The sequence below is a fragment of the Cobetia sp. SIMBA_158 genome (assembly GCF_046566945.1).
In the GTDB taxonomy this organism is placed as follows: domain Bacteria; phylum Pseudomonadota; class Gammaproteobacteria; order Pseudomonadales; family Halomonadaceae; genus Cobetia; species Cobetia amphilecti.
This window is the reverse complement of record NZ_JAWJYL010000008.1, coordinates 56091-113761: the sequence shown is the minus strand read 5'-3', so window position 1 is coordinate 113761 and position 57671 is coordinate 56091. Positions and strand designations below refer to the sequence as shown.

General features: G+C 61.1%; 44 protein-coding genes (2 of these 44 cut by a window edge). 32 read left to right on the top strand and 12 right to left on the bottom strand.

Translation table 11 applies throughout. The annotated features are described in order from the left end of the window. Nucleotides 1-529, bottom strand: the start of a protein-coding gene (gene purM / locus R2R70_RS13280; protein ID WP_410978264.1) for a phosphoribosylformylglycinamidine cyclo-ligase. 554 nt of this gene lie to the left of the window's left edge; only the first 529 of its 1083 coding nucleotides appear in the window; the start codon lies at nt 527-529; its stop codon lies beyond the left edge, outside the window. 312 nt (nt 530-841) lie between these two features. On the opposite strand from purM, the gene R2R70_RS13275 reads away from it, so the two are divergent. From R2R70_RS13275 to R2R70_RS13260, 4 genes are all read left to right on the top strand, one after another. Beyond that, a complete protein-coding gene (locus tag R2R70_RS13275; protein ID WP_410978263.1) occupies nt 842-1951 on the top strand; it encodes an AI-2E family transporter in 1110 nt (369 codons plus the stop codon). A 40-nt stretch (nt 1952-1991) separates the two neighbouring features. Beyond that, entirely contained in the window at nt 1992-2690 is a 699-nt protein-coding gene (gene hda / locus R2R70_RS13270) for a DnaA regulatory inactivator Hda (protein ID WP_043334111.1), read from the top strand. Between the two features lie 102 nt (nt 2691-2792). Then, nucleotides 2793-3266, top strand: a complete 474-nt coding sequence (locus R2R70_RS13265; protein WP_107336345.1) for a phosphate-starvation-inducible protein PsiE — start codon at nt 2793-2795, stop codon at nt 3264-3266. Between the two features lie 240 nt (nt 3267-3506). Beyond that, entirely contained in the window at nt 3507-6791 is a 3285-nt protein-coding gene (locus R2R70_RS13260; RefSeq protein ID WP_410978262.1) for a P-loop NTPase fold protein, read from the top strand. 172 nt (nt 6792-6963) lie between these two features. Here R2R70_RS13260 and R2R70_RS13255 read toward each other — a convergent pair whose 3' ends face one another. Continuing rightward, a complete protein-coding gene (locus R2R70_RS13255) occupies nt 6964-7395 on the bottom strand; it encodes a secondary thiamine-phosphate synthase enzyme YjbQ (protein ID WP_136938633.1) in 432 nt (143 codons plus the stop codon). A 148-nt stretch (nt 7396-7543) separates the two neighbouring features. Then, nucleotides 7544-8452 carry a LysR family transcriptional regulator gene (locus tag R2R70_RS13250; RefSeq protein ID WP_043334115.1) on the bottom strand — a complete coding sequence of 303 codons (909 nt, stop codon included), beginning with the start codon at nt 8450-8452 and terminating at the stop codon, nt 7544-7546. 719 nt (nt 8453-9171) lie between these two features. On the opposite strand from R2R70_RS13250, the gene R2R70_RS13245 reads away from it, so the two are divergent. From R2R70_RS13245 to R2R70_RS13235, 3 genes are all read left to right on the top strand, one after another. After that, nucleotides 9172-11193 (top strand): TonB-dependent receptor domain-containing protein, encoded by a 2022-nt coding sequence (locus tag R2R70_RS13245; protein WP_410978261.1) that lies wholly within the window; start codon nt 9172-9174, stop codon nt 11191-11193. A 374-nt stretch (nt 11194-11567) separates the two neighbouring features. Further along, nucleotides 11568-12029 carry a flavodoxin domain-containing protein gene (locus tag R2R70_RS13240; RefSeq protein ID WP_043334117.1) on the top strand — a complete coding sequence of 154 codons (462 nt, stop codon included), beginning with the start codon at nt 11568-11570 and terminating at the stop codon, nt 12027-12029. 69 nt (nt 12030-12098) lie between these two features. Next, entirely contained in the window at nt 12099-12515 is a 417-nt protein-coding gene (locus R2R70_RS13235; protein ID WP_215823176.1) for a hypothetical protein, read from the top strand. Nucleotides 12516-12655: 140 nt separating this feature from the next. Here the strand turns inward: R2R70_RS13235 and ppnN are convergent, their stop codons facing one another. Further along, on the bottom strand, nt 12656-14068 hold the full coding sequence (ppnN, locus tag R2R70_RS13230; RefSeq protein WP_277876238.1) for a nucleotide 5'-monophosphate nucleosidase PpnN: 1413 nt from the start codon (nt 14066-14068) through the stop codon (nt 12656-12658). Nucleotides 14069-14084: 16 nt separating this feature from the next. Continuing rightward, entirely contained in the window at nt 14085-14384 is a 300-nt protein-coding gene (locus R2R70_RS13225; protein ID WP_043334118.1) for a hypothetical protein, read from the bottom strand. 307 nt (nt 14385-14691) lie between these two features. Here R2R70_RS13225 and R2R70_RS13220 point away from each other — a divergent pair, with 307 nt between their 5' ends. Both R2R70_RS13220 and R2R70_RS13215 read left to right on the top strand, forming a co-directional pair. Beyond that, a complete protein-coding gene (locus R2R70_RS13220; protein WP_043334148.1) occupies nt 14692-15633 on the top strand; it encodes a LysR family transcriptional regulator in 942 nt (313 codons plus the stop codon). 324 nt (nt 15634-15957) lie between these two features. Further along, nucleotides 15958-17688 (top strand): acetyl-CoA hydrolase/transferase family protein, encoded by a 1731-nt coding sequence (locus R2R70_RS13215; RefSeq protein WP_410978260.1) that lies wholly within the window; start codon nt 15958-15960, stop codon nt 17686-17688. Between the two features lie 59 nt (nt 17689-17747). On the opposite strand, the gene R2R70_RS13210 is transcribed toward R2R70_RS13215, so the two are convergent. From R2R70_RS13210 to R2R70_RS13190, 5 genes are all read right to left on the bottom strand, one after another. Continuing rightward, nucleotides 17748-18077: a YkgJ family cysteine cluster protein gene (locus tag R2R70_RS13210; RefSeq protein WP_054556269.1), complete on the bottom strand. Its 330-nt coding sequence runs from the start codon at nt 18075-18077 to the stop codon at nt 17748-17750. A 79-nt stretch (nt 18078-18156) separates the two neighbouring features. Then, nucleotides 18157-20649 carry a YjbH domain-containing protein gene (locus tag R2R70_RS13205; protein ID WP_410978259.1) on the bottom strand — a complete coding sequence of 831 codons (2493 nt, stop codon included), beginning with the start codon at nt 20647-20649 and terminating at the stop codon, nt 18157-18159. Nucleotides 20650-20748: 99 nt separating this feature from the next. Next, complete coding sequence (locus tag R2R70_RS13200; protein WP_410978258.1) at nt 20749-21645, bottom strand: hypothetical protein; 897 nt, start codon at nt 21643-21645, stop codon at nt 20749-20751. After that, nucleotides 21639-22427, bottom strand: a complete 789-nt coding sequence (locus R2R70_RS13195; protein ID WP_410978257.1) for a YjbF family lipoprotein — start codon at nt 22425-22427, stop codon at nt 21639-21641. Before R2R70_RS13195 ends, R2R70_RS13200 begins: the two co-directional genes overlap by 7 nt. Continuing rightward, nucleotides 22427-22903, bottom strand: a complete 477-nt coding sequence (locus R2R70_RS13190) for a hypothetical protein (protein WP_410978256.1) — start codon at nt 22901-22903, stop codon at nt 22427-22429. The genes R2R70_RS13195 and R2R70_RS13190 overlap by 1 nt, the downstream gene beginning before the upstream one ends. A 1442-nt stretch (nt 22904-24345) precedes the next feature. Between R2R70_RS13190 and R2R70_RS13185 the strand changes: the two genes are divergently transcribed. The 11 genes from R2R70_RS13185 (at nt 24346) to glmS (ending at nt 40744) form a co-directional block, all read left to right on the top strand. Next, on the top strand, nt 24346-25545 hold the full coding sequence (locus tag R2R70_RS13185) for a polysaccharide export protein (protein ID WP_410978255.1): 1200 nt from the start codon (nt 24346-24348) through the stop codon (nt 25543-25545). Between the two features lie 73 nt (nt 25546-25618). Further along, on the top strand, nt 25619-27982 hold the full coding sequence (locus R2R70_RS13180; RefSeq protein ID WP_410978254.1) for a GNVR domain-containing protein: 2364 nt from the start codon (nt 25619-25621) through the stop codon (nt 27980-27982). 198 nt (nt 27983-28180) lie between these two features. Continuing rightward, nucleotides 28181-29476, top strand: a complete 1296-nt coding sequence (locus R2R70_RS13175; RefSeq protein ID WP_410978253.1) for a sugar transferase — start codon at nt 28181-28183, stop codon at nt 29474-29476. Between the two features lie 2 nt (nt 29477-29478). Continuing rightward, nucleotides 29479-30546, top strand: coding sequence for an EpsG family protein (locus R2R70_RS13170; RefSeq protein WP_131432419.1), 1068 nt, complete (start codon nt 29479-29481; stop codon nt 30544-30546). Then, entirely contained in the window at nt 30543-31934 is a 1392-nt protein-coding gene (locus R2R70_RS13165; RefSeq protein ID WP_410978252.1) for a hypothetical protein, read from the top strand. Before R2R70_RS13170 ends, R2R70_RS13165 begins: the two co-directional genes overlap by 4 nt. Before the next feature lie 151 nt (nt 31935-32085). Beyond that, complete coding sequence (locus R2R70_RS13160) at nt 32086-33603, top strand: polysaccharide pyruvyl transferase family protein (protein WP_410978251.1); 1518 nt, start codon at nt 32086-32088, stop codon at nt 33601-33603. A 1-nt stretch (nt 33604) separates the two neighbouring features. Then, nucleotides 33605-34879: a glycosyltransferase gene (locus R2R70_RS13155; protein WP_410978250.1), complete on the top strand. Its 1275-nt coding sequence runs from the start codon at nt 33605-33607 to the stop codon at nt 34877-34879. Next, the gene (locus tag R2R70_RS13150) at nt 34872-35627 is read left to right on the top strand and encodes a glycosyltransferase family 2 protein (RefSeq protein WP_043334128.1); all 756 of its coding nucleotides are present in this window, start codon (nt 34872-34874) and stop codon (nt 35625-35627) included. Before R2R70_RS13155 ends, R2R70_RS13150 begins: the two co-directional genes overlap by 8 nt. Continuing rightward, a complete protein-coding gene (locus R2R70_RS13145) occupies nt 35611-36561 on the top strand; it encodes a glycosyltransferase family A protein (RefSeq protein WP_410978249.1) in 951 nt (316 codons plus the stop codon). The genes R2R70_RS13150 and R2R70_RS13145 overlap by 17 nt, the downstream gene beginning before the upstream one ends. Nucleotides 36562-37231: 670 nt before the next feature. Next, nucleotides 37232-38578, top strand: a complete 1347-nt coding sequence (locus R2R70_RS13140; RefSeq protein WP_153636201.1) for a UDP-glucose dehydrogenase family protein — start codon at nt 37232-37234, stop codon at nt 38576-38578. A 207-nt stretch (nt 38579-38785) separates the two neighbouring features. Then, nucleotides 38786-40744 (top strand): glutamine--fructose-6-phosphate transaminase (isomerizing), encoded by a 1959-nt coding sequence (gene glmS, locus R2R70_RS13135; protein ID WP_410978248.1) that lies wholly within the window; start codon nt 38786-38788, stop codon nt 40742-40744. A gap of 127 nt (nt 40745-40871) precedes the next feature. Here glmS and R2R70_RS13130 read toward each other — a convergent pair whose 3' ends face one another. Both R2R70_RS13130 and R2R70_RS13125 read right to left on the bottom strand, forming a co-directional pair. Next, entirely contained in the window at nt 40872-41198 is a 327-nt protein-coding gene (locus R2R70_RS13130) for a hypothetical protein (protein ID WP_410978247.1), read from the bottom strand. Beyond that, entirely contained in the window at nt 41198-41959 is a 762-nt protein-coding gene (locus R2R70_RS13125) for a sulfite exporter TauE/SafE family protein (protein WP_054556253.1), read from the bottom strand. Before R2R70_RS13125 ends, R2R70_RS13130 begins: the two co-directional genes overlap by 1 nt. A gap of 688 nt (nt 41960-42647) precedes the next feature. Here R2R70_RS13125 and R2R70_RS13120 point away from each other — a divergent pair. The 12 genes from R2R70_RS13120 to R2R70_RS13065 form a co-directional block, all read left to right on the top strand. After that, the gene (locus tag R2R70_RS13120) at nt 42648-43700 is read left to right on the top strand and encodes a glycosyltransferase family 2 protein (protein ID WP_107336366.1); all 1053 of its coding nucleotides are present in this window, start codon (nt 42648-42650) and stop codon (nt 43698-43700) included. Further along, nucleotides 43697-43843: a hypothetical protein gene (locus R2R70_RS13115; RefSeq protein WP_410978246.1), complete on the top strand. Its 147-nt coding sequence runs from the start codon at nt 43697-43699 to the stop codon at nt 43841-43843. Before R2R70_RS13120 ends, R2R70_RS13115 begins: the two co-directional genes overlap by 4 nt. Before the next feature lie 240 nt (nt 43844-44083). Then, nucleotides 44084-45193, top strand: a complete 1110-nt coding sequence (locus R2R70_RS13110; protein ID WP_410978296.1) for a glycosyltransferase family 4 protein — start codon at nt 44084-44086, stop codon at nt 45191-45193. Between the two features lie 1556 nt (nt 45194-46749). Continuing rightward, nucleotides 46750-47868, top strand: a complete 1119-nt coding sequence (locus R2R70_RS13105) for a polysaccharide export protein (RefSeq protein ID WP_410978245.1) — start codon at nt 46750-46752, stop codon at nt 47866-47868. Nucleotides 47869-47958: 90 nt separating this feature from the next. Beyond that, entirely contained in the window at nt 47959-50178 is a 2220-nt protein-coding gene (locus R2R70_RS13100) for a polysaccharide biosynthesis tyrosine autokinase (RefSeq protein ID WP_279832774.1), read from the top strand. Nucleotides 50179-50233: 55 nt separating this feature from the next. After that, nucleotides 50234-51544, top strand: coding sequence for an exopolysaccharide biosynthesis polyprenyl glycosylphosphotransferase (locus R2R70_RS13095; protein WP_279832778.1), 1311 nt, complete (start codon nt 50234-50236; stop codon nt 51542-51544). A 177-nt stretch (nt 51545-51721) separates the two neighbouring features. After that, nucleotides 51722-52864, top strand: coding sequence for a DegT/DnrJ/EryC1/StrS family aminotransferase (locus R2R70_RS13090; RefSeq protein WP_054556247.1), 1143 nt, complete (start codon nt 51722-51724; stop codon nt 52862-52864). Between the two features lie 2 nt (nt 52865-52866). After that, complete coding sequence (locus R2R70_RS13085; RefSeq protein WP_410978244.1) at nt 52867-53706, top strand: WbqC family protein; 840 nt, start codon at nt 52867-52869, stop codon at nt 53704-53706. Then, on the top strand, nt 53697-55166 hold the full coding sequence (locus R2R70_RS13080) for a lipopolysaccharide biosynthesis protein (RefSeq protein ID WP_410978243.1): 1470 nt from the start codon (nt 53697-53699) through the stop codon (nt 55164-55166). Before R2R70_RS13085 ends, R2R70_RS13080 begins: the two co-directional genes overlap by 10 nt. Then, nucleotides 55160-56284 (top strand): glycosyltransferase family 2 protein, encoded by a 1125-nt coding sequence (locus tag R2R70_RS13075; RefSeq protein WP_410978242.1) that lies wholly within the window; start codon nt 55160-55162, stop codon nt 56282-56284. The genes R2R70_RS13080 and R2R70_RS13075 overlap by 7 nt, the downstream gene beginning before the upstream one ends. A 144-nt stretch (nt 56285-56428) precedes the next feature. After that, a complete protein-coding gene (locus R2R70_RS13070; RefSeq protein WP_410978241.1) occupies nt 56429-57418 on the top strand; it encodes a phosphoribosyltransferase family protein in 990 nt (329 codons plus the stop codon). A gap of 114 nt (nt 57419-57532) precedes the next feature. Beyond that, nucleotides 57533-57671: the 5' portion of a glycosyltransferase family 4 protein gene (locus tag R2R70_RS13065; RefSeq protein ID WP_410978240.1), read on the top strand. Its footprint extends 659 nt past the window's final position; 139 of the gene's 798 nt are visible here — the first part of the coding sequence; its start codon is at nt 57533-57535; its stop codon lies beyond the right edge, outside the window.

The following is a 57671-nucleotide window of genomic DNA, read 5'->3' as shown; positions in this document are numbered from 1 at the left end:
TCTCGGACTTCTCGACCACACCGACGCAGAAGCCGGCCAGGTCGTAGTCGCTGCCTTCGTACATGCCGGGCATTTCAGCGGTTTCGCCGCCGACCAGCGCGCAGCCGGACTGCAGGCAGCCTTCGCCGATACCGGTGACGACGTCAGCGGCGATGTCGATGTCGAGCTTGCCGGTGGCGTAGTAATCGAGGAACTGCAGCGGCTCGGCGCCAGCGACCACCAGATCATTGACGCACATGGCGACCAGATCGATGCCGATGGTGTCGTGACGGTTGAGGTCCATGGCCAGGCGCAGCTTGGTGCCCACGCCATCGGTGCCGGTGACCAGCACGGGCTGGCGATAGCCTGCCGGCAGTTCGCACAGGGCGCCGAAGCCACCCAGACCACCCATCACTTCCGGGCGGTGAGTGCGCTTGGCGACACCCTTGATGCGTTCGACGAGGGCGTTGCCTGCATCGATATCGACACCTGCATCCTTGTAGCTCAAGGAAGTCTTGCTGGGCGAGGAGTCCTGGGGGCGTTGCGTCATGTGAGGTTCCTGTCGGTGCGGCCTGGGCGGTGAGACACGATCGATCGCGGGAAAAGAAAGGCGGCCATTGTAGCATTGCGCTTCGCGGCTGACACTGTGCCGATTCACAAAACCGCATCAAAATGTGAAAAGGCCGCCACGCCAGTCATGGCAGGCCTTGTCGCACCTTGGATGGCGCCGGGGGAGGCAATGTCAGACGCGTGAGCGGCGCGTGTCTTGTGGGTGACTCGGCGACAGGCAACAATGGGTGATGCGTGCGCCGTCGGCAGTCAGCCGTCACGAGTGCCCCACGGCTTGTCTCAAGGAGTGAAGATGCAGCGTAAATGGTGGTTGCTGGCCGCAGGCGTGGCCTTCCTCGGCCTGTTGGTGATGCTCGAACCGATTCTGATGCCGTTCTTCATCGGCATGATTCTCGCCTATCTGGGTGACCCGCTGGCCGACTGGCTGGAAGACAAGGGCCTGTCGCGCCATCTGGCGGTCACGCTGGTGTTCAGCGTGCTCTCGGTGGTGCTGTTGATCGCGCTGCTGGTGCTGGTGCCGCTGCTCGGGCGTCAGCTGGCGCAGTTGATCAGCTTCATGCCGGTGGTCTTCAACTGGATACGCGAGACGGTGCTGCCGGAAATCCAGTCATTCACCGGGCTGGATTTCAGCGCCGACTTCGATCAGGTCCGCTCGCTGCTGCTGGGCAACTGGAAAGAGACCGGCACCTTCGCCGCTGCGCTGCTGGGCACCGTCTCCAAGTCCGGGCTGGCGATGGCCATCTGGCTGGGCAATCTGGCGCTGATTCCCGTTGTCACCTTCTATCTGCTGCTCGACTGGGACCGCATGAAGGAGAAGCTGCAGGGCCTGCTGCCGCGCCATATGGAGCCCACCGCCACGCGTCTGGCACATGACTGTGATGAGGTGCTGGGCGCCTTCCTGCGCGGGCAGCTGCTGGTGATGCTGAGTCTGGGCATCGTCTACGCCATTGGCCTGGCGATCATCGGGCTCAAGTTCGCGCTGTTGATCGGCCTGGTGGCGGGGCTTGCCAGCATCGTGCCGTATCTGGGCGTCATCGTCGGGATTTTGATCGCGGCGACGGTGGCCTTCTTCCAGTTCGGCGAGTGGTGGGCGCTGCTGGCGGTCGGTGGAGTCTTCGCGCTTGGCCAGCTGCTGGAAGGCGTGGTGTTGCAGCCGCTGCTGCTGGGCGACAAGATCGGCCTGCATCCGGTCGCGGTCATCTTCGCGGTGATGGCGGGCGGCCAGCTGTTCGGCTTTACCGGCATTCTATTGGCCCTGCCGGTGGCGGCCGTGATCATGGTGCTCTTGCGTTATCTGCATGATCGCTATAAAAACAGTACTTTATATGACCAACAGCGTGATTCTCGCCCCGTGGTGGCAGCAGATCAGCCAGCGCCGCCGGCGGCAGAGGATACCCAGTGATCGAGAGACGAGATCACGGCAACAACAATCAGCATGACGGATGGCAATGACTCAGGGACAGATGGCACTCGGCGTCGGGGTACGTGACGCCGCGACCTTCGACAACTACCACTTCACCTCGACCTCGCTGGCGGAGGCCCTCAAGGGGCAGCTTGCCGACGGCGGGGAGCCCTTCGTCTATCTGTGGGGCGGCGAGCAGAGTGGGCGTAGCCACCTGTTGCAGGCGGCCTGTCATCTGGCGGGCGAGCAGGGCAAGCGTGCCTTCTATCTGCCGCTCAATGAGCTGGGTCACTTCCCGCCGCACATGCTCGAAGGGCTGGACGAGATGGACCTGGTCGCCATCGATGACCTGGATGTGGTGATCGGTCGCCAGCGCTGGGAAGAGGCGCTGTTCCACCTCTACAACCGCCTGCGCGATGGCGGGCGGCATCTGCTGGTCAGCGCCAGCTGCGCGCCGCGTCTGCTGCCCGTCATCCTGCCGGATCTCGCCTCGCGCCTCTCCTGGGGCGTCACCTTCCATCTCTCGGGGCTGGATGACGCCCAGCGCCTCGAAGCGCTCAAATTGCGTGCACGTGACCACGGCCTTGCACTGCCCGATGAAGTCGCCCGCTACATCCTGCATCGCGGGCCACGTAGTCTGCCGGGGCTGTTCGCGGCGATGAGCGAACTCGACAACGCCTCGCTCTCCGCCCAGCGCAAGCTGACCATTCCCTTCGTCAAGCAGACGCTCGGCTGGTAGGGCAGCGCCTGCGCGGGCCCGGTGGCCCAAACTTGCCTTCATCACGACCGCGGCACCGATATTGCAGTCTCTTTCCATCATCTCTGTCTGAGGACACGCGGCATGAACAGGTTAGACAAGCATCGGGAGCGCATGCACAAGCAAGCCAACTCGATCGGCAACTTCCTGGTCGAAGGCTTTCACTATCTCGGCCTGTTCGCCATCGGCGGCGCGATTGCCATCGCCTCGGTATCGGCCTTCTTCGAGATGTTCGCCAAGGGCTCGGCCAGCGTCGATGACATCCTGCTGCTGTTCATCTATCTCGAACTCGGTGCGATGGTCGGTATCTACTTCAAGACCAACCACCTGCCGATCCGCTTTCTGCTCTACATCGCCATCACCGCGCTGACGCGCTACCTCATCGGCGATGTCTCTCACCACAAGGCCCCCGATATCGGCCTGCTCTACCTCTGCGGCGGCATCTTCTTCCTCGCCCTCTCGGTACTTGCCGTGCGCTTCGCCTCCTATAAATACCCCTCCAGTAAAGCCATCGACCCGATGGGCGGCACGGTAGGGGACGAGGACTCGACGCGATAAGCCCGTGTTTCAGTAGCACCGGAAGACCAAAAAGGCCGCGATCACTCGCGGCCTTTTTTAAGTTCTCATAGTGTTTGAAGTGCTAGGTGGCTATGGTAACGGCTAGAAGTAGATAGCTGTTTGGAATTTATTATCGCCAACTTGATTTTTGGTTTTTAATGCTTGAAGTTTTTTGTTTTATCAATTATACATAGTTTATATTTCGTTATAATGATACTTCTTTTTTGAGGGTTTGGATAAATGACAGAAGAAGAAAATAGTGCTCACTTTAAATTTCAATCTGAATTGCCTGAGAGTATAGATGGATTCATAGGGCAAGGTCATAAGAATGCTGCAAAGGCTCTACAAGATGTGATTGTGGATCACCCATATGTACATGTGTTAGGAGTTGAAGGAAATTTGGGTGCTGGTAAAAGTACATCGATTAAAATATTGGAATCACAACTTGATGAAAACACATATAAGTTTATATATTTCGATGTTGATCAGCATCATTACTCTTCGATAAAGTCTTCGTTTATTAAAATTTATTGTGATGGTCTGGATGAGATAATAGCAGATAAAGATAAGCCAGAGGCTCAGTGTTATAAGGATGAAGCATTGGGCAATACGATGTCTTATAAAAAGAAGACTAAAAGCAATATAAGTATGTTTGTCGTTATTTTTGCAGTTACTCTTGTGCTTTTTACCAAGCATATTACAGAAGCTATTGAAGTTTTATTTATTAGCTATAATGCCATTGCTAATAGTTTTTCCGGCAAGGAGCTATCCTTTAGTTTGGAAAGGGCTGTTGTACTATTATCTGCACTTTCGCCATTTGTTTTCTTTATATTCTTGAAAATATATAATTACTATAGTGAAAAGATAAAGAGAAGTGAGAGTTCCTTGTCCTTTGGTGACTTGCTTAAAAGGAATGGTGAAGACTCGATAAAAGAGACCATGGATATCACTAGAGAAGTTGGTAGCTATGAGCTTAAAAAAGCATTTTTAGAGTTATCATCTCTTATACCTAAAGATAAAGTTGTAATTATTGTTATAGATAATATTGATCGTGTGGAGCCTTCTACTGTTAGAGAAGTCTGGAGTGATTTGGATGTGTTTACTTCACTAGAAAATCAGAGTGTTAGAATAATACTTCCTTATTCAGAGGTTCATGTAGCCAACGCTATTAATAAAGACAGCTTTATAGATGGCAAAGAATTTATCTCCAAAAGACTGCCAGTAGTTTTTAGGGCTCCCCCAATAGTTACAGTTGGTTGGAGGGAGAAATACAAAAAATATTGGAAAGAGACTTTAGGTGAGGTTGATGGGTTTGAAAATAGTGCAGATATTATCAATGTATGGTCTAGTGAAACTCAGCAAATTACACCTAGATTTTTAAAGAAACATGTCAATGATATAGCTTGCTTGATGGCTAGTAATAATTCTAAAGTTAATGATGCGACTTATAGTTCCGCATACCTACTTGTCGTAAAGTATCACAGAATTGACTTGAAAGAATTACTGTCATCTCAAAAGAAATCTTCAGATTCTAGCACAGACGAAGAGAATAAAATAAAAAATATAAAAGCTGTGCAAACTATTCTTAATAGAATCACTGACGAGAGAAAGTGGTCTATAGAGTTAGCTTGTATACATTTCCAAACCAATGAAGAAATTGCCCAAAGTGAGCTGTTGGAGGAGCCGATCTATAAATCAGTAATGAGCGGAGATATACATGCGGTCATGAGGTTGTCTAAAGTATACGGCTATGATTACTACTTTAAAGTTAACGTGCGGGCTGTAAGTACGCAAGAGCTTATTAAATTGTCTAGTGATATTTTAGATAGTGAGTATGATGATAAGCAGGAATGGGTGCAACGGTGGATGCCAGTCTTTAACCAGCGAGCCAAGAATGAAGGCAACTTGGTTGGTTGTGATAGAGAGTACATTAAGGCTATTAAGAATCTAATTGAAAATCATGATCTTAAAGTAGAGCTAAGGCTTGTTAATAATGCTATAAAGCAAATAAGCAAAGATATTAGAAGTGACATCCACTCTGCCAATGCACTATTAGATCACCTTTACTGGTATTCGACTGTCGAAGAAAAAATTCCAGAAATAATAACTAATTGTCCACCAGAAGTATTTGTTAAAGAGTTATGGTGGATCAAGGATAACTTTCCATTCTGGGAAGTAGAAGAAATAGCATACCCTGTGAGTAAGCGAAGAGCATTTTTGGAGGTTGCTTCCTCAGAATACGCTCAGGATGATAGTTACTGGGAGATATTTGAATGGCTGATGAAGTCTCACCGTTTGGATGAGATAAAGATTGAAGAGGAGAGAGAGTGGGCATTAACGATCAAATCTGGTCAAGTGAATATGGATGATTACGCCTGCTATGTTGTACCATTCTGTGCAGACAGATTTTCATCAGATAGTTTGGATAAGTTGGTGAAGCGGTTGTTGAAAAATGAAATTACAACTAATGTAGAGCAATGGACTGCCTTCATGGTCATATCTTTAATATGTGGAGGTAATTATACTGGCAATACTTTAGTTGTTAGAAATGGTCAAAATTCACGAGTTAAGTTAGAACAGGTTGTATTCGAAATAGCTGATAATAACTCTGGGTATGAACGTTTTCTCAAACAGTATGTTGTCTTTGCTACAAGCTTTAATGTCTTAATTGGCTCTCTTAAGCATGATAAGGTTTTTAATGTCTTGGCTAAGCCTCTTTTGGAAATAATTAAAGAGAAGAGAGTATCTGCTCTAGATATTAACGGTTTGCTAGGGCAAGAGGCTTATGAATTGATACGTAAGACTTATAAGGAGAACTCAATTGCTGATTTTCTTGATTTCTTGAAACCTTGGGAAAAGCATCTTAAGCTATCGCTTGAAGATATATCTACAGATTTTGTCGAGGATGTAATAGAGGTGAGGGATGAATTTTGGGAAAATATGTTTATCTCTCTTTTAGAAAACGATTTGAAGAATGAAGCGTGCTGCGTAAAGTTGGTTGAAATGCCACATGCTAATTACCAAGCGATACTTCCTCGTCTAGTCAATACTGATAAAACTGTTAAAAGTTATAGTAAGTTAAGGACAGCGCTGATAAGTATTATGGAAGATAAGCAAGATCATGAAATGTTAGCTTTAGACAGTTCATATTGGTTAAAGTCTTTAATGCTTGTACTGCCTCCTAAGGTCAGAGGTGCTATTGCACGAAAATATCAAGCCAGACTGATAGAGCAAACAGCAAGCATGGCAGAGCGCTTTGCTATTATAAGAAATTTTGGTAGCTTTATTTTTCTTGTAAAACCTGAAAGTGAGTCTGCTTGTGATATTGTTTTAGGTTTATTTGAACAAGCGGATAATGATATAGTAATAAAGTGGCTTGATAGTCAAAGCGAAAACTTGTTTGATGGGAACGATAGTTATAGTAAAAAGCTGCTTGCGGGATTAGGGGCACATGAAGGAGTGGCGAAATTTGTAAATATTAAAGCAATGCTTGAAAAAACAGAATTTAACCTGTTAAGGTCTTAAGGAAAATAGTAGTCGAGTCTATATAAGCTAATTGGCATGAATGCTGTTGTGCTTTTAGTTGGAGGTAGTAAGGCTAATTCAGTGTTATGTGATTAGTCAATCTCTTGGAATGTGTTTAACGCTAGAAATTTAATGTTAGACATAAAAGGCTAGCCAAAGAAGGCTAGCCTTTCTATTCCCCACTCAGCGTCAGACACAACCTGCGGCTGCCGCCGTGGTCGCGGTGTTCGCCAAGCCAGATGCCTTGCCAGGTGCCGAGGGCGAGACGGTTGACGCCGCGGCGGGCTTCGACAGGCAGGGTGAGCTGGGTGCCGAGCAGACTGGCGAGTACGTGGGCGGGCATGTCGTCATCGCCTTCCAGCGTGTGGCGGAAGTAGGGCAGGTTGCCGGGCACCAGGCGGCGCAGGAAGGCGTCCATGTCGTGGCGCACGTCGGGGTCGGCGTTCTCGTTGAGCGTCAACGATGCGGAGGTGTGCAGCAGCTGCACATGCAACAGGCCGACACTGACCGGCGGCATTTCGGCCAATGCCTGCTCCACCTCGTCACTGATGAGGTGAAAACCGCGCTTGCGGGCGGAGAGGGTGAGAGTGTCGCGTTGCCACATGAGAAGCCCTGCCTGTCGTTGATTCAGTACATGCTAAAAATGACAAGCCAGAACGCAAAAGGCCAGCCCCTGAGGGCTGACCTTTTTGCTGCGTGCCGCGCTGGATTGCTTCACCGCGAGGGTGAGAGTCAGCGTTGCAAAGCTTGAATCAACCGGCAGTGGTGGCGGCTTCGCTGACGGTGCGGCGGGCGGCCTTGGCGGTGACGCGCTCCGGCTCTGACTTGCCGATCTCGCGGGCGAGCCAGTCGGCGAGCATGCGCACACGGGTCGGGATCGGGCCACGCGGCAGCAGCATGCCGATCTCGACCGGCGGGATCTCGCTGCATTCCAGACGCTTGAAGGACTGGCCGTTGCGCTCGCTGAGGGTGTTGACCCAGTCGGTCGGCAGCACGGCACGAATCAGGCCATCGGCCACGTAGTCGGTGAGGACTTCGAGGTCATCTGACTGGATGTGATTCGGGCGCGGGTCTTCCGGGTGACGCGAGAGGGAGGTGCCGGACACCAGCGGTTCCAGTTCACCCCACGGCAGTTCTTCCGGGTTCTCGACATGAGAGGCCGCGTAGGCCGCCTGATGCCAGTGGGTCAGCGGGCGGAAGACGTGGGTGCTGCCGGCCAGATGCGGGAAGCCGATTACCAGGTGCGGCTGATTCTCGAGAATCTCGCGACCGTTGTGCCACAGCTTCAGCTTGATATCGACGCCTTCGTGCTCCGACAGGAAGCTGGTCAGCGCGTGACCCAGGAAGTGACGACCCAGCGACGGCGTGGCGTGGATACGAATGGTACCGGTGAGATCTGACTGGCGGTCTTCGATGGCGCGGTGCGCTTCATCATCGAGATTGGCCATCGAGCGTGCGTAACGGTAAAGGGTCTCGCCGGCTTCTGACAGGCGAATGCCACGATGACCACGCTCGACCAGGCGAGTGCCGAAACGGCCCTCAAGGGCGTCGAGGCGACGGCTGACGGTGGACTTGGGCAGGCGCAGACGTTCTGCTGCGCGGGACAGGCTGCCGAGGTCTGCGACCATCAGGAAGGTGTTGTAGGCGTCGATATCGCTCATCGAATAGGTCCGGTTGTTCAGAGGGTCGGGGTGTGCCGTCAGGGAAACACCCACCTTGTTCGGGCCAAACGGGCCCGTTGCAGCGCCAGTCGCTGCACAACGGATTGCCTGTCGATGACCGTGCCCCTCAGGCCGCAGGGGGATGCCCCCGGGCAAAGACGCGCTCATCGATCAACAACCGTCACTGCCAGCCGAGCACCTCAGCGCGCGGCGACAGGTCTTGCTTCTGCTGCAGATATCCTCATGGCCGAGGCCATGACAGGGCACTGCCTTGGCGTGACAGCAAGCGCCCTTAATCTGAGCACGCTAACTATATCACTCTGCTCGTAGTGTTGCATCTAAAGTCGCATGCATTGCGCAAATCCGATCTCCGCCGGACGAAACTCTGCCGTGAAGCGAGAAATTTGCGTGGGCCAGGCACTTGTCGAGGCATGTCGGCTAAGACGTCAGTGGCTGGCGATGGTTCCGTATCTGATGACAGACAGGTGATAAAAAAGTGAATTTGGTGGCTGCATGGGTGAAAAAGTGTGCAAATCGGGCCGTTTTTGGCAGTTGAGGCACAATCCGGCGCTGCAAGAGGCGAGAAATGACGCGGCCTGATTGCAGAAGTTGCAGAGCGGCGTTGCAGGAAGTGTTGATGACGCAAATGTGCAAACGCGTGCATTATCTCGTTCGCAAAGAGAATCATTATTATTATTAATCTTGGGAACCCTCCGCTCATGACCGATCGCCTCTCTCCGTGCGTGGCAGCCAGCGCTTCCCGCGCCACTGCTTTCACTCCGCGTCCGCTGGTGGCAGCCATTGCGCTGCTGTGTGCCAGTACTGCCAATGCAGAGACGCTGCAGATGGACACGCTGCAGATCGAGGACGATCGCCTCAACGCGACCGCGGTCATCGATAGCGAAGAGATCGCACTGCATCAGGCGCATGATCTCAAGGATGTCTTCCGTGATACGCCGTCCGTCACCGTCGGCGGCACCACCGCCTCGTCGGAGATGATCTACGTGCGCGGTCTGGAAGACACCAACCTCAACATCAGCGTCGATGGTGCCAGCCAGAACGGCTACCTGTTCCACCACAGCTCCAGCTTCAACATCGAGCCGGAGCTGCTCAAGCGCGCTGAAGTCCAGGCCGGACCGGGCGCCGCCGACAATGGCCCCAACGCTCTGGGCGGCAGCATCAAGTTCGTCACCAAGGATGCCCAGGACCTGCTCGAGCCGGGTGAGACCTTCGGCGGCATGGTCAAGGGCAGCACCGAGTCCGCGGCAGATGCCGTCAAGGGCACGCTGTCCGTCTACGGTGAAGTCGCGCCGAACGCGGGCCTGCTGTTCTCGACCAGCGCACGCAACAGCGATGACTACCGCACCGGCGGCGGTGATGAAGAGGAAGGTACCGGCGGCCATCAGCGCAGCTACTTCGGCAAGTTCAGCCTGCTCGACCAGGGCGCGCACAGCCTGCGCATCAGTGCCGAGCACAACGAGGACAGCGGCATCTACTGCACGCGTCCCAACATGGAATGTCAGCCGTTCAACAACGTGAAGGTCGACACCGAGCTGAGCCGCGACACCTACACCGCCAACTATGACTTTGAGCCGGGCTCGCGTCTGGTGGACGTGCACACCAACGTCTTCCACACCAAGACCGAGCTGGACCGCACCACTGTCTCCACCGGCGCTGAGCTGAACGCCGATGTCGAGAGCTACGGCGGCGATCTGAACAACACCTTCCGTTTCGGCCCCGAGGACATGAACAACCGTCTGACGTTGGGTAGCGATTATGTCTACGACGAATCCAGCACCGGCAGCTTCGACGAGAAGGCCCGCAACCTCGCGCTCTACGCCCAGCACCGCATGACGCTTGGCGCGGTGGACCTGTCCTTCGGCGCGCGTGTCGATGACTACAAGACCGAATATGCCAATGGCGAGACGCTGGATGACACCGATGTCAGCCCGAACGCGAGCCTCAACTGGCGTGTCGGCGGCGGTGTCGAGCTGTTCACCGGCTACTCCACGGCAGTGCGCGGCAACAAGGGCCGTGAAGCCATCCTGGCCGACGATGGCGTCGGTGTCGGCGAGACGCTGACCGTCGAACCGGGTCTCGAGGCCGAGACCTCGCGCAGCACCGAAGTCGGCGCGCGCTGGAAGGGCAATGACCTCTTCACCCAGCGTGACCGCGCTGGCCTGGAAGTCACCTACTTCGATACCCACTTCGACAACTACATCACCGATGAGACCGTCGGCAGCGAAACCACCATCTACAACATGGAAGGCATCGTCACCAGCAAGGGTGTCGAGGCGCGTGCCACCTACGGCATCGGCGGCTGGGACATGACGCTGGGCTACCTGACCATGGACCTGGAAGACAATCAGGGCGAGACCGTGGTCGATGACATGGGCCTGGGCAACCAGACCGGTGATCGCTGGAGCCTGGACAACCGCTACACCTTCGTTGACCCGCAGATGACGATCGGCTGGACCGTGACCGCCTACGAGCGCCTCACCGACCTGCCGGATGATCAGAGCGAGCGCGCCGGTTACGCCACGCACGATGTCTACGCCAGCTGGGTGCCGCGCGACATGCAGGACCTGACCCTGACGGCCGGTATCTACAACCTGTTCGACAAGGAATATACCGACCAGAACACCTACTTCCTGGAACCCAACAGCGCACGCGGCATCACGACGGGCGCCATCACCAGTCCGGGGCGTGACGTGCGTCTGTCAGTGGCGTATCGCTTCTGATCAGAAGGCTCTGAACCCGCAAGTTCGCACCTGACAGGGATTCATCGCCAGCGATCGTGATCCAGGCTCGCAACGCAGGATGCTTCACTGGCAAGACCCTCGCAGCGCCATCGTGTTCTTCACGGTGGCGCTGTTTCGTTTGCGGGACGCACAGAAGGGCGGGGCTGCCAGCTCCTGCTGACTGCTGCCTGCGTCTCGCGGCCACGCTGTGCTATCGATTCATCAGACCAGGCCCGCCTGCTGCCTGCTGCCTGCGCCCCGCAGGCGCGCTGTGCTACCATCGCGACCAAATGTCGGAGAGCGTCTGCGCGACTCTTCGCACTGCACTCACGTTCCCGCCACTGGCGGGTGATCGTTCGAATAAGGAAGGATGCATGGCGCTTCTGAAGATTTTTGTCGGCACGATGTATGGCGGTTCACTGGATGTGGCCGAGCAGGTTCAGCCGTTGTTCGAGCAGGCCGGCTATACGGTCGAGGTGCTCGACCAGCCGACACTGGCTGACCTGACTGACGCGCGCCCTGATCTGGCGCTGTTCGTCACCTCCACTACCGGCAGTGGCGATGTGCCGGGCAACCTGACCGGCTTCCTCAATGCGCTGTCTGCCGAGTCCCCGGCGCTGGATTGGCTGCGTTACGGTCTGATCGCCCTGGGCGACAGCTCCTACGGCGAGACCTACTGTGGCGCGGGGCGTCATCTGGATGAGCGTCTGGCTGACCTGGGCGCCACGCGTCACGGCGAGCGCCTCGAGATCGACGCCATGGAAACCTTCATGGCCGACGACGCGGCGCTGCCGTGGGTCGAGAGCTGGATTCCGACCCTGCCGGCCACGGCCTGATCCTGCGGCGGTGGGCTGACCCGCCGCCTGCTTCTTCTGTTGTCCGTTCTTTCATCGAGACTGCTTCACATGCCGAAACTGAATCCTGATCATCCGCGTGCCCGCAACCTGACGCCGCAGCGCGTCTCCGTGCTGGCGGGTCTGGCGGTGGTAATGGTCGCCAATATTCCGCGTTTCCTGATCAGCGGCGAGAATACGCGTCTGATGCTGATCGTCGGCTTTGCCGTCGCCGTCAGCGCGCTGGGTATCTACATCTATCGCCAGCTGTCAGAGACCGCCAAGGCCAAGGTGCCGACGATGATGCGTCGTCTGCTGGTCTGGCTGGTGGTGGGGCTGGCGGCGATGGCGGCCTTCAACTTCGCCGCGCCGATGCTCAACCGCCCTCAGGAAGGTGCGCTTGAGGTGCTGGTCGATGGCCTGACACTGGGTCTGCTGGCGCATGTGATCAGCATGTGGATGCAGCGCCGCCGTGGTGAGGAAGGCTGAGCCTCGATTCTTGCGGCTCATGAGATGCTGTCAGCAAGATCTTCCCTACCAACAAGAACGCCCCGATCAGCGATGATCGGGGCGTTCTTGTGATGGCTTGTGCAGTGACGACACGCCTCAGCGTGTCATCACCGGGCCATTTACTTGCACAGGGTGTAACAGGGCACGTAATCGCTGCCTGGCAGCTTCATGCGGCCCTGGGCAACGAAGGAGGTGAGCAGGGCGTCGAGACGCTCCATCAGCTCGGCTTCGGCGGTCAGGCGGAAGGGCCCGTCGCGCTCGATCTCCTCGATGCCTTCCTTCTTGACGTTGCCGGCGACGATGCCCGAGAAGGCACGACGCAGGTTGGCCGCCAGTTCGTGCACCGGCTGGTTGCGGTGCAGCGCCAGGCCCGACATGTTGGCGTGGGTCGGCGCGAAGGGCTGCTGGAAGTGCGGGGCGATATGCAGGCGCCAGTTGTAGTAGAAGGCATCCTGATGCTGGCGACGGAATTCCGCCACCTCGTCGATGCCACCGCGCATGGTGCGTGCCACCTCGACCGGATTGTCGATGATGATGGTGTAGCGCGAGCGCGCTTCCTCGCCCAGGGTGTAGGCGATGAACTCGTCGATCTGCTTGAAGTACTCGGCGCTGGACGCCGGGCCGGTGAAGATGACCGGGAACGGCAGCTCGCTGTTTTCCGGGTGCAGCAGAATGCCGAGCAGATAGAGAATCTCCTCGGCGGTGCCCACGCCGCCCGGGAAGACGATGATGCCATGTGCGGTACGCACGAAGGCTTCAAGGCGCTTCTCGATGTCCGGCATGATGATCAGCTCATTGACGATCGGATTGGGCGATTCGGCGGCGATGATGCCCGGTTCCGAGATGCCCAGATAGCGACCTTCGGTGCGACGCTGCTTGGCATGCGCGACGTTGGCGCCCTTCATCGGGCCCTTCATGGCGCCCGGGCCACACCCGGTGCAGATGTCGAGATCACGCAGGCCGAGGTGGTAACCCACGTCCTTGGTGTACTCGTATTCCTCGCGGTTGATGGAGTGCCCACCCCAGCAGGTGACCAGACTCGGCTCACGCGAGGACTTCAGCGCCCCGGCGTTGCGCAGGATATGGAACACCGCATTGGTGGTGCCTTCGGTGGTCGTGAGATCGAAACGCGGAGTGTTCTGGATCTCGTTGGCCACATAGACGATGTCACGCAACACGCTGGAGAGATGCTCGCGAATGCCGCGGATCATCTTGCCGTCGACGAAGGCATCGCCGGGCGCATTGTCGAGCTTGAGGCGAATGCCGCGGTCCTGCTGCAGCACCTCGATCTCGAAATTCTTGTGTGCGTTGAGCACCGCGACGCTGTCATCGGTCTGGCTGCCGCAGTTGAGCACGGCCAGCGCACAGCGGCGCAGGATGTCATGCAACCCGTTGGAGGAGGTATCGCGCAGGCGATTGACCTCATCCTGGGAGAGCACTTCCAGGCTGCCTTCCGGCGAGATGATGGTCGAGACCAGCATGGAGCTGGCATCACGTGAATAGGTCGTCGCTTCGCTGGTGACAGAATTCATGACTGTCTTCCTTGTGTCAGGCGCCCACGGTGGTCTGGGCGCGTTTCCGGGCTTCTGCCCAGAGTTCAGCAATGCGCTCGCGGTCGTCCACGCTCATGCTGTCCTGGGCAAAGGCGTGCTGCATCCACTCTTCAAAGGTGGCGTCAAAGTCTTCCGCGACCACATCCTCGGGATCGTAATCGGCGTTTTCCAGCACCAGTTCCACCTGGGGAATCATGTACCCCAGCGGGAACAGGTCATTTTCGGCACAGTCGCTTTCCATGGCGAGCAGCGCCTTGTGAATGGCTTCGCCGCGTGCAGCCAGAGCATCAGACATCTAGAGCATCTCGTGTTTCGGGCCAGTCCGAAGATTGGCCAGGACAGGGGTAAAGCGCCGGGCCCTGGCGCGTCGCCGTGGCGTTGAACACGGCAGACGCAGCCAAGGTGGCAGCTGGCATTGTCCATGATGCTAACACGCGAGAGTGGCGGGGCGCAGCGCTGCGCATGGCGGCCAGCTCTGGTAGAATCATGTGCTTTGCGGGTCGGTGGCACCTGTGCAGACATGGCAGTTGCGTCATGCAGGTCGTCGCCGGCAACACGATGCGCCGAGTCGCGTCCCCCGTTCGTGAGTGGTCAGTGCCTTCATGTTCAACGCCCAGTATTTTCGTACCTTCATCACACTGGTGGAGACCGGCAGCTTTACCCATACCGCGCGCAAGCTGGAGATGACCCAGCCCGGCGTCAGCCAGCATATTCGCAAGCTGGAGCAGTATCTGGGCCGCTCGCTGCTCAATCGCCAGGGACGCAAGTTCTCGCTGACCGCAGCGGGGCGTCGCTGCTATGACTACTCCATCAAGCTGTTCGCCGAGCACACCCAGTTCATGCACTCGCTGGATGATGACTCCCCGGACAGCGGCGAATGTCGCGTGGCCAGCCCCTCAAGCGTCGGGCTGATGTTCTATCCGTTCACGCTGGGCTATCAGCAGCAGCACCCGGGGCTGACGGTCAGCTACAGCTTCGCCTTCAATTCCGAGATCGTGCAGGACGTGCTGGCGGGTCGCTTCGACCTGGGCATCGTCACCGAGCCGGTCAAGCATCCGGACCTGAACTTCGAGCTGTGGCATCAGGAGCCGCTGTGCCTGGTGGTGCCCGCTGATTTTGCCGGCAACAGCCTCAACGAGCTGATGGCGCTGGGCTTCATGAATTACGCCGATGGCGTCAACAATGCCAGTGCCTTGTTGCGTGAGAACTTCGCCGGCGAATTCCGCTCCATGAGCCACTTCCCGCAGCAGGGCTTCACCAACGATATCGGCATGGTGCTGGATGCCGTGGCGCGGGGTCTGGGCTTCACCGTCGTCTCGCGCACGGTGCTGGAAACCTCGCCGTGGCAGCGTCAGGTGCGCGAGATGCCGCTGACCGAAGCCGTCTACGAGAACCTCTACATCGTCACGCGTGACAATGCCGAGGTGCCGCGCCGCTACGAGCAGCTGCTGGGCGAATTCCGCCTGCAGCGTCGCAACACGCTCTACGGCTACGCCGATGCGCCGGAAAGCTTCGACAACATGGACTTCGACAGCATGGTGTAACGCCTCGCGTCATCACCTGCGCCTCCCGAAAGCCCGCTCCTCATGAGCGGGCTTTTTCGTGTCTCGCCGCCGCCATCTGCGCCGCGTGCTGCGTCGCTCTTTGTGCACCGCCTGGTTCCAGCCGCTGCCGCCGCCTTGCGACCAAGGCCTGATGCGGGGGCATCGTGCTGCGTGGGATGCTGAAAGCCAGCGCCTGGTGATTACAGACCTGTTTATTACAGCCCTGGCTATTTCAGGCTTGGCTATGCTTGGCTCAGTCAGCGTCTAGCCAGCGCCTTGTTTGCTCATTTCGTGGTGTCTTGCCCATCAGGAGGTTCTGCCGTCGTGTCTTCATCCGGTTCTCGCTCCAGTGTCACGCCTCATGCTCCGTCAGCCTCCGCAGCCTCCCCATCTCCCGAGGCATCAGCCGCGCCTGCCGCTTCAGCTGCATCAAGCGAGGTCTTCTCGCTGCTGGCGCGCATGGAGGTCGGCGAGCTGACCCCGGAGCAGCACGCCGAGGTCGCGCGTCGCTGTCGCTGGCCTGACTGGCAGTCGCGCCAGATGAGCGCCAGCCAGGCCGCCGAACTGATTCACGATGGCATGACGGTGGGCATGAGTGGCTTCACGCGGGCGGGGGAGGCCAAGGCTCTGCCGCTGGCGCTGGTCGAGAAGGCGCGCCGCGAGCCGTTCTCCATCACGCTGATGACCGGTGCCTCGCTGGGCAATGACCTTGACGGCCAGATGGCGGATGCCCACATGCTGGCGCGACGCATGCCGTTTCAGGTCGACCCGGTGCTGCGTCGCGCCATCAATGCCGGCGAAGTGATGTTCATGGACCAGCACCTGTCCGAGACGGTGGAGCTGTTGCGCAATCACCAGCTGAGCGACATGAATGTCGCGGTGATCGAGGCCAGCGCCATCACCGCCGATGGCGGCATCGTGCCGACCACCTCGGTGGGCAACTCGGCCAGCTATGCGATTCTCGCAGACAAGGTGATCATCGAGCTCAATCTCGAGTCGCCGGCGGCGCTTGAAGGGCTGCACGACATCTACATCCCGCAGATGCGCCCCAGTCGCCAACCGATTTCGGTGGTCGCGCCGGATTCGCGCATCGGCACGCCGTATATCCCGATGGACCCCGCCAGAATCGCCGCCATCGTGCTGACCCGCGGCAGTGACAGCCCCTCGACCTGCACGCCGCCGGATGACGGCACCCAACGCATGGCGGGCCATCTGGTCGAACTGCTCAAGCAGGAAGTCGCGCTGGGGCGCCTGACACCGGCATTGCTGCCGCTGCAGGCGGGCATCGGCAGCATGGCCAACGCGGTGATGAGTGGCTTGAAGGAAGGGCCCTTCGAGCACATGACCATGTACTCGGAGGTGTTGCAGGATTCCACCTTCGATCTGCTGGATGCCGGCAAGCTCGATTTCGCCTCCGGCTCCTCCATCACGGTCACCGAGGAGCGTGGCCGCACGCTGTGGAAGGACCTCGAACGCTATCGTGACCGCCTGATCCTGCGTCCGCAGGAACTGTCCAATCATCCGGGCATCGTGCGGCGCCTCGGCGTGATCGCGGTCAATACGGCGCTGGAATTCGACATCTACGGCAACGTCAATTCCACCCACGTCTGCGGCACGCGGATGATGAATGGCATCGGCGGTTCCGGCGATTTCGCGCGCAATGCCCAGCTCTCGGTGTTCATCACCAAGTCACTGGCCAAGGGTGGTGATATCTCGAGCGTGGTGCCGTTCGCCAGCCACGTGGACCACACCGAGCACGATGTCGACATCCTGGTCACCGAGCATGGGCTGGCGGATCTGCGCGGCCTGGCGCCACGCGAGCGGGCGGTGCAGGTGATCGAGAACTGCTCGGACCCGAGCTATCGCCCTGCGCTGCGCGCCTACTTCGAGGAGGCGTGCCAGCGTGGCGGCCATACGCCACATTGTCTGGAGCAGGCGCTGAGCTGGCATCGTGAGGTAGAGGTGAAGGGGCATATGCGCGCCATGCGCACGGCACCCGAGCCAAGCCCAAGTCTTGCAGGAGCGGCCCCGTCGCTGCCGGATGCCACTGCCTGAGATAGCACATCAGGCAGGGCACGTATGAGAGACAACCAGGACGAGCGCTGGCAGGCGGCCTACTGATCGAGGCCGTTTTCCAGGCGCTCGTCTTCGCATTCCGGGCTGCCCATCTCGTAATCGCGGCACAGCTGCGGGCGCCGGTCGTAGATGGTGCACATCAGCGTCTCGCGGTCGACGGCGGCACACCAGCCATCGTCGAGGCGGCGCATGACTTCGCCGCCCCATTCATCCTCGTCGATCAGGTAGTCCGGCACGCCGGTATCGGTGAGCAGGATAACCTCAAGCCGGCAGCAGCAGGCCTGGCAGTTGCTGCAGGCGATCTCGTGATTGGCGGGTGTCGCAGCGCCGGCAGTGGCCGGCGAGACGTCGGTAATCGGAATATTCATCGGGTCAGGGTCAGCCACAGTGAGTCAGGCGCCAACATCGGCACGCTTCAGCCGGCAGTGAAACACACTCACGCACGGATTACTTGTAGACCTTGTCGATGCCTTCCCAGTAAGTCTCGGGATCACGATCGCGCGTCATGTCATACAACTGATAGCGGCGGTTGAGGCGTGCGCCACCATCACGGGTCAGCGGTGCCCAGGCAAAGCCGGTGCTGCCCTTGCTGGAGGTGGTGAAGAAGGCATCCAGCGGGATGCTGACGTAGAGCCCCTTGTCGAAGCTACCCTCGCCGTAGTCATCGCCAGCATCGGTCAGAGTCGCCCAGGCGCCGATGCTGACCCCGTTGGAGAAGCTGCGCGACAGGTCCAGCGTCGCGCCGACATCACCGGCCAGATAGCGCCCCACCGAGCCCTTGACCAGCACATCGTGCCAGCCGGACTGCCAGTAGGCGGTGGCGTGACCGGTGGTGACCGAGTAGTCACGCAGGCCGAACTGCTGGTCGAACTCGCGCTGGCGGACGCGGTTGATGTCCAGCCCCAGTGCCAGCGAGCTGTTCATCGGGCGATAGAGCAGCTCGGCACCGACCCCGGCATACATCATCTCGAGAATGCCGCCGTAGGCCTGGGCGTACCAGTCGCGCCCGAACTGGTGGGTGCGGTTGTACTGCAGGCTGGTGATGCCCAGGTCGGTTTCCTTGATGTATTCCCCGACGTAGGTACGTACGCGCGGCAGCTCGGAATCGGCGATGTACTCGTAGCTGTCGAAGTTGTCGGCGAGCTGATAGGTCGCCACGCCGGTGAACCAGCCATTGCGGTCGGTACGCCACAGGGCGTCCAGCTGCAGGTTGAGCTGATAGAGGTAGCCATCGGGGCCGCCGAAGTTCTGCTTGAGGCTCGGCGAGAAGCCCCAGCTGAAGCCGAACGGCTCGCGCGCCAGCTTGACGCCATCTCCTGACGCCTGGCGTGCCGCATCATCGGCGCTATTGGGCGAGGTGGCACGGGGCGAGGCGGCATGGGCGGTGATGGAGTGCTCGTATTCGGCGCCGAAGCGACGGTCATTGGCGGCGGCCACGAAGGGCTGGCGCGGATGCTCATCTTCGCGCAGCGCCAGACCATTGCTGCTCAGGCGATAGCGGAAGGTGGTGATCTCGGCGGGCAGGCGGTTGTGCAGCACGCGGTTGGCACGGCCTTCGGCCTGCAGGTCATCGCGGAAGTGCGTCGCCTCGGCCTCGACGATCAGGGTGTCGCCCTCGACCCGCAGCTGTGACACCTCAAGTCCGCTCTGGGCACGCAGGGTATCGGCCAGCACGTCCCAGTCCACGTCGGCAAGACGCGGGAGATCTTCTGCCTGCGGGCCGTCAGTCGCGCCCGGCTCGAGCGGGGAGTCCGCGGGCGCGCCGCCGAACGAGTCGAGTGTCAGCAGGCGGCCTTGCTGATCCTTATTCGCTGATCGCTCCTTACCCGCTGACGGCTCTGCATACGCTGAGGGCTCTTCATGGGCTGAGGGCACTGCCGCCACGCCTGCCGGTTGGGTAGCGCTGGCGGTGTAGGCGGAGGGCGCCGTGCCCGAGGAGGCGTCCGCGTTGAGCGAGCGCACGCGGAAGGCCTCGGGTGTCTGGTCATTTCGATAACGGCTGTGGGTGCTGGGGGCGACCGCTTCCGGCGTGCCGTCGTCCTTGGCCTGGGCGAGCCCGGCTAGATTGGTCGACAGCGACAGCCCCAGCATGGCGGTGTTGCCTCGCTCCCAGCCGCCATGCAGCGACAGGTTGTCATTGACCTTGACGGTCGCGCCCAGATTGACCGGCGAGTCCTGCTCGATCTCCACCGTCAGTGGCTCGTCAGAATAGTCGTTGCCTTCGTATTCCAGCATCAGGGTCAGCGGGTCCCAGGGCGTCTGGTATTCGATGCCGCCGAAGACGGCCGGGCTGCCGCTGAACATGCTGCCGAGCTGGAAGTCGCCGCCGTCATCGCTGGTCGAGTCACTGCGCGTCTCGAGGCTGCTTCTCACCACTGCCAGCGGATTGCTGAAGTCGCCGCGCGTGCCCAGATAGCCCCAGCCGAGGCCCAGGCTGAAGTCGAGGTCGCCGTAGCGCTTGCTGGCGACCAGGTACTCGGAACTGAACAGGCCCGTACCGCCGAGATCTCGCAGGCCCACCGCGACTTCGGGCTGATAGCGGCCTTCCTGCAGCAGGCGGAACTTGGTGTCGAAGGATTTATCCAGGTAGTCGCGGTCCGGGGCGGCCGCGCCATAGCTGACGGTTTCCACCGAGACATAGCGAAAGCCCAGCTCCATCCAGTCGAAGGGCGCCGCATTGACGCTGAACCGCTTGTAGGGCTGGGTGCGGCTGTAGGTGAAGCTCAATTCGCCCTGGGGCGCAAAACGTGCCGTGGGCGTCTGCATCAGACCCACGCCACCGAAGTCGCTCTGGGATTCGCCGGTCGCCGCATGGGCGATCTGCGCGCCCAGCAATCCGCCCGCCATGCCGAGTGCCAGCCAGCCATTGCGTGCCAAGGCAGGGCGCTGCTCGGGGCGTGAGTGCGTAACGTGATTGGCAGGGCGAAAAGGACTCGACATGGGCGTCTCGCATGCACGCAAGCCAGCGGCTCACGTACGTGAATAAGGGATTGGGTTCGCGGTCAGGCGCAGTGTGCTGCGCCGGGGCAGCCTCGTCGGCTAGCGCGGGGACGTCGGCAGCTTCGCGGCGTCCAGCTGCCAGCTTTGGCAGGCATGGCCCGGCAGGCGGCTGGCAAGCCAGGCCGGTAACGCCTCGTTCACCCACTGCTGCGCGGTGTCGATGCCCGGCGTGCTGATCACCACGCTGGCACCGGGGGCGACGGGCAGGTCGGCGTCGCCGCTGGTCAGACGATTCCAGCTCGCCACCGGGCGGGTCAGCACCTGGCCCTGTGGCGTCACCAGGCTGACCTCGACGGCTGGCCCGATGCCGCCGGCAGCGGCGCGCTCATCGATCAGCGCGTCCAGACTGAGATTCGGCGTCCACTTGCGCTCGTGAACGCCGGTGGCGTCCAGAATCACCACGCTGCGCGGCGCCTGGCAGGCCCCGACCACCATGCCCGGGGCGATGCGGATCGCCTGCGGGCCATCGCGCATGTCGCGGCGCGGGTCGAGCTGACCGGGCAGGCGTGCCACCACGGCGTCAGTGTCCGGCGCGCGGCCCTGCTCGACATAGGCCTGCCAGGCCTGCAACGCCTCGGCGTAACGCGCCTGAGGGCTTTCGTCCTTCGCGCCGACGGCGTAGCGCGCCGCGATCAGTTCGAGCTCGGCGCTGACGCGGTTGGCCCGCGCGGCCATCTGCTGGCGAATCAGCGGCGTGCTGACGAAGCTATAGCGCCAATCCAGCGCTTTTGACGGCGCCAGGTCATCCCATTGCGCCTGCAGCACCTGACTGGCCAGCGGCGTGCTCGCGGCACTGAACGGCAGCGGGGTGTCAGCAGCGCTCGCCAGGGGCGCGGCCAGCAGTGCGCTCAGCCCGAGTGGCAGCAGGCCGGCGGCGCTGTTCAGACGGGCCAGCGATGACAGACGGGCCAGTGATGAGAAGACGGGGATCACCATGCCTTGGCGACCTCCCAACCGAACCGCGGACCATCGGGCCAGGCCGTCATGTCGGCCGCCCAGACGCGGTTCTCGTCGCGCCACAGGTCATTGCGCGTGGTGCTGCCGTCGTCCCAGCTCAGAATCTCGCGGCAGTGCTGCAGCGGCAGTTCTGCCAGCGGCAGCGAATAGGGGGCAGCGGCCTCGCATTCGAGTCGCGCCGTGGCCTCGTGTACCTGCATCACGGCGACGTCGTCCTGGCGCTGGCTGCCGGTGGAGGCGGCATCCTGACGCTCCAGCCGACGCGGGTAGGGGGACAGCGCACTGACACTGACCTGATAGGTCGTGCCACTGGCCATCAACCAGGCCGGACGCGCCAGAGCGCGCCCGGTAGTACTTTGCTCACGCCTGTCTGCCACATCACGCGCAAAGCCTGAAGTGGCGGACAGGACGCCATCGCGCAATTCGAGGATGCCGCGGTCGCGACTCTCGAAACGCGCGATGCGCCCATTGCCTTCCAGCGTCGCCAGAACCACCAGCGCGGTGCTGTTGGCATGCTTCAGCTTGAGAGAGGCATAGGGCAGCTCGCTGGCACGTGTGGCGTCAAACTCGTCCTTGCCCATCACGTCACCGAGCGAACTCGAGACGATCTGGGCACAGCCGGACAGCGACAACAGGCACGCGAGGGTGCCGAAGGCCGCCAACGACCTGCTGCGCAGAGCACGGGAGACCACCGAGGTAGCCGCCGTGCCCCGCGCAGGGCTTGAGAACGTGAAGCGTTGCGTCGCACGTGCCGTCTTCATCAGCGAGTCCCGGTTGAACCAGTGGTGCCGGTTGTCCCGGTGGTACCGGTCGTGCCGGTGCCGCCGCCGACGGTGCCGGTGGCCGCACCTGCAGCGACGCTGCCGCTGCTGGCGCTCGGCGTCACGCTGCCGGTGGCATTCTGGCTGGCAGTACCGGTGCCGGCTGCGCTACCTGTCGGCACAGTGCCGGTAGTGCCAGTGGTGCCAGTTGTACCGGTGGTACCAGTAGTCCCGGTCGTGCCGGTGGTCCCAGTCGTGCCGGTCGTGCCGGTGGTACCAGTCGTGCCGGTCGTGCCGGTGGTCCCAGTCGTACCAGTGGTGCCGGTAGTCCCAGTCGTACCAGTCGTACCAGTCGTGCCGGTCGTACCGATAGTGCCAGTCGCACCCTGAGGCGCTTCTTCTTCCGCGATGGCATTGCCAGCGAGAAGCAGGGCACCTGTCAGGCCGATGATGGCTCCGAGATGTGTCTTGCGCATGGATAACTCTCCTTGATGAGCATTGTCGGCGGTCAGCCGACCAGGGAGGGATGTCAGACCACGACGTGATGACTCAAGGACTGAGGCATCGGCGTCGAGGCTGCCAGCAGATGCTGGCGATCATCCAACCTGCTGCTGAAGATATCGATAGAGGAGAAGAGCGCCGTCCCTGACACCATCCCTGGCATCCTCCGTGGCGCGACCTCGTCTTGAGGTGTTCCTGTCATGACCGTATTCCCTGGTCATGCGCTTGCCGAAATTCATCGTTGCGCCTTGCTGTCTGCGCCTGACAGTCCTGTCAGGTGCAGCCGCTGAGCGGTTGATGCAGGAAGTCCTTCTCCGCACAGACACAAAGCCGATGAGTCACGGCAAAGCGAGGCTCATGTTAACGAGAATATGTGAACTGTCTAGCGTGAAGCCTTGCGTATTATTCGCGTTGATCGCTTGAGGATTATTTATGTAAAAAAGAGTAATTTTGGTGTGGATGATTGGCGACGTGACTGTCGATATTCCACCGGGCGCTACGCCAGACGGGGTCCGCGTGGTGACTGGAATCCTGCGCTTGAGTGTGTCGCATTGCCGACGAAATGGGGCTTGGGGTGTCTGCCATCGGCAACGCGCCTTTCGTGGAAGTGGCGACATCGAGCGTACTTGCGGTGCTACAAACCAATGTTTTTATTGGATTTTTGTAACAGAGCGCTGATTGGCGGGAGGCGTGTATCAGGTAAAATGCACGGCAGACAGGGTTTGGTCACCTTGCCAAAAACGCCACGAATGGCGTGATCCAAAGCACGGCGATGCCACGGCATTGGTGTTACTGATTCAGCGGCAGATCCTCTGGCAGCTCCATGGGTAGTGGGCTGTGGTCGAAAGAGGTGTGCCGAATTTCGGTAAAAAAACTACAGAAGGTTTGCTCTGCAATGGCGCTGAAGATATTGCCCAAATGACAGCAAGAGTGGCATGAAGGCCGCCATGCAGAGAGTGGTGTCAGAGCCGCAAGTGGAAAGCACATTGAATGCATCTACTGTCTGAGCATCGTCGGTTGCGGTTCAGGGTCGTGTTTCGTACATCTTGAACGATGCGCCTACATTCTGACTGGGGATGACGGCGGGATATGACAAGCCATGTGCATGATTCATATGGCGGAAATATCGCTGTAAGCGTTGCGGATCACACTGGCGCAGCGTGAATGAAGTCGCGGCGGCCAGTCCCAAGACGCCAGACGCAAGACACCGAGACCGCCAGGGTCCGGTACCTAAATGCACGAGGGCCCACCCTCGGCAGCCGCGTGACATCCAGGCAAGGCCGGCGACACGCATGACGCAGCAGGAACTGAAGACGTTATCGAATCCATCCCGGCGGCCATGTGCGGCGGGGGAAGGCGCGATGATCATGGCACTGGGGTGCCAGTTCATCGGGCCTGTCGACTCAACGGACTTCAGATGAAAAATGCACTGATAGCACGACTTCTGGGCGCCAGCTTGAGCATCGGCGCCCTCACCGGGCTCGCCGGGTGCGTCTTCGCCCCCGGTGGCAACATCGACTACGACACCAGCGCTGCGCCGGTGGACGACATCGTCGATGTGGAACCGATCACCTTTGGCCTGATCAAGGCCCAGGCGCGCGCAGACGCCGAATCACGCCAGTCCAGTGGCGATGACAGGCAGCGTCGTGAGCTTGAAAAGGCGCTGGCCCAGGAGCTCAACAGCAGCACGCGCGCCAGTCTGGCACCGGACTATCAGTACCGTGTCGGCCCCGGCGACATCCTGACCATCATCGTCTATGACCATCCCGAGCTGACCTTGCCGACGGGTTCCGAGCGCAGTGCGCAGGAAGCCGGCAACGTCGTGCACGCCGATGGCACTCTGTTCTATCCCTATGTCGGTCGCGTCAAGGTCAGTGGCATGACGCTGGACCAGATTCGCCGTGATCTCGGCGAGAAGCTGCAGCCCTATCTCAACGCGCCGCAGATCGACGTCAAGGTCGCCGCCTTCCGCAGCCAGAAGGTGCGGATCACCGGCGAGGTCCAGTCTCCCGGCGTGCAACCGATCAGCGATGTGCCGCTGAGCCTGCTGGACGCCATCGCGGCGGCGGGTGGTCTGTCCGAAGACGCCGATTGGCACAACGTGGTGCTCAAGCGCAATGGCGAAGAGACCACCATCTCCCTCTATGAGCTGCTGGCCGAGCGCAATGGCGCCAACGATGAGGCGGGCAATGACCGCCTGCTCAAGGATGGCGACACCCTCTACGTGCCGGACGTCGGTACCCAGAAGGTGTTCGTGATGGGCGAGGTGGACAAGTCCATCAGCCTGCCGCTGGGCAGAAGCCCGATCTCGCTGACCGATGCCATCGCGCGTGCCGGCGGTATCAAGGAAAACTCCGCCGATGCGTCGGGCATCTTCGTCATCCGTCGTGATCGTGAAGACCCCGAGAAGCTGGCCACCGTCTATCAGCTGGATGCGCGCAATTCCACGGCGCTGATTCTGGGCGCGGACTTCGGCCTCAAGCCGCAGGACGTCGTCTATGTCACCGCCGCACCGGTCTCGCGCTGGAACCGTGTGATTAGCCAGCTGCTGCCGACGGTGAGTTCCATCTACTACAGCACCGAAATCCAGGACAACCTCGATACCCTCGGCCAGTAAGGCGAGGGGTCGTCAAGGCGTCCCTGCCCGGCACCGCCGTGGCCGGGCAGGACACCAGGAGAGTGACCCAACGATGTCGAACCGCAATTCCCACACCACGCGTCAGGCCTCGGCCAGCGAGTCGTCAAGCGTGCCTGCGCGCACCAGTCTTGATCTCGGCCGCATGCTGGGCCAGCTGTATGACAGCCGTCTGACGCTGGCGCTGATCACCGGCACCTTCACCGTGCTGGCGGTGCTCTACGCGCTGCTGGCCACTCCGATCTACAAGGCCGATGCGCTGGTGCAGGTCGAGGAGGGCGGCGGCAACATGAACCCGCTGCGTGATGTCTCCAGCCTGCTGCGTGGCGAGGCGCCACCGTCCGAGTCCGAGATCCAGATCATCACCTCACGCCTGGTGCTGGGCGATACGGTCAAGAAGGAGCAGCTGGATCTGGTGGTCAAGCCGTATCAGTACCCGCTGATCGGCACCTTCCTGCGTACCCACGAATTCGCGCGTCCGAGCTGGCTTGCCGGGTCCAGCATGGTCTGGGCAGGCGAGTCGATCGACGTGGCCAGCCTGGAAGTGCCGGCGGCCTGGGACGATGTGCCGCTGACGCTGGTGTCGCTGGGAGAGGGTGGTGAGTATGAATTGCAGTACGACGGCGATGCGCTGGGCACCGGTGTGGTCGGCGAAGCCTCACGCTTCGATGGCCCGCTGGGCGAGGTGACGCTCAATGTCAGCGCACTGGACGCGGCCAGGGGCGCTGAATTCACGCTGATGCATCAGTCGACCCTGGAAGCGACCAACGCGCTGCGTTCACGCTTCGCGGTGGCCGAGATGGGCAAGGAAACCGGGGTGCTGGGCCTGGCGCTGGTCGGCGAAGACCCGCTGCGTACCCAGCAGACCCTGCAGCGCATCACCGATACCTACAAGCAGCAGAACATCGAGCGTCAGTCCGCCGAAGCCGAGAAGTCGCTCGAGTTTCTCAAGAAGCAGGTGCCGACGGTACGTGAGCGCCTCGAAGTGGCCGAGAACCGTCTCAATGCTTATCGCGGCAAGAGCGATAGCGTGAATCTGGATCTCGAGACCAAGTCGGTGCTCGAGCAGCTGGTCAATATCGACAATCAGATCAATGAGACCCAGCTGGAAGAAGCGGAGCTGTCCGGCAAGTTCAATCCCAGTCATCCCAACTACGTGGCGCTGCGAAAGAAGCGTGCGGACCTGCAGCGCACCCGCAAGGAGCTGGAGAAGCAGGTCGGTGACTTGCCGGACACCCAGCAGGAAATCCTGCGTCTGGAGCGTGAGGTCGAGGTCAATCAGCAGATCTACGTGCAGCTACTCAACAAGACCCAGGAAATGAACATCGCCCAGGCCAGCACCATCGGCAATATCCGCATTCTGGACGAGGCCGTCGCACAGCCGCATCCGATCAGCCCGCGCAAGGCGATGATCGTGGTGATCGCGACCCTGCTGGGCGGCATGCTCGGGGTGGTCTTCGTGCTGCTGCGCTCCATGCTGCATCGCGGTATCGAGACGCCGTCGGAGCTTTCTGATCTGGGTCTCAATGTCCACGCGACCCTGCCGCTCTCCGAAGAGCAGGCACGCCTTAATCGTCGTCTGGCGCGTGGCTTCAAGCGCTTCACCGGGCGCGGTGTCGCCGCAGCGGCCAATGACAATGTCGCGCCGGGGCTGCTGGCGATCCGCAATCCGGCGGATCTCTCCATCGAGGGCCTGCGCGGTCTGCGCACCAGCCTGCATTTCGCGATGATGGAAGCCCCCGACAATCGCCTGATGATCTGTGGCCCGAGCCCGGGCATCGGCAAGAGCTTCGTGTCCGCCAACCTGGCCGCCGTCTGTGCCCAGGCCGGCAATCGGGTGCTGGTCATCGATGCCGACATGCGCCGTGGCCATGTTCACCAGAGCATGGCGGGTGTCCAGCACAGCGACGCCGCGCCGGGCCTGAGCGACTTCCTGCTCGGCAAGGCCGACCGCGACAGCATCGTGCGTGGCATCACCGATCCGAGTCTGGCGATGTCCGAGACCGCCGCTGCGGCGCTTGGCGAAGGGGTGGCCGCCAACGGCGCGCCAAGCAACCTGTGCTACGTGGCACGCGGCACCTCGCCCTCCAATCCGTCGGAGCTGCTGTTGCAGTCACGCTTCAGCGACCTGCTGACGTGGGCCAGCGCCAACTTCGACATGGTCATCGTCGATACACCGCCGATCCTGGCCGTCACCGATGCCGCCATCGTCGGCAAGCAGTGCGGTGTCAGCGTGATGGTGACGCGCTTCATGCATAACTCGCCCAAGGAAATCGAAGCGGCGCTGGAGCGCTTCGCCTCCAGTGGCGTGCACGTCGATGGCGCGATTCTCAATGCCGTCGAGCGCAAGGCCACCACGACCTACAGCTACGGTTACAGCTATCACGATTATCAGTATCAGGGTGGCGCCAAGGGTTAGCGGCCACTTGCATTAGAGCCCGCGAACCCGATGTCTGAGACTGCGTGCCTCGTTGGCAGTGGGGATCGGCAGTCGAGGCGAGAGCCGAGGCAGTACGGGTGAAGCATCGGGTAGCACGCCGTCGAGCGACGGCACCAGCGGCTCCGAGCGTGATGAACGGAACCACAACACGAACGCAAGCCAAGGGGGTAACGGCATATGAATACCACGACGAACCATGCAAGCTCCGGGCTGGAAGGGCGTCAGCGCCACTCCCGCATGTACGAGCGACTGATGTTCAACTCGCTGTGTCAGGCTATCGTCGGTCTGATTCTGGCAGTGGGTATCCCGCTGCTGCTGATCAATGGCCTGCGCCCGTGGGTCAGCGAGATGCGTATGCACAGTGTCATCGCCGCCAGCGGCGGCTTCCTGCTCGCATTGCAGGCGATTCGTCACATGGCGCGCTACCCCGGCGCCAAGGCCTTCGCCTACGTGCTGCCGGCCATCACCATCAGCTATCTGCTGGCGATGAGCGTGCTGATCGCGCTGGATCTGCGCTTCAGCCGCCTCGTGCTCGGCAGCTCGTGGCTGGCGGCGATGCTGATCTGCTCCATCGGCTTCTGGGCCGAGCAGCGCACCCGCATCCGCAAGCTGGCCGTGGTGCCCTTCGGTGACTATCGCAGCCTGTTCACCACCCGTGGGGCACGCTGGAACCTGATGCGCGCGCCGGACCTGGGCGAAGAGCGCTACAACGGCGTGGTCGCCGACCTGGAAGCCGAGATGCCGGCAGAATGGCAGCGTTTCCTGGCCAACTGCGTGCTGCATCGCATTCCGGTCTATGACGCCAGCGAAGTCCGCGAGTCGCTGACCGGTCGTGTCGAGCTCGATCAGGTGCGTGAGAACAGCTTCGGTCAGTTGGCCCCCAACAGTGAATATGAGCTGTTCAAGCGTCTGTTCGACATGCTGGCCGTGCTCGCCGTGGCACCGTTCGTGCTGCCGATCTGCCTGGTGACCGCCGTGCTGATCCGTCTCGATTCGCCGGGTGGCGTGTTCTTCGTCCAGGAGCGTGTCGGCCAGGGCGGTCGTCCGTATCGCATGTTCAAGTTCCGTAGCATGTGCCACGACAGCGAGAAGACCGGCGCCCAGTTCGCCCAGGCCAATGACATGCGCGTGACCCGCATCGGTCGCGTGATCCGCAAGACCCGCATCGATGAGCTGCCGCAGTTCATCAACGTGCTCAAGGGCGAGATGAGCCTGATCGGCCCGCGTCCGGAGCAGGTCAAGTTCGTGAACGAATTCGCCGAACAGATTCCGTTCTACAACTACCGTCACGTGGTGCGTCCGGGCATCACCGGCTGGGCACAGGTCACCCAGGGCTATGCCTCTGACGCCGACGAGACCCGCGAGAAGCTCGAGCACGACTTCTACTACATCAAGCGCTTCTCCGTGTGGCTCGATCTGCTGATCGTCGGCCGTACCATCAAGACCATGCTGACCGGCTTCGGGGCACGCTGAGCATGCTGACCGTCAGTGGCTATTACGTCGGCTTCATGGCCCTGCTGGTGGCAATCCTGCCGCTGGCCGCCAACGAGCGCACCCGCATGGTGGGTGCCTGGTTGGCCGGTGGGCTGTGTCTGGCGTTCATGGCATTGCGTTACGACGCAGGGTACGACTACTTCTCGTACCGCCAGATGGCCACCTGGCAGGTCGACCTGAGCTTTCTCGAGCCCGCACCTGCTGCCTTGGCACGCATGGCGCGGGCCTGGGGCGAGCCGCAGCTGTTCTTCATCATCACCGCCATCCTCTACGTGTCGTGCTTCGTCTCGGCATTGGTGATGAGCCGTCGCAATCTGGCCTGGTGCCTGCTGTTCTTCGTCTGCCTGCCGCTGATCTATCTGTCGGCCTTCGGGTTCGTGAAGCAGCACGTGGCGATTGCGCTGTTCATGCTGGCGATGGCGTGTCTGGAGCGCGGCATGCGGCTGCCCGCGCTGGTGCTGATGCTTGTCGGCACCAGCTTCCACTACACCCTGGCACTGTATCTGCCCCTGCTGGTGATCTATCCGCTGCTGCGCCGTGCCTACCCGTTCTGGCTCTACCTGGGGCTGCTGCCACTGTGTTTCGTGGCCGGGCCGCTGGCCAAGAGCATTCTCAGTGCGCTGGGCCTCTATGCGCATTATTTCGAGGATTTCTCCGGCGGTGGCGAGAAGCTCTACGTCATCTACCTGTTGATCTGCCTGGGCACCCTGGTGATGTGGAAGCATTTCCGCCTGTCACTGGACCCCTGGGCCTTCAACCTGATGTTCATCGGCGTGGCGCTCTACACCCTGTTCATCACCTACGGTGAGCATGTGGCACGTGCCAGCTATTATTTCCTGCCGTTCGCCATCTTCGTCATCTGTGACGTGATCGAGCACTTCCGCGACAAGCTGTTGCCCAGCCTGATCAGCGGCGTGCTGATGATGGCGCTGTTCTTCATGTCGCTGAAGGTGGCGGCCGGCAATCAGGACCACGATTTCTTGAACAACTACGAGTTCTATTTCCTCAGCGATGAAGCCCTGGTCGTCGGCAACGGAGGCCAGTCATGAGCGAAGCGCTGATCTTCTCGCTGTTCAATCTGATGGCGCGCGGCCTGTCCTCCGCCGCGGGCCTGCTGCTGGCGCGTGCCGTGGCGCCGGAGGCCTTCGGTGAATACGCGCTGGCCCTCAACTACGCGGTATTGCTGGGCGTACTGGCGCGCATGGGCGGCAACGAGGTGTTGCTGGTCACCCGCGACGGCGCCAGCGCGCCGGCACTGCGCCGCTGGATGGGCGTCGGCATCTCGCTGTATGCCTTGCTGGCGATCGGCTTCGCCGTCGGCATCGCGCCGCTGCTGGGCCTGTCGGCCTTCATCTTCGCCTTCTGTGCGCTGCGCGCCGCGGCGGAGCAGGTCGGCCTGCAGATGATCAACTCACGCCTGCAGCGCCAGGAGCGCCTGGGTCGCGTCAATCTGATGACGGTGCTGATCTCGCTGGCGGTGGCGATCGCGGTCGCCTGCGCCGCTGGGCCGGCGCTCTACCATCAGGGCGTCGAGCTTGTGACCGGCGCCGAGTTCAGCGCTGACCTGACCACCCCCGCCGGCATGTTCGGCCTGGCGCCGGTGCCGACCTTCGTGATGGCCAGCGCCATCGCGCTGGTCATCGTGATGGCGCTGGGCATGTGGCTGTCGCGTGATGCGCTAGCGGATGCCCGGGCCGAGGCCGACGCGGCGGCAGGCCATGAGGGCGCGGACCAAGAGGGCGCGGGCCAGCGTCGCTTGCCGAGCAAGGCCGATTTCGCGCGTGGTCGCGGCTTTCTCTACAACAACCTGATGTCGTTCGCCTACCTGCAGGCGTGGGTGATTCTGGCCGGGCTGGCATTTGCGCCCGCTCAGGTGGCCAGTGTCTCGGTGGTGACCTCCATCGTGTTCGCGCTCTATGTCTTCCCCACCAGCCTGTATCGCTACTACCTGCCCAAGCTGACCCACGGCGATGCGCGCCTCAAGGAGTACCTGGTCATCGCCAGTGGCTTCGCGCTGCCGGTGGCGGGAGGACTGGCGCTGATCGCGCCATGGCTGGCGGAACACTTCCTGAGCGGCGCCTACCCGCGCCTGACCCTGACGCTGCGCGCCTTCGCGCTGGTCTATCTGGTGCACGCCTTCGTCACCTGCGCCTTCACGCGTCTGGCCGCGCTGCGTCTCAACGGCAAGCGCCTGCTGTGCCAGAGCACCGGCGCCACGCTGGTGGTCGGTGGGGGACTTGCGATCGCGGCGCTCAATCACTCGCTGGGCAACGCGTCCGGCGACACCGGCAGCCTTCTGGGCGTCGATCTCTACAGCCTCTTCCTGTGTGTGCCGGTCGCCGCCGAAGTGGTGATGCTGGCGATGGCGATCCTCTTTCAGCCATCACTCTCCCGCGGTGGCAAGGCACACGAAGACAACGCTGCGGCGAGTGCCTGAGCCTGACCGGGCTTCACGAGCGCAGCAGGAATCGGAAGGTCAGCATCTGCGCCTTCCGGTTGATGACATGACGGCGATGCCGGGCATGCAGACACAGCCCTCAGGCATCGCGCGTTCGAATCGCGACATTACGGACAGAAGGACGAACAGCATGGCCAAGATATGCATGACGCACGGATGGCATGACGACAACAAGGGCGACTCCGCCATCCTGATGGGCACCATCGACTTCCTCGATCAGCTGATCGATGCCGAACAGGGGCGCAGCGATGTCTCCGGCGCCGGCGTGGCCAAGGCCGAAGGCCACCGCATCGACATCCTGCCCATCGATGATCAGGTGTTCGCCACCGAGCGCGGCCCGTTCCGCCATATTCGTCGTCGCTACCGTGAACGCGTCACCGTCGGCCAGCCGCTGATGCCGCCGATGCGTGACAAGCTGCGCTTCGTGACCTCGCTGCTCGGCCTGGGCGCCAAGATGATGTTCGGCAAGCAGGGCAAGAGTGGCAACGACATCATCGACGCCGCGGACCTGGTGGTTGTCAAGGGCGGTCATATCTTCCACAACGGCAGCTTCAAGAAGACGCTGTCCTCGTGGCTGGCGCTGATCGGCTATCTGGCGCCGGTGATGCTGGCCCGCAAGGCTGGCAAGCGCGTCTTGCTGCTGGGTCACTCCTTCGGCCCGTTCAAGACCCCGGCCCAGGAGCGCTTCTTCCTGCGCACCCTGAGCGATTGCCTGGTGGTCTCGCGTGAGGAAATCACTCACGCCATGACCCAGAAGGCCGACCCGAAGCTGCCGCACGCCCTGCTGGGCACCGACATGGCCTTCGCCATGGCCCCGCGTGCCAGCGACGAGCATGCTGCGGTCAAGGCGCCGAATGGCGTGGCCTCGCCGTACGCCGTGATCACCCTGCGCGACTGGTGGGGGCTGGATCAGCAAGCCTTCGCCGAGCGTGTCGAGGTGCTGTCGCGCTCACTGCTGGAATCCCGCGAGCGTCTGGGCATCGAGCGCCTGCTGGTGGTACCGCACGTGCTGGGCCCGACCGATATCGAGAATGACCAGCGCATCTCCCAGCTGGTGTTCGATCATCTGCAGAAGGCCTTGGCCACGGCGGGTGGGGAAGACCTCGCCACGCGTGTCGAGCTGGTGCAGGGCGACCCGAGCCCGGATGCGCTGGTCGATCTCTATCGCGATGCCCAGTTCCTGGTCGGCACCCGCTTCCACTCGGTCATCTTTGCGCTGATGTCCGGTACACCGGTCTACGCGCTGTCCTACTGCGGTCCCAAGGCGCCGGGCATCATGCGTGACTTCGGTCTCGGCGACAGCGTGCAGGACATCGAGAACTTCGACCCGGCACGCATCGTGGCCGATATCGAACAGCTGGTCGCCGACAAGGCCTTCCCGGCGCTGGCCGAGAAGGTCATCGCCGAGAAGCTGGCGATCACCGCCGACATCACGCGTGACTTCTTGCGCCGTGCACCGGGGCGTGCCGGCGTCTGGGGGCAGCGTGAATTGAAGCTCAATGACGCTGCCTTCCCGGCACCGGTGGCGGCCAAGCCAGCTGCTGCCGAGGCGGCCGCGCCGGCCGCTGCCATGGCCGCGGATGCGCCTGCCGGCGACAACAGCGCGACTGCCGCTCACGACAGCGAGCCTGTCGTGCGAGGAGCCTGATATGGCACATGTCGCTCTGTTGATTCAGGACATCAGTGCCTGTGGTGGCGTCGAGAAGGTGATGCATGGTCTGGCGCGGGACCTGAGCGCCAGCCACCGGGTCACGCTGGTCTCGGTGCGCGAAGGCGAGCCCTACTGGGGGCGTCTGGAGGGTGTCGAATATCGCACCCTCGGGCTGCCCGCCACCGGCACGCGCCAGAACTTCCGCCATTGGGTGACGCATCTGCGTCGCCTGATGCTGGAGGAGCGGATCGAGGTGATGGTCAGCGGCTACTTCGCCTTTCATCTGGCAGCGCAGCTGGCGGCACGCGGCACCGGTGGCGTCGATGGCGAGGGGCGTCCGCGTCCGCGCACGCGCATCATCGCCCAGGAGCACAGCGCCTATCACCACGACCGGCGTGCCAAGCGCATCGTCAAGCAGCTGGCCTATCGCCACCTCGACGTGCTGCAGGTGCTCAATGAGGTCGATGCCGAATGCTGGCGTCGCCGCGGCCTCACGCCGACGGTGATTCCCAATTATCTGGATGACCAGCGGGCGGACGAGGCACGCAGCGGCTGCGAGCATCAGGTCGATGTGGTGATGGTCGGGCGTCTGGCGCCGATCAAGCGCCTCGATCTAGCGATTCGTGCCTTCGCGGATTCCGGCTACCGTCGCGGTCGCCTGGTGGTGGTCGGTGACGGCCCGGAGCGTGAACGCCTCCTGGCGATGTGCAACGAGCTGGGCCTGCGCGTCTTCCAGGGCGCCAACGACAGCACGGTGCCTGCCGGCACTCAGGTGCTGTTCACCGGCGCGCTCAGGGACGTCTCCCACGAGCTGCGGCGCGCACGCCTGTTGCTGCTGACCTCGGAGCGCGAATGCCTGCCGATGAACGTGATCGAGGCCAAGCGTGAAGGGCTGCCGTGCCTGTCGCGCCCGGTGCGTTCCGGACCGCTGGCGCTGATCGAACATGGCCATGACGGGATGCTCAGCGCGGAGCCGGATGGCAGTGAAGATGCCGCCATCATCGCGGAGCTTGCCCACGAGCTGGCGCGCCTCGAGTTCGATGACGAGCTTCTGCTGCGTCTCTCAAACGGTGCCTGGCAGAGCTTTGATCGCTACAGCGCGCACGCGGTGCTGCCGCAATATCAGCGTCTGATCTCTCGTCTCGCGCCGCCGACGCCCGGCGATGCGGCGACTACCGAGCAGGCGCGTCAGGACTCATCCGCAGATACGCGCCCAGACACACACTCGCGTCGCGTTCAGCGACAGCCGCTTGAGGAGAAGGCCCATGGCTGATGTCTCCGTCATCATGCCCAACTACGGCTATGACCGCCGCCTGCACGCCGCCGTCGACTCGGTACTGGCCCAGAGCGAGCCGGTACGCGAGATCCTGATCAGCGACGATGCCTCGCCGGATGGTGCCGCCAGTCGTCTGCGTGACGACTTCGCCGCGCTGGACACCGCTGGCGTCGAGATCCGCGTGCTGGAAACCGACACCAACGGTGGCCCGGGCCGGGCACGCAACCGTGCCATCGCCGAGGCCAAGGGCCGCTACATCGCCTTTCTGGATGCCGACGATGCCTGGCTGCCCGAGAAGATCGAACGCCAGATCGCCTTCATGCAGGACACCGGCGCCGGGCTTTCCTACACCGGCTACGAGATGGTCGATGAGCAGGGCGAGCACGTCTCGTACTTCGCGCCGCCCGAGCGCCTGACGCGTGACGACATGCTGCGCTCCAACTCCATCGGCTGCCTGACCGCCATCTATGACGCCGGTCGTTATGGGCGCTTCTACATGCCGACGATCCGCAAGCGTCAGGACCTGGCGCTGTGGCTGATCATCATCGGTCAGCTGGGCCCGGCGCAGGGCATGCCGGAACCGCTGGCGCGCTATACGCGTCGCGAGAGCAGCGTGTCGTCCAACAAGTTCAAGGCCGCCGCCTATCAGTGGCGTCTGTATCGTGAGGTGCTGGGGATGGATGTGATCAGCGCCAGTCGCAACTTTGTCCATTACGCGGTGAACGGTTATGCAAAACATCGTTGAACAGGATGTCGCGGCGTCCGCGACACCTTCCACCGAGTCCACGGCGGCTTCCCGCCATGCCGATGCAAGCGCGCAGCCGACCCTCGATTCGCGCCCGCGGGTGCTGGTCGGGGCACGCCAGGTGGATGACAGCGCGCGTCGTCAGGTGCCGGAGCTGACCTTCCTGATCTCGACCCTGGATGGCGGCCTCTATAGCGTGCCACGTCATGATGCGCTGCCCGGGGCGCGCTTTTTGATCGTGCACCAACTGTCAGACCCCGCGAGCCGCGAGCAATACCGCGAGTACGCGCTGGCCAATTTCGATAGTCGTTTCGAGTACCTGGCGATCGACGGGCGGGGCCTTTCGAAGAGTCGCAACACGGCGCTTGCCGCCTGTGCCACGCGCTACGCCTATGTGCTGGATGACGACATCGAGCTGCATCCCCAGGCAGTCGCGCTGGTGATGGAAGCCTTCACCTGCACCGAAGCGGCCGCGATCAGCTTCCCCCACGTCAAGGCCTTCCCGTTGCATGAGCGGGACCCGGATCGGCCCGCGCCGCCGGTGTCCTTCAAGACCCACAGCCTCATGTCACTGGCGCGCGTGCGCTCGGTCGACATGGCGCTGGATCTCTGCCAGTTCCATGCACGCTTCGATGAGCAGTTCGGCCTGGGCACCGATCAACCCTCCGGCGAGGAGTTCATCGTGCTGAGCGATGCGCGTCGTCAGGGCGCGCGTCTGATGCGTGCCAATCTGGGCATCGTCGCCCATGCGGGGGTCACCTCCGGCAGCGACTTCTACAGCACGCCGGCCAAGGCGCGCACCAAAGGGCGCATGTTTGCCCGCGCCACCGGCAGTCGTTTCTCGCCGTTGTCATTGGCCTTTTTCCTGCGCAAGGCGCCGGTCGCCATGAAGCATGGCCACCTGGCGACCTTCGCGAAGCATTACTTTCGCTGATGGCTGCCGCGCCGCTGATGGCTCTCATTGACTGACGGTTCTGATTTGATGACGACTCTAGCGTGAAGGCATGGCCATCCATGAGGTGGCCATTGCCGCCCGGGTAGTCAATTGATCAAGCGGCATATCAGAGAAGTTGCGACAGGCAGGATCAGAAAGATAAGTCACAAGTTATATAGGGTCATGTTTTGGATCATATTGCGCCCGACAGGATGACTTTTCACGAAGTTGCTTTATAACAGAGCCACACTTCGGGCAGCGATGATTGCCCGTCACTGACTCAAGCGGCGCGTCTTTTCCCTGCGAGTTACCTGCAGTCTACCTGCAACCACCTGCGAGCCTTCTGGCCCGTGGGTTGGGTAACCTCGCGCCGCTGTCACGAAATATCGCTGTTCAATGGGGGGGATCCTCTTGCACAGGACACTGTCGGCATTTCTTTTTCGGCTAATGAAGGCGAGAAATTCCGCCTGCGAAGACATCTCTTGAGAGAGACCCAAGGGAAACCCGAGGGAGTCATGAGGGAGCAGGACTTTACGGCGAAATGCCATGGAGTCCACCTCGATTGCCGCTGAAAAGCCGTCAGATGTGCACGAGATTCTGCCGCCATTGCCTCGTTTCACTTTGAGTATCACGACACGATCTGGCGACAAGGCCAGCAAGGATGACATCAATGAAGATCACGATTTTTGGAAGCGGTTATGTCGGTCTGGTCACGGGTACCTGCCTGGCCGACGTCGGCCACGACGTAGTGTGCATGGATGTGGACGCCGCCAAGATCGAGGGTCTCAAGCAGGGCGAGATTCCCATCTATGAGCCGGGCCTGGAAGGCATGCTGCTGCGCAACGTGGAAGCCGGTCGCCTGAGCTTCACCACCGACGCGCGTGAAGCCGTCGAGCATGGCGTGCTGCAGTTCATCGCCGTGGGCACGCCGCCGGATGAAGACGGCAGCGCTGACCTCAAGTATGTGCTGTCCGTCGCCACCACCATCGGCGAGCACATGAATGACTACAAGGTCATCATCGACAAGTCCACCGTGCCGGTGGGCACGGCAGACCGCGTCAAGGCGCGGGTCAAGGACGTGCTCAAGGACCGTGGTGCAAGCGTCGATTTCGATGTCTGCTCCAACCCGGAATTCCTCAAGGAAGGCGCGGCGCTGGACGACTTCACGCGTGGCGCGCGCATCGTGGTCGGCACCGATTCCGAAGCGGTGCGTGAGCGCATGCGCGAATGCTACGCCCCCTACAACCGCAACCATGAAAAGCTGATGTTCATGGATGTGCGCGCCGCCGAGCTGACCAAGTACGCCGCCAACGCCATGCTGGCGACCAAGATCAGCTTCATGAACGAGATTTCCAACCTGGCCGAGCGCCTGGGTGCGGACATCGAGGAAGTGCGTCGCGGCATCGGCAGTGATCCGCGTATCGGCTACCACTTCATCTATCCGGGCTGTGGCTATGGTGGCTCCTGCTTCCCGAAGGATGTCCAGGCGCTGGCACGTACTGCCAGCCAGATCGGTTATGAAGCCGAGCTGCTGACCGCCGTGGAATCCGTCAACAAGCGCCAGAAGGTCACCCTGTTCGACAAGCTGTCGCGGGCCTTCGATGGCGACCTCAAGGGCAAGACCATCGCCGTCTGGGGTCTGGCCTTCAAGCCCAATACCGATGACATGCGCGATGCGCCGAGCCGCACGCTGATGGAAGCGCTGTGGGCCGCTGGCGCGACCGTGCAGGCCTATGACCCGGAAGCGATGAAGGAATGCCGCCGCATCTACGGCGAGCGCGATGAGCTGGTACTGGTCGCGGACCGTCAGCAGGCGGTCAAGGGCGCCGATGCGCTGGTGATCTGCACCGAGTGGAAGGAATTCCGCACCCTGGATGGCGAGTGGCTGAAGTCTCAGCTCGGCTTCCCGGTGGTGGTCGATGGCCGCAACCTGTTCGAGCCCGCCGCCATGAAGGCCGCCGGCCTGATGTACTACGCGGTCGGCCGCGGTGACACCCTGCTGCTGAATCAGGCTTGAGCTTGCGGCTTGGCATCACAGCCCGGGCGTCATTACTCAAACGTCAGTGCTCAAGCGTCAGTGCTCAGACATCAATGCTCAAGCAGGCATTGAACGTCACTGAAAGATTCAGCACGCGTACCTGATCTGCGTACGCACTCCCTGAAAGACATCCATTCAGTCGTGCCACGCTCTCCATGAGGGTGGCACGCAGTAGAGGAATTTCTCATGTGTGGCATCGTTGCCGGTCTGGCTCAGCGTGATATCAGCAAGATTCTGATCGAGGGGCTGCATCGCCTCGAATACCGCGGGTATGACTCCGCCGGCGTGGCGGTCATCGACCCTGCCGGAGAGCTGCGTCGTGCGCGTGCCGTGGGCAAGGTACGTGCGCTGGAAGACGAGCTGCGCGAGGCGCCGCTGTCCGGCGCCATCGGCGTGGCGCACACCCGCTGGGCGACCCACGGGCGTCCTGCCCAGCACAATGCGCACCCGCATCTCTCCAGTGAGCGGGTCGCCGTGGTGCACAACGGCATCATCGAGAACCACGAAGCGCTGCGCGGCGAGCTGGAAGGCGCCGGTTATGTCTTCACTTCCGAGACCGACACCGAGGTGGTTGCGCACCTGGTCGATCGCGAGCTGTGCAGCGGCCTGGCACTGCCGGAAGCCGTCAATGCGGTCACCGCGCGTCTCGATGGCGCCTTCGCTCTGGCGGTGATGGAGCAGCGCAACCCCGAACTGCTGGTCGGTGCCCGTCAGGGCAGCCCGCTGGTGGTCGGCGTGGGGATCGATGAGCACTTCATCGCCTCTGACCCACTGGCGCTGCTGCCGGTTACCGATCGCTTCATCTATCTTGATGAAGGTGACATGGTCGCCATCACGCTGGCGGGTATCCAGGTGCTGGAACGTACCGGCGACCGAGATGAACTGACGCCGGTCACGCGTGAAGTGGTGCGTTACGAGCACAGCGTCGAAGCGGCAGGCAAGGGCGAGTATCGCCACTTCATGATGAAGGAGATCATGGAGCAGCCGCGTGTGCTGTCGCGCACGTTGGCCGAGCGACTGGACCCGAAGGGCGTGCGTCTGGAGGCCTTCGATGTCTCGCGCCATTCCTTCCTCGCCGCCAGCGCCGGCAGCGAGAAAGGCAACGAGAGCGGCAAGCAGGTCGTGGATGTGGCACGCCTGACGCAGCTGTTCGCCGACGTGCGTCAGGTACAGATCATCGCCTGTGGTACCAGCTATCACGCCGGCATGGTGGCGCGTTACTGGCTGGAAGAGGTCGCGGGCATTCCGGCTCAGGTCGAGGTGGCCTCGGAATTCCGTTATCGCGAGCGGGTCGCGGCGCCGGGGACGCTGTTCCTGACTCTGTCCCAGTCCGGCGAGACCGCCGATACGCTGGCGGCGCTGCGTGACATCCAGAAGCTCAACCGTGAAGGCCCTCAGGCCGGGCACTATCTGGCAAGCCTTGCCATCTGCAACGTGGCGGGCAGCTCGCTGGTGCGTGAATCCGATCTGTCACTGCTGACCCACGCCGGGCCGGAAATCGGTGTTGCCTCCACCAAGGCCTTCACCACCCAGCTGGTAGCGCTGATGCTGACCACCCTGGCGCTGCGTCAGGCCAAGGGCGATGGTCAGACGGATGATCTGCTGAGCCGTCAGCTGCTGATGCGCCTCAAGGACCTGCCGCACGTGATCGAGCAATCCCTGGCGCTGGATGGGGAAATCGCGCAGCTGGCGGAGAAGTTCATGCACCGTCACCACACCCTGTTCCTCGGGCGTGGCAGCCAGTATCCCATCGCCATGGAAGGGGCGCTCAAGCTCAAGGAAATCTCCTACATCCACGCCGAAGCCTACGCGGCTGGTGAGCTCAAGCACGGCCCGCTGGCGTTGATCGACGAAGACATGCCGGTGGTGGCGGTCGCGCCGATGGATGACCTGATGGAGAAGCTGAAATCCAATCTGCAGGAAGTTCGCGCCCGCGGCGGTCAGCTGTTCGTGTTCGCGGACCCGGAAGTCAGCCTCAAGGCCGGTGAAGGTGTTCACGTCGTCACCGTGCCGGGCGTCTGTCGCTTCCTCGCGCCGATCGTCTACGCGGTGCCGCTGCAGCTGCTCTCCTATCACGTCGCCGTGCTCAAGGGCACCGACGTCGATCAGCCGCGCAACCTGGCCAAGAGTGTCACGGTGGAGTGATCGACCGCCCTTGAGGCCATGAAGCAAACAAAAGGGACTGCCCATGGGCAGTCCCTTTTTTTGTTGCAGGCTATATCGAGAGCTTTGTCGCGAGCTTTCTCGAGGACTGGGTCTCTGGAAATGCTCGTCAGCGCTTCACGCGTGCCAGCAGACGCTGCCAGCAGCGAATCATCAGTGACTGGCGATGCGTGTCAGCGTCTGGCTCAGGTGCGTCATCAGAGTCTTCATCAGTCTCTTCATCAATGGCTGGGCCGGAATGACGAATGCAGAAGCGCTCCCCCGACGGTGCCATCATCCAGCGCGAGCTGCCCGCAGGAAGGCGTCCCGCCTGCACGTCCTCATCAAGCTTTCTGCCCGCTGCCTTGATGGCGTCAATCGTGCTCTTTGAGAGTTCGATGAAGCCTTCATCGCCCGCTGGATCAGCCGCGTCATGGGTTGGTGGAGTCTGAGACATCAGATCAGGCCCTTGATGATCAGATTGACGCTCGAGACCAGCAGAATGGCATAGGCGACCTGGCGCAGACGATTGTCACTCAAGGGCGGCGGGAAGCGGCGCGCCAGCTCGGTGAAGAGCATCACGACGAGGGCGCCCGACAGCCCCACGAGCAGCAGCTGGGGCAGGGTGTCGCCGATACGCCCCGGGGCCGCGATGCTGAGGCCCATGCGCACGATGCCGGTGACGATGAAGACACCGAACAGCGTGCAGCGAATGGCGATCAGGGTCATCGGCTGACGATAGAGCACGACCACCAGAGGCGGGCCATTGGCCGCGAACAATCCCCCCATCAGGCCTGACAGCACACCGGCGGTATGAAAGTGCCAGCGTGGCGATGTCGTGGCACGCGGGCCCGGTTGAGCCAGCAGGGCGAGACAGGCGATCAGGATGACGATGCCCAGCAACATGCCCAACAGGGGGGCTCTTTCGCTGCCCAGCCAGACCGCCAGGAAATAGCCCACCGGCAACATTGGCAGGCTGGTGACCAGCAGGCGGCGTGCCAGACGCGGATTGATCTCTCGCCAGTGCCCGCGCATGGCCATCCCGTTGTTGAACAGTCCCAACAGAGTACACAGCAATGCGGCGCTCTCGATGGGCAGCACATCGAGGGTCGCCAGCAGCCCCATCACGATCAATCCGAAGGCGAAACCGGTCAGGGTCTGGATATAGCTGGCGAGTGCCAGACTCATCATGATGGCGACAAGTTGCCAAGGCTCCATGAAGTCTCCGTGGGCAAGAGGGGATAGAACACAAAGGGCAGGGCGGCGCTGGCTCCAGCATGCGCGAGGCCTGGCGCTGGTAGGCAAGGGCGCTTGAGAGCGGGCGCCGTGCGCGTGCGGGGAGGCCGACCAATGCCTGCCATCATAGCCTGCATCGCGCTCTGGCAGTATGACACTCGCGCAAAGTGCTCACGTTGATGTGCATCACATAAGGCCGCGGGCATTACGGCTTTGGTCGTGCTGGCTCAATTGGCTCAGTGGGCGGGGCGTATTTCAGTAGTCACTGATTCTCAGTATCTGGCATGAGTTGCCGGAGGATTGCCGCATAAACGCTCATGATTTCGGCTTTTGGCGACAGCGCAGCTTGTTTGGGCTGAGGGGGATTATTAGTCTGTGGTCAACGGCGGGGCAGGAAGTGTCGCCATTTGCTGCCACTTTCTGCGACTACCTTTCTCACGAGCGGTCATCCATCCAGAGATCACCTTCAGGGTGGCGTCGTTCACCTGTCATCTCCAGTGCAGGATCAGCTTCTGTCGGATAAACGGGACTCAAGCACTAAAATATAAGAAATTGCGAATAAAAGTCAGTCGCAAGAACTGACCCACTCTTCAGTGCAGTGTGTGCTCTGCTTCGAGGGCGCTGGTCGGCTGTGCTGGTCAATGACAGTGAACAATAAAGAAGGCAGGGCATGGAACGCTATACAGGGAAGTCGCCTTACTTTTCCATCGTGACGCCAAATCACAATTCAGGGGATGGTCTTGCGCGCTGTATCAACAGCTTGCGTGACAACCAGGCATCCTATGAACACATCATCATTGATGATTGCTCGACGGATGATGGATTCCTGTGGGCTGAGCGACAGGCGCAGCAGCAAATGGAGCAGCAATCCTCAGTGTCCACGCCGCCCGGCGAGACGCCTGACATCCCCGGGCGGCTGGTTCTGCGCCGCAATCCTCACAACATGGGGCCGGGTGGCACGCGCAATCATGGTCTGAGCCTGGTCAGCGGCCGCTATGTGCTGTTCTGTGACGCTGATGATCATTTCGCGCCTGGCGCGCTGGATATTCTGCAGGCCCGAATCGAGGCGTTCGACTCGCCCGAGGCGGTGGTCTTCCGCTACTGCCTGCAAGGCCCCAAGGGCGATCACGACAGCCTGGCATTCTGCCAGCAGGCCGAAGAGCGCCCGCTGGCCCGGGCCTTTCGTGACTTCATGCATGACACCATCGTGTCGTCTCCCTGGGGCAAGGCGATCCGCGCCGACCTGGCCTGCTCGCTGAGCTTCCCTGATCTGCCCGTGTCGCAGGATGGCCTCTATAACCTGGATCTGTTCGGACGCGCAGAGCGCGTGCTGTATCTGCCCGAGGTGCTGTATTACTTCGACAAGCGCAGTGACGGATCTCTGACGCGCAAGCCGTTCAGCAACCAGGAACTGGACAAGTTCCACCGCAGCTGGCGGGTCTTCGCGGAGCATTATCGCGAGCATTTCGCCGCGACGCACGGCATGGCCCTGCTGGAAATCCGCGGCCTGCGGTTCGTCGGCGTCAGCTTCATCATGCGCCAGGCGATCAACAAGACGGCGGATGATTCGCGGGTGCGCAAGGTCGTGCTCGACCAGGTGCGACAAGCGTCCTGGTCATCTCTGCGCCAGCTCTCGCTGAAGGAGCAGGCACTGTTGATGAGCTATGCAGTGAGCCCGGCATTGTCCCGGCAACTTGTCCGCCGGAGCCAATACGCCTCATGAGCACTCATAAACATATCCTGTTCTATACCGGTGCCCAGTCACGCACCGGCGGCACCGAACGTGCCTGCGCCGATACCGCCAACATGCTGGCCGCCAGTGCTGAACGAACCTCGGAATTCCAGACGGCACGTCGCCTGAGGTGACGAGGTCGTCGGCCATCTTGACCCGCAAAAGAGTCTTGATCTGCTGTTTGAGGTCTGCTCGACGCTTCTTGGGGCGAGCCGGGATGGCTGAGTCTTGTGCGCCGGAGAGGGAGAGAGCGCGTGACATGACGCGCTGACGGCGACTGATTGGTTGACTAGAAGAATTGTGAGCTGACAAGTGAGGGCGGCCGCCCTCACTTTTTCGATGAACGAGAGCAGGAGGCTTTCGCCGTGAGAATCATGCATGTCATCTCGGCTCCCGCTTCTGGTGGCGCCGAGGTCTACGTGAAGGACCTGAGTCTTGGGATGGTGGCCGCAGGCCACAGTGTACATATCACCTTTCTGGAAACCGCTGCGGAATGTGGCCGTGATCTCGAATACGAGCATCGCTTTCTGAGCCAGCTGACTGCCGGCGGTGTCAGTTATTCGTTTCTGGGCACCGAGACGCGCCGGCGCCCGTGGCGAGGCGCGGCGAGGCTGCGCAGGGAAGTGATGCGTTTCGCGCCGGACGTGGTGCACTGCCACCTGTATTACGCGCTGATGTTCGCCTTCCGGCTGCCTAGCGCGCTTCCGGTGATCATGACGGTACACAACATCGAGCTAGGGGCGCCGAACTGGATGTTTCGGCTGTTTGATCGTCGCGTGACGGCCTACGTCGGCATCTGTCGCGCCTGCACCGACAAGCTTGCGCCGATTGCGGCGCGTCCGGTGGTGCAGATCGACAACGCCGCGTCCGGGGCGCGCCTCAAGGCCAGTGGCTGGCGCGAGGCGAACCAGCAGGCTCCGGTGCAGCTGGCGGCGATAGGACGTCTGACCGATGCCAAGCAATATCCCCTGATGCTGGAAAGCTGCGCCAGACTCAAGGCGCAGGGCCTGGCGTTCACGCTCAGGATCGCCGGTGAGGGCCCGCACAAGGCACAGCTGATGGCGCAGATCGAGGCGCTCGGGCTCCATGATGAGGTCATCTTGCTGGGCAATATCTCGGATGTGGCGGGGCTGCTGGCCAGCGCCGATGCCTTCATCATGTCATCCGCCTGGGAAGGGCTGCCGATCTCGCTGCTGGAGGCGACGCTCAGTGGCCTGCCGGTGCTGGTCACCGATGTCGGCGGCTGTGCCGAGGTGGTGCATCGGGTCGGCAACGGCCTGGTGGTCGACCAGCACACGCCTGAGCGCTACGCCGAGGCATTGGGACGGCTGGTGGGCGATGCTGAGTTGCGGCGTAGCTTCGCCCGCAATGCGCGCCGTTACGGGGCGAGTTATCACATCGATACCGCAATCAGTGGGCATCTGGCGCTGTATGGCAACCACCAACCGGCGCAGGCCACCTCGGGGCTGGAGGTGGCGCCCTGAGTGTCCGCGGCGGACACCCAAGCGACGGAGGTGCATGTTCAGGGAAGGCTGCCACGTTGAGTAAGTCATGATCGCCATTGGAAAGGCCAGGGGGGTGTCGCTGACACTCCCTTGGCCTTTTCGTCTTTCAGGGGTTGGTCGGGGCGTATCTGGGCACCTGCGTGGCATGTGTGAGGCGTGTGCAAAGTGCGGTTGGGATTTCTCATTCTGCAAAGGTGAGTTATATGATTAGTTGTTTCTAAATTAACGTAGTTTTATTTCGCAATTTGCATTAGATGCACTAAGGGTAATCTGTCGTCTGTCAGGTACCTGACTGCCAATGATGAGGATTAGGGGAAGCAGCTTAAAGTTACCACCGCCAGTACAATCGTCTCGACGACCCGACAAGTCCTTGCTGTTGAGGTGAATTGATTTATTATCAGCCCTGTTGAAGAGGGGACAGTGTTGTCGCTTATTGGCGAATATGGAGTTGCCGATAAGCGTCAGAGAATATTCGTTCTGTCATGCGTCATGCGCAGTTCTGTTGAGGTCGCTGGGCATGTATGAAGTACGCACGAAGCATGAGCAAGAGTCGTGCGATACAAGAGCAGGACGGGCCTCGCAGATGGGCAGTCAGGCGGGTAGAGGTACCGCTCCAGTGTGCGACACCGGGCGCGGCGAAATGCCTCATGAGAAGGCATCAAGTCCCGGGGGCGAGTCTGGGGTCGGGGTCATTGCCGCCGGGTGGTCAGTCAGACCCGAGCTTGCCACGGACGTACAGGATAGTGCGTCAGCTCAGGCAGAGAATGTCAGTAACACATTGTATTAAATGGATTTGATATATTGGGCGTGATTGAAGAAGCCGTCGGTGCCTTACGTGGCAGCGGCGTGTCCCTTGCCTTGCGGGGCATTGGGTGGTCGCCTCATTCGAGGTCGCGCTACCTGCCAGGTCGGGCAGATGGCGCAGGCGCATCCGGGCGATCGAGCGTTGCACCTCAATCATCGCACCTCTCCATGGAATGCATGCGGGCATGAATTCTCATCCCGTTCTGACGCTGCCGTGCCAGTTGACTCGCCAACGAGATGGACAGGTCTCGCCTGCTTGAAGGGGGTGCACAAACCTTCCGTCGACAGTAGCTCCTGACAGGTTCAAGCAACGAGTCGCTTGAACAGAAATGTCAATAAAAGTGCAAGAAAGAAGTAATCAGTAATGTTGGCGCGATCAATCTTATAAGTATCGGTTAATCAAATGAGTCATGTTGTCTTGATTGATGAGAAAGTCGATCAATGCAATAAGTTTCATGTGGTAGATGCCTGGTAGTGAATTACTAAAATACTAATAAACGTTCCATTTCGGAGTTCGGTCATGGGCATGTGTCATGGACACATGCCTGACGTGTGTCCGGGGATATCGCAGGGGTATCGAAGGGCAGGCGTGACCACTCCATGACAGATGACATGTACGCCAACAGGGCGCCGCTATCGGCAGCAGGGGAGAACGCCAGTTCCTCGGGGCGGTAGCGTGCCGAAACAGCGCCTGGCGGTAGCGGTCAGGATCACAGGGGAAGAGACAGGATATGAATATACCGGTCAGAACGACGCTTCGGGCGTTCTCATTTGCCGCCGTGGTATTGGCGATGAGCGGGTGTGCCTTCGCGCCCGGTGGGCACATGGATTATGAAGCCGAGGTCGCGCCGCTGACCGACCAGGTGGAAGTCACGCCGATCACCCCCGGGCTGATCTCCAACTATCGTGCGCGCCCCGCCCAGACCGCTCCCGCGCCGCCTGAGCTGGTCGATGACATCAAGCAGTACGTCTACCGCGTGGGGGGCGGCGACATTCTGGCCATCAACCTGAGCACGCCGCTGGACCTGGCTCAGGAAAGCGGTGTGCAGCGTCAGACGGTCGAGGCACTGACCTACATCGTCCAGCCGGATGGCACGCTGTTCTACCCCTATGTCGGGCGCATCAACATTCGTGACATGACGGTGGATGAGGTGCGCGCCGCGCTGGTCGCGGGGCTGTCCCGTTACATCACCGAGCCGCAGGTCAATGTCTCGGTGGCGCAATTCCGCTCCAAGCGCGTCTATCTGAGTGGCGCCGTGACCGAACCCGGCTTCGTGCCGGTCACGGATGTTCCGCTGACCCTGATCGATGCCATCAGTGCCAGCGGCGGGGTCACGGCACTGGCCAATACCCACAACATCACGCTGACGCGCGACGGCCAGCAGGAGCACCTGAGTCTCTATCAGCTGCTGCAGCAGGGCGACATGCGTCAGAACCGTCTGCTCAAGGATGGCGACGTGATCAATGTGCCGGTGGCGGAAGACCAGAACGTCTTCGTGCTCGGTCAGGTACTCAAGCCCGGCAACATGCCGGTGGGCAATGAACGTCTGAGCCTCACCGATGCGCTGTCGCGGGCCGGCGGGGTCGATGAAGACCGCGCCAATCCGTCAGGCGTCTTCGTGGTGCGTGAAAATGCGCCGGAGTCCGACAAGCTGGCCACGGTCTTCATTCTCGATATCTCGGATGCGACCTCGCTGATGCTGGGCGCGCGCTTCCCGCTGCAACCGCGTGATGTGGTCTACGTGACCGCCGCGCCGGTCAGCCGCTGGAACCGTGTGCTGAGCCAGCTGCTGCCGTCCGTGACCAGTACCGGGGCATTCGTCTCGGTCATCGATGACATCGAGGATTGAGGTCATGTCCCACTCCCGCATGGCAGGTCGCGTCGCGACCTGCCGTATCACCTGCCTGCCGGGCCTGAATCGTTTACTCAAGGCGGCGTCATGAATCAGTACACCTCTCCCATGCCATCCTCTTCTGCACAGCCTGGCAAGGACACCACGCGCCGACTCGATTTCAGCACCATTCTCGCCTTGCTCTGGCATCGACGCTGGTGGCTGATCGGCAGCACGCTGCTGTTCACTCTCTTGGGCATCTATCTCGTCGGTAGCCAGCAGCGCATCTACCTGGCCGATTCCCTGATCCAGATCGAGGACAAGGGCGGCAGCGCCAGCCTGCTGGGGCCGCTGGCCGGTCAGGCGACCGGCAGCGACGAGAGCAGCACCAGCGATGAGCTGGAAATTCTCGCCTCACGACTGGTCTTGGGCCAGGCCGTGGATCGCGAGCGCCTCAATATCGTGGTCTCTCCGGTGCGTTACCCGGTCATCGGTGACTGGCTCTCCAACCGCCATCTGCGCCTGCCGGCAAGCCTCGGCGGGCAGGATTACGCCTGGGGCGATGACACCCTCAAGGTCACCACGCTTGAGCTGAGCGGCCCGTGGCAACAGCAGACGCTGACTCTCGAGGCCCTGGGAGATGAGCGCTACCGCCTGCTGGATGCCGAGGGGCAGCCGATCGTCGATGGCAAGGTGGGCGAGAACGCGCTGGCGGAGGGCATCAAGGTCTTCGTGCGCGAGTTGTCAGCCGAACCCGGTGCACGCTTCACGCTGACCAGCATCTCGGACCTGAGCGCCATCAACTCGCTCAAGTCGCGCTTCACCGCCGTGCGCAATGGCACCGACACCGGGGTGGTCACATTGAGCCTGACCGGCAGTGACCAGGCCGCCATCGTCAATACCCTGGACACCATCACCAGTGTCTTCCTGCAGCAGAACATCGAGCGGGAATCTGCCGAGGCGGACAATCAGCTCGGCTTTCTGGGCGCCCAGATCCCGACGCTGCGTGGCCAGCTCGATGAGGCCGAATCGGCACTCAACGACTATCGCCGTCGTCGCGATTCGGTCGATCTGACCGCCGAGAGTCAGCAGGTGATGGAGAATCTCGTCGGGCTGGACAATCAGCTGACCGAGATCAAGCTGCGCCTGGCCGAGCTGTCCCGTGCCTACACCAGCGAGCACCCGGCCTATCGGGCGCTGGTGGCACGCCGTGATTCGCTCAATCAGGAGAAGGCGCGCGTGCAGAAGCAGGCCGAGCAGCTGCCGGCCGCCCAGCGCGAGGCGCTCAACCTGAACCGCAATGTCACCGTCAGCCAGGAAATCTATGTCGCGCTGCTCAACAAGCGCGAGGAAGTGCGCCTCAAGAAGGCCGGCACCGTCGGCAACGTGCGCATCCTGGACTCGGCGGTACTTCAGCCAGTGCCCATCTCGCCGAGGACATCGTTGATGCTGGCCGTGTTCTGCATGATCGGCCTGATGCTGGGCGCGCTGGTAGTTCTACTGCGTCATGCGATGCGCAAGGGCATCGACACCGCCGAGCAGATCGAGGCGCTGGACCTGCCTGTCTACGCCACGGTGCCGCTGTCGCCACTGCAGCAAGACATGATGCGTCGCGTGCGTCTCAAGGGAGAGAGGAGCGGTCGCGAGATCTATCAGGGGGTGCTGGCCACCTCCCAGCCGTCTGACATCAGTATCGAGGCCCTGCGCAGCCTGCGTACCAGCCTGCACTTCGCCCTGCTCGACAATCGTCGCAAGTCGGTGATGTTCACCGGGCCGAGCCCGGGCATCGGCAAGAGCTTCGTCAGCCTCAATCTGGCGGCGGTGAGTGCCGAGGCCGGTCAGCGCGTGCTGCTGATGGATGCCGACATGCGCCGTGGCCACCTGCATCACGCCTTCCAGCGTACCTCCGAGCAGGGTGGCCTGTCGGACATTCTGAGTGCCAACAAGTCACTGGATGAGGTGCTGTATCGCTCCAATATCGACAATCTTGATTTCCTGGGCCGTGGCGTCGCGCCACCCAACCCGTCGGAGCTGTTGATGCAGCCCAATTTCGCCGAACTGCTGGAGCAACTCGGTGAGCGTTACGACCTGATCATCATCGACACGCCGCCGGTGCTGGCCGTGACCGAAGCGCTGATCATCGGTCGTCACGTCGGTGCCAGTCTGATGGTGGCGCGCTTTGGCATGAACCAGGTGCGCGAACTCGAGCATGCGCGCAAGAAGCTCGAGAACAATGGCATTCACGTCAAGGGCGCCATCCTGAATGCCATCGAACCGCAAGCCGGCGACAAGCATGGCTACGGCTATTACAACTACAGCTACGCCTGACACCGTCTCGCTTGGCAGCTCTCAAGACGCTTGAATCACGGAGGAGGTAAGCACGATGAGCGGTATACCCTTGTCGATGGAGCACCAGCGGCGTTACTCCCATCACTACGAACGCTTGCTGGCCAGCAAGCGATTGCAATTGATCTTCGGGATGCTGGTGGTGGTCATCGCACCGGCACTGTACCAGGCCGGGCTGAACCAGCTGATGCCGGGTGACACCCACTGGTGGCTGACCAGTGATGCCCAATGGCATGCCCTGTTGGGCACCGGCGCGGCATATACACTATCGGTAACGGCGGTCAATCGCCTGTCTCGCCTGCCGGGCACGCGCTCCTACCTCTATGTCGTGCCGGCGATCGTCATCTCCTATCTGACCTTGATGATGGTGCTGGGGGTGCTGGGGCTTGAGTATTCGCGTCACCAGGTCGGCCTGTCCTTCCTGCTCGCGGTGAGCCTGTGCACGGTCTACTACTACATCGACACCCGGGTGCGCCGGATGCGCTTCGCGGTGGTGCCCTACGGCAAGGCGCCGAGTCTGTGCACCCGCCCGGGCGTCGAGTGGCTGTCGTTGCGCGGACCGGATCTGGTTGGCCTGCCACGCATCGATGGCGTGGTGGCGGACCTGCGCGGTGAACTGCCCAGCGAGTGGGAGAGCTTCCTGGCGGACTGCACCATCCACCGCATTCCGGTCTATCACGCGACCCATGCCCACGAGATGATCACCGGTCGCGTACTGCTGGATCACCTCTATTCCAACGAATTCGGCTCGCTGACGCCGCGGGAAGACTATGAGGTCATCAAGCGCTGGATGGACTTCACCGTCGCCGCGCTCATGCTGCCGCTGCTGGCGCCGGTCATGTTGCTGACGGCGCTGGCGATCCGCCTCGACAGTCCCGGGCCGGTGATCTTCCGCCAGCCGCGCATGGGCTTTCACTGCCGCCCCTTCACCGTCTACAAGTTCCGCAGCATGTATGACGGCATGAAGGGCGCGGGCTTCACCCAGGAAGGCAGTGATCCGCGCATCACGCGAGTCGGGCGCTTCATCCGCAAGTGCCGTCTCGATGAGCTGCCCCAGCTGTTCAATGTGCTCAAGGGCGACATGAGCCTGATCGGCCCGCGCCCCGAGTCGATGAATCTGGCCGACTGGTATCGCAAGGACGTGCCGTTCTTCCACTACCGCCATGTCGTGCGCCCGGGCATCACCGGCTGGGCGCAGGTCGAGCAGGGTTACGCCGCTGAAGTGGAAGGCATGATCCGCAAGCTGGAATACGACTTCTTCTACATCAAGCACTTTTCCTTCTGGCTCGATCTGCTGGTGGTGATCCGCACCATCAAGATCGTGATCAGCGGCAACGGCTCGCGCTGAGCGGGCCTGCACTATCTGTAGACGTCTGTAGACGAGTGTCTCCGCAGGCGAGTGTGCGGCACTTCTCTGAAACGTGTAGCGAGTCGGTGCCAGAGGAACCCGCAGCGAACGCGCTGCACCGGCACTCGTCTGCTGTCAGAGCCAATCTTCATCTGATGTACGAAAGGAGTCGATATCATGATTACGGTGACGCGTCCCTACTTCCCGGAGCGGGAGAATTTCGACCGCTATGTGGATTCCATCTTCGAGGGGCGCTGGTTGACCAACCACGGCCCGCTCGAGCAGGAGCTCACTCGGCGTCTGGAAACCTACCTGGGCGTCGAGAACCTGCTGCTGGTCAGCAATGGTACCCTGGCGCTGCAGATCGCCTATCGCGCGCTGGGCATCGCCCAGATGCCGGGCCAGTACGAATCGGCGGAGGTCATCACCACGCCCTTCACCTTCATCGCCACCGCCAGCAGCCTGAAGTGGGAGGGCATGCAGCCGGTATTCACGGATATCGACCCCGACACCCTGTGTCTGGACCCGGCACGCATCGAGTCGGCCATCACGCCACGCACCCGTGCCATCGTGCCGGTGCACGTGTTCGGCAATGCCTGTGATGTCGAGGCCATCGATGCGCTGGGCGAGGCGCATGATCTGAAGGTCATCTATGACGGTGCCCACGCCTTCGGCGTGACCTATCGCGGCAACAGCCTGCTGTCACATGGCGATGCCAGCACCCTGAGCTTCCACGCCACCAAGCTGTTCCATAGCATCGAAGGCGGCGCGATCATCTTCAAGCGCAAGGAAGACCTGGAACGCGCCCGCAAGTTGATCAACTTCGGCATCACCGGCCCGGAGTGCATCGAGGAACTGGGCATCAACGCCAAGATGAATGAGTTCCAGGCGGCGATGGGGCTGTGCGTGCTGGATGAGATCGAAGGCAATCTGGAAAGCCGGGCGCTGGTCTGGCATGCCTATGCCCAGGCGCTGCGCGGCAATGTCCAGCTGCAGACCCGCCAGACCGGCGCCAGCCTGAATTATGCCTACTTCCCGATCATTCTCGAAAGCGAAAGCATGCTGCTCGAGGTGATGCAGCGTCTGCAGCAGGAAGGCTATCTGGCACGACGTTACTTCTGCCCGTCGCTGGAATCGCTGTCCTTCCTCGGGCGACCCGCCGCCGAATTGCAGGACGAGGATGTCATCACCCCGCAGATCGTGCATTCCACCGATATCGCCAGTCGTATCCTGTGTCTGCCGCTCTACTCGGGGCTTGAGGTCAGCGAGATCCTCGGGGCGGTGCGCATCATCGTCAATCGCCACGTCAAGGCCGCCTGATCATGAACATCGCGATCATGCAGCCCTATCTGTTCCCGCATATCGGCTATTTCCAGCTGATGCATGCCTGTGACGAGTTTCTCGTCTATGACGATGTCGCCTTCATTCCGCGTGGCTATATCCATCGCAACAATGTGCTGCTGGGCGGCAAGGCGCATCGCTTCACGCTGTCGGTGCCCAAGGCATCGCCCAACCGCTTGATCAGCGAGCTCGTCTTCGGTCCGACACCGGACAGCCTGCTGACAACGCTGCATCACGCCTATGCCAAGGCACCGTATTACGCAGAGGTCATGCCGCTGCTGCAGGCGGTGTTCCAGCATGAAGATCGCCGCATCGGGGCGCTGTGCAAGTACAGCTTCGAGCGGGTGTGTGACTACCTGGGGCTGGAGTGTCGCTTTCTGCTCACCAGTGAGCTTGAGCACGACCGCAGCATCAAGGCCCAGGACCGTCTGATCGAGATGTCACTGATGCGCGGGGCCGAGGGTTACATCAACAGCATCGGTGGCCGCAAGCTCTACCAGGCGGCCCCCTTTGTGGCCAATGGCATCACGCTGTCATTCCTCGCCAGCCAGCCGAGTGACTACTGCCAGACTCCGCTTGATTCGCGTCGCTCAGGGCGTCAGGCGGAGTTCGTCGCCGGCCTGTCGATCATCGATGTGCTGATGTGGTGCTCACCGGGCGAGGTGCGCGCAAGACTCGCCGAGTACCAGCTGTTGACGGAAGACCGGGAGCTGCTGCGCACCGCGGGCAATGCCACTGGTAACACGGCTGCTGTGCCGGGACAGTTGGCGCGCGATGTCACGGCCCACTCGGTTCAGGGAGGCCTTGCCTCGTGTCACTGACCAACAAGACCACCATCGGCATTCTGTGGAATTTCATGGATCAATTATTGCGGCGTGGTATGGCCAGTCTGGTCACGCTGCTGCTGGCGCGGTTGCTGGTACCGGAAGATTTCGGACTGATGGCGATGGTGCTGGTCTTTCTGACCATCGCCTCGGCCATAATGGATTCCGGTCTTCAGCAGGCCATTCTGCGCATGCCGACCCTCGGTCCGCGCGATGCCAGCACCGCCTTCTTCAGCAATATCGCCTTCGGGGTGCTGGCCTACGGCCTGTTGTATGCCAGTGCTCCCCTGATCGCCGACTTCTATACCGAGCCACGCCTGATCGTGCTGGTGCGTATCGGCGGCATCGTGGTGCTGATCAATTCCTTTGAGGTCATCCAGGGCGCGATGCTCAACCGCGCGCTGGATTTTCGCACGCGCATGAAGGCTGGCATTCCCGGCAGCGTGGTGTCGGGCGGGGTGGCAGTGCTGGTCGGATGGCTGGGCTTCGGTGTCTGGGCGCTGGCTGGGCAGATGCTGACGGCAGCGCTGGTCACTACCGCCCTGATGTGGTGGTGGGGCAGCTGGCGCCCGCGGCTGGAATTCGATGTGGTGTCGTTCAAGGCGATGTTCCGCTTCGGCTACAAGATGTTCCTGTCACGCATGCTGGATGTGGTGTTCGTCAATCTCTACGTATTGGTGGTTGCCAAGCTGTTCTCTGCCACGGTGGCGGGGCTGTTCTTCTTTGCCGAGCGACTCAAGGAGCTGGTGATCAACCAGTTGGTGACGGCCATCCAGAACGTGACCTTCCCGGCCTTGGCGAGTATCCAGCACGACTCGGTACGTCTGAAGGGGGCCTATCGTCGTATCCTGCAGGTCATGGTCTTTCTGCTGTTTCCAGGGGTACTGCTGTTGGCAGCCCTGGCGGAGCCACTGTTCCTGACATTGTTCCCCAGCCGTTGGCTGGACGCCGTACCGTATCTGCAATTGATGTGCATCGCGGCCGTCATGCATCCGCTGAGTGTGCTCAATCTCAACGTGCTGCAGGTCAAGGGGCGTTCGGACCTGTTTCTCGGACTCGAGATCGTCAAGAAGGTATTGATCTGTGCGGTACTGGCGGTGACCTGGCGCCATGGCGTGATGGCGATCCTGTTCGGCCAGATCGTGGTGGCGGTGGTGTCCTACATCCCCAATGCCTGGTTCTCGCGGGAATTGATCAACTACAGCATCCGCGAGCAGCTGGCCGATTTCCTGCCGGCTCTGTTGCTGGCCAGTGCGGTGGCGGGCATGACCTGGTGGGCCGTGCCAGCGCTATTGGCCATCTGGCCGGCACCGATGGTGCTGGTGGTGTCAGGTCTGCTGGCAGGGGCGGCCTATCTGGTGCTGTCCTGCTGGCTGCGCTTCGCAGCCTGGCAGTACGGCGCAGGCTGGATCCAGGAGCGTCTTTCACAACGGAAAGTGGGGAATACTGCATGTTAGAGCTGAGTTATGCCCGGGCACTCGCGACGCCCCTCATGAATGGCATCCCGCAGACGGGGCCCTTGCCTGTACCGCCAGCACCCGCCGAGGAAGCCGCCATCATGGCGGAGTGGAAGGGCGATCTCAGCGCCCCGCGCGTCTCGGTGATGTGCTTCGCCTTCAATCATGGCGACTACATTCGCATGGCGCTGGATGGCTTTCTGATGCAGCGCACGCGTTTTCCGTTCGAGATCGTCGTGCATGACGATGTCTCGACGGATGGCACGCGGGAAATCATCGAGGAATATGCGGCCCGTTACCCGAACATCGTGCGGCCGATCCTGCAGGACGTGAACCAGTACTCGCAGCATATCTGGCCGATCACCTTCTGCATGCCGGTGATGCGCGGCGACATCATTGCCTACTGCGAAGGCGATGATTACTGGATCAAACCCGACAAGCTGGCCCGTCAGGTCGCCTTGTTCGACGCCAATCCCGAGGCGACGGTCTGCTTCCATCCGGCGCTGGAATTCAATGAAGCCACCGGCGATCATTCGCTCATCTGCCGTTATGCCGATAGCGTGAAGAAGATCTCTGCCGAGGCAGTGATCGGGCTGCGCGGTGCCTCCATTCCATCACCGGCCTTCAGCTTCCGACGAATCGACACCACCGTCGACGCGATGATGGCGTCCTGTCGCGGCGCCCCGATCATGGACTTCTTCCTGCAGTCCTACATGGCACTGCAAGGCGAGACTCTCTATTACGAAGATGCTGCCTGTGTCTATCGCCGCAATGCCAAGGGTTCCTGGACATCGCAGCAGCAGGAAAGCGAGGTCGAACAGCGCTATCAACGCGACATGATCTCGGCCATCGACGTCTTTCATGCCCATGCTCGGCATATGCCGCATTCCGACAGCCTGTATATCCCGCTCTATCACTATTTCAAGCAATATGTGATGGCGCCCGCGAGCGCCATGCAGCGCCTGGCCAACTTCCGTCAGGGGGTCGCGCTGCTCTCGCACATGGACCGTAGTCGGCTGCTGCGCCTCGTACGCCAGGATGTAATGACCAGATTGACAGGGGCTCGTCGCCGTCGTGTGCCAAACGACAGCGCAGCGCAGAAGCGTAAAAGCGCCTGAATGCCCCCGGCTATCAGGGTGTGATGAGGGCGATTGAAGCATTTGATGACAAGGCGTCGTCAAGATCACCAGAAAGCGCTGCAACACACAAAAGCGCGAAGGATATCGGCCTGGGGCCGTCATGAGTCGCAAGGGGACCGCAACATGAATTATCGCAGTTACGCCGACCTGAGTTCGGATATCGCCAGGCAGTTGTCGCGCCTGCAGGCCGGGAATTTCGATCTGATCGTCGGGATCCCGCGCAGTGGAATGGTGCCAGCTTACATGATCAGCGCCATGCTCAATCGGGCCTGCACGGATCTCGACACCTTCATCGCCAACGGCTCGCCCGGCAAGGGAATGACGCGCAAGCTCCGGGGTACGGCGCAGAGCGCCTGGGAAAATCAGCGCGTGCTGCTGGTCGATGACAGTTTCAACAGTGGAGCCTCGCTCAAGGCCTCCCTGGCGCGTATTCCGACAGAGTGTCCCTGCGAGATCACCACCTGCGTCATCTATGCCAACCCGGCACCGGTGGTGGGGGTGGACATGTATCTGGTCGAGTTGGAGCATCCACGCGCCTTCCAGTGGAATCTGTTTCATCATCCGGCGCTGGCCGATAGCTGCTTGGATATCGATGGCGTGCTGTGCCTCGACCCGACGCCTGAGCAGAACGATGATGGCCCACGCTATCGCGACTTTCTGACCAGCGCAGCGCCTCTGCATATCCCGACCTACCGTGTGCACTCGCTGGTCACCAATCGGCTGGAAAAATATCGCCCCGAGACGACCGACTGGCTGGCCCGTCACGGTGTCGAGTATGACCACCTGATCATGCTCGACCTGCCCAGCAAGGAAGAGCGCTTGCGCCAGAATCGCCATTCGAGTCACAAGGCGGATTACTACCGTGACTCCGGATGTCGTCTGTTCATCGAAAGCGAGGTGGGGCAGGCCACCAACATCACGCGCATGACCGGCAGGCCCGTCTATTGCGTGGATGCCCACCAGATGATGACCCCCGAGTGGGCCTCGATGTCAGCGCAGAAGAAAGGCCAGGTGCTGGTGCGCACGTTCAAGCGCATGGCGCGCCGGGCCGTGACCTGGTTGCCGGCACCGCTGGCCCGCCAGGCGCGCAGTGTCTATCAGCGACTGGCCTGAATGCACCGAAGGAAGTGGTGCTGACGATGATGGCCATGCCCAGATGGCATGGCCATCATCGTGAACTTACTCGATCGAGCCTGGCTCAAGGCAAACAATGGCGAAGGAGTGGCAATGAAGACGCATCGGATGGCGCTTTTGGTCATGGCACGGCAGATGACCCCCGAGACTCGCCAGATGCTGGCGTTGGCGGCAGGGCTTACGCGCCTGGGTCACGAGGTGGACCTCATCGTGCCCCAGGCCCATGAGGAGT

What these genes read in the sequence shown, in the direction of transcription:
- R2R70_RS13275 (WP_410978263.1), top strand. Translation starts at nt 842, where the DNA reads ATGCAGCGTAAATGGTGGTTGCTGGCCGCAGGCGTGGCCTTCCTCGGC.
- hda (WP_043334111.1), top strand. Translation starts at nt 1,992, where the DNA reads ATGGCAATGACTCAGGGACAGATGGCACTCGGCGTCGGGGTACGTGAC.
- R2R70_RS13265 (WP_107336345.1), top strand. Translation starts at nt 2,793, where the DNA reads ATGAACAGGTTAGACAAGCATCGGGAGCGCATGCACAAGCAAGCCAAC.
- R2R70_RS13260 (WP_410978262.1), top strand. Translation starts at nt 3,507, where the DNA reads ATGACAGAAGAAGAAAATAGTGCTCACTTTAAATTTCAATCTGAATTG.
- R2R70_RS13255 (WP_136938633.1), bottom strand. Translation starts at nt 7,395, where the DNA reads ATGTGGCAACGCGACACTCTCACCCTCTCCGCCCGCAAGCGCGGTTTT.
- R2R70_RS13250 (WP_043334115.1), bottom strand. Translation starts at nt 8,452, where the DNA reads ATGAGCGATATCGACGCCTACAACACCTTCCTGATGGTCGCAGACCTC.
- R2R70_RS13245 (WP_410978261.1), top strand. Translation starts at nt 9,172, where the DNA reads ATGACCGATCGCCTCTCTCCGTGCGTGGCAGCCAGCGCTTCCCGCGCC.
- R2R70_RS13240 (WP_043334117.1), top strand. Translation starts at nt 11,568, where the DNA reads ATGGCGCTTCTGAAGATTTTTGTCGGCACGATGTATGGCGGTTCACTG.
- R2R70_RS13235 (WP_215823176.1), top strand. Translation starts at nt 12,099, where the DNA reads ATGCCGAAACTGAATCCTGATCATCCGCGTGCCCGCAACCTGACGCCG.
- ppnN (WP_277876238.1), bottom strand. Translation starts at nt 14,068, where the DNA reads ATGAATTCTGTCACCAGCGAAGCGACGACCTATTCACGTGATGCCAGC.
- R2R70_RS13225 (WP_043334118.1), bottom strand. Translation starts at nt 14,384, where the DNA reads ATGTCTGATGCTCTGGCTGCACGCGGCGAAGCCATTCACAAGGCGCTG.
- R2R70_RS13220 (WP_043334148.1), top strand. Translation starts at nt 14,692, where the DNA reads ATGTTCAACGCCCAGTATTTTCGTACCTTCATCACACTGGTGGAGACC.
- R2R70_RS13210 (WP_054556269.1), bottom strand. Translation starts at nt 18,077, where the DNA reads ATGAATATTCCGATTACCGACGTCTCGCCGGCCACTGCCGGCGCTGCG.
- R2R70_RS13205 (WP_410978259.1), bottom strand. Translation starts at nt 20,649, where the DNA reads ATGTCGAGTCCTTTTCGCCCTGCCAATCACGTTACGCACTCACGCCCC.
- R2R70_RS13200 (WP_410978258.1), bottom strand. Translation starts at nt 21,645, where the DNA reads ATGGTGATCCCCGTCTTCTCATCACTGGCCCGTCTGTCATCGCTGGCC.
- R2R70_RS13195 (WP_410978257.1), bottom strand. Translation starts at nt 22,427, where the DNA reads ATGAAGACGGCACGTGCGACGCAACGCTTCACGTTCTCAAGCCCTGCG.
- R2R70_RS13190 (WP_410978256.1), bottom strand. Translation starts at nt 22,903, where the DNA reads ATGCGCAAGACACATCTCGGAGCCATCATCGGCCTGACAGGTGCCCTG.
- R2R70_RS13185 (WP_410978255.1), top strand. Translation starts at nt 24,346, where the DNA reads ATGAAAAATGCACTGATAGCACGACTTCTGGGCGCCAGCTTGAGCATC.
- R2R70_RS13180 (WP_410978254.1), top strand. Translation starts at nt 25,619, where the DNA reads ATGTCGAACCGCAATTCCCACACCACGCGTCAGGCCTCGGCCAGCGAG.
- R2R70_RS13175 (WP_410978253.1), top strand. Translation starts at nt 28,181, where the DNA reads ATGAATACCACGACGAACCATGCAAGCTCCGGGCTGGAAGGGCGTCAG.
- R2R70_RS13170 (WP_131432419.1), top strand. Translation starts at nt 29,479, where the DNA reads ATGCTGACCGTCAGTGGCTATTACGTCGGCTTCATGGCCCTGCTGGTG.
- R2R70_RS13165 (WP_410978252.1), top strand. Translation starts at nt 30,543, where the DNA reads ATGAGCGAAGCGCTGATCTTCTCGCTGTTCAATCTGATGGCGCGCGGC.
- R2R70_RS13160 (WP_410978251.1), top strand. Translation starts at nt 32,086, where the DNA reads ATGGCCAAGATATGCATGACGCACGGATGGCATGACGACAACAAGGGC.
- R2R70_RS13155 (WP_410978250.1), top strand. Translation starts at nt 33,605, where the DNA reads ATGGCACATGTCGCTCTGTTGATTCAGGACATCAGTGCCTGTGGTGGC.
- R2R70_RS13150 (WP_043334128.1), top strand. Translation starts at nt 34,872, where the DNA reads ATGGCTGATGTCTCCGTCATCATGCCCAACTACGGCTATGACCGCCGC.
- R2R70_RS13145 (WP_410978249.1), top strand. Translation starts at nt 35,611, where the DNA reads ATGCAAAACATCGTTGAACAGGATGTCGCGGCGTCCGCGACACCTTCC.
- R2R70_RS13140 (WP_153636201.1), top strand. Translation starts at nt 37,232, where the DNA reads ATGAAGATCACGATTTTTGGAAGCGGTTATGTCGGTCTGGTCACGGGT.
- glmS (WP_410978248.1), top strand. Translation starts at nt 38,786, where the DNA reads ATGTGTGGCATCGTTGCCGGTCTGGCTCAGCGTGATATCAGCAAGATT.
- R2R70_RS13130 (WP_410978247.1), bottom strand. Translation starts at nt 41,198, where the DNA reads ATGTCTCAGACTCCACCAACCCATGACGCGGCTGATCCAGCGGGCGAT.
- R2R70_RS13125 (WP_054556253.1), bottom strand. Translation starts at nt 41,959, where the DNA reads ATGGAGCCTTGGCAACTTGTCGCCATCATGATGAGTCTGGCACTCGCC.
- R2R70_RS13120 (WP_107336366.1), top strand. Translation starts at nt 42,648, where the DNA reads ATGGAACGCTATACAGGGAAGTCGCCTTACTTTTCCATCGTGACGCCA.
- R2R70_RS13115 (WP_410978246.1), top strand. Translation starts at nt 43,697, where the DNA reads ATGAGCACTCATAAACATATCCTGTTCTATACCGGTGCCCAGTCACGC.
- R2R70_RS13110 (WP_410978296.1), top strand. Translation starts at nt 44,084, where the DNA reads ATGCATGTCATCTCGGCTCCCGCTTCTGGTGGCGCCGAGGTCTACGTG.
- R2R70_RS13105 (WP_410978245.1), top strand. Translation starts at nt 46,750, where the DNA reads ATGAATATACCGGTCAGAACGACGCTTCGGGCGTTCTCATTTGCCGCC.
- R2R70_RS13100 (WP_279832774.1), top strand. Translation starts at nt 47,959, where the DNA reads ATGAATCAGTACACCTCTCCCATGCCATCCTCTTCTGCACAGCCTGGC.
- R2R70_RS13095 (WP_279832778.1), top strand. Translation starts at nt 50,234, where the DNA reads ATGAGCGGTATACCCTTGTCGATGGAGCACCAGCGGCGTTACTCCCAT.
- R2R70_RS13090 (WP_054556247.1), top strand. Translation starts at nt 51,722, where the DNA reads ATGATTACGGTGACGCGTCCCTACTTCCCGGAGCGGGAGAATTTCGAC.
- R2R70_RS13085 (WP_410978244.1), top strand. Translation starts at nt 52,867, where the DNA reads ATGAACATCGCGATCATGCAGCCCTATCTGTTCCCGCATATCGGCTAT.
- R2R70_RS13075 (WP_410978242.1), top strand. Translation starts at nt 55,160, where the DNA reads ATGTTAGAGCTGAGTTATGCCCGGGCACTCGCGACGCCCCTCATGAAT.
- R2R70_RS13070 (WP_410978241.1), top strand. Translation starts at nt 56,429, where the DNA reads ATGAATTATCGCAGTTACGCCGACCTGAGTTCGGATATCGCCAGGCAG.